The following is a 53570-nucleotide window of genomic DNA, read 5'->3' as shown; positions in this document are numbered from 1 at the left end:
CTGTCATTTCGATCCCCCCTGATGCCAGAGCGGGATCTGGCCTGTCTGCCATAAACGTCGGTGTGATTTGGTCGGGCTAGCAGGACTCGAACCTGCGACCTTCCGTCCCCCAGACGGACGCGCTACCAGGCTGCGCCATAGCCCGACGTTGGAGTGTTCATAACGGTTTTCCCGGCAGGGGCAAGAGGAAAACATTGCCTTTTTTCTATCCTGCCGCCCGTGTTTCCACCCGGTTCAACCATGCGCGCAAATCCTTTGCCAGGGGCGCGATACGGCTGAGCAGTTCATCGTCGAATTCAGACCGATTCCATGCCAGTGAAGCGATGCCTCCAACCAAAGGCGCAGCGTCCAGCTCGGCTGGTTCTTCGCTTTCCTCTGGTGCCTCAGCCACTTGCGGTGCGTCGAGGTCCATCGGGATTTGTTCGGTCTGCGGGGCAGGTTTGGCGGAAAAGGGAACAACGGTGCTGTCCGTTTCCTCGACCGCAGGCTCATCCAGAGACGGTGAGAGCGCGGCGACATGGGCAACGCCCTGTTCGCGCAAAATCCGCTGTACGCCCTTGATGGTGATCCCATCCTCGTGCAGCAGCTTTTTGATACCGCCCAGCAGACGCATATCATTAGGGCGGTAGTACCGGCGCCCTCCAGCCCGTTTCACGGGCTTGACCTGGGTAAACCGGCTTTCCCAAAAGCGCAGGACATGGGCCTGTACTCCGAGCCAATCCGCAACTTCACTTATGGTGCGAAAAGCGTCGGGAGATTTACTCATGTCCGCGAGGTCCTAGGATTACTTGCGATTCCCGGCGGCGACGCGATCCTTCATCAGGTGCGACGGACGGAAAGTCAGCACGCGGCGGGGTTGAATGGGAACCTCTTCGCCGGTTTTGGGGTTGCGACCGATACGAGCGGTTTTGTCCCGAACGCTGAACGTGCCGAATGAGGAAATCTTCACCTGCTCACCGCGCACCAGCGCGTCGGACATGTGGTTCAGAACGCTTTCCACCAGCTGCGCGCTTTCGTTGCGTGATAGGCCAACTTCACGAAAGACGGCTTCGCTGAGATCCATTCGGGTCAGTGTTTTGTCGCTCATACCTTTTCCCCTGTTGCTGTCAAAGCATAAGGCTGGGGCAAATTCACTGTCAATATCAATGAATTGCAGGTGGGGGTGTAAGCTGAATTGCGCCGGTTACCAGCGCAGAACAACCGCGCCCCAAGCCAGCCCGCCGCCGATGGCTTCGGTTACGATCAGATCGCCTTGCTTGATTTGCCCGCGCTGTTTGCCAACAGACAGGGCCAGAGGGATCGACGCGGCCGAGGTGTTGCCGTGATCCTGTACGGTGACCACGACATTCTCCATCGGCAGGCCCATCTTCTTGGCTGTGCCTTGAATGATGCGGATATTGGCCTGATGCGGCACGATCCAGTCCACGTCCGAGGCTGCCAGTCCGGCGCGATCCAGTGCTGTATTTGCGGTTTTAGCAAGTTTTTCAACGGCATGGCGGAAGACTTGATTGCCCTGCATGCGCAGGTAACCGGTGGATTGGGTGGACACGCCCCCATCCACGTACAGTAAATCCTGATACCGCCCGTCCGAGTTCAGGTCGGTTGCCAGAATGCCACGGTCGTCCGAGGTGCCGGCGCTGTCCTGTTCCTCAAGGATCAACGCACCCGCACCGTCGCCGAACAACACGCAGGTCGAGCGGTCAGTCCAGTCCATGATTCGGGAGAATGTCTCGGCCCCGATGACCAGAACGCGTTTGGCCTGACCAGAGAGGATCAGCGCGTTTGCATTGCTCAGCGCGAAAACGAATCCGGCGCAGACGGCCTGCACATCAAAGGCAAAGCCGCGCGTCATGCCAAGGCGGGCCTGAACCATCGTCGCTGCCGACGGAAAGGTCAGATCAGCGGTCGAGGTCGCAAGGACGATGGCGTCAATGTCGTCCGCCTCTAACCCCGCGTCTGCAAGGGCGGCTTTTGCGGCATTGGTCGCCAGATCCGAGGTGGTTTCGCCTTCGGCAGCAAAGTGGCGGCGTTCGATGCCCGACCGGGTTCGGATCCATTCATCCGTTGTATCCAAAGTCTGTTCAAACTCGGAATTCGGGACAACACGTTCGGGCAAATAATGTCCGACACCTACAACGACTGAACGGCCTGCCATGTTTGAGGTACTGCCTTTTTGTTATTTTTCCGCCTGCGGCGCGGCATGCGCGGCATCTTGTGCAAGCTGGGCCGTTGATGCAACCCGTGCTGCCAATTTTTCGGCAAAACCTGATTGGGCCAGCGTAAAGGCCAGCTTGACTGCGGCTGACACTCCGGTCGCGTCTGCGCCGCCGTGGGATTTCACCACAGTTCCGTTCAGCCCCAGGAAAACCCCGCCGTTCACGCGGCGCGGATCGATGCGCTTTTTCAGACGATTCAGCGACGTGATCGCCAGCACCGACGCAAGCCGCGAGAGGGGGGTGTATTTGAAGGCTTCGCGCAGAAGATCGCCGATCAGGCTGGCTGTGCCTTCGCCGGTCTTGATCGCGACATTGCCAGTAAACCCATCGGTCACAATGACATCTGCCTTGTCGCCGGGAATATCGCTGCCTTCGACAAAGCCCACGAAATCGAAATTCGCGGATTCGGCGAAGTCGGTGATCATGGCATGCGCTTCTTTCAGCTCTGCCCGACCTTTGTGTTCCTCGGTGCCGACATTCAGAAGCCCGATCCGAGGGCGCTGCAGCGCCATGCCGTTGCGCGCGTAAGAGGCGCCCATCAGCGCATATTGCAGCAGATCCTTGGCGTCGGCGCGCACATCGGCGCCGACATCCAGCATCACGTTGAACCCCTGAGGGTTGCGCGAGGGCCACAAAATCGCAATCGCCGGGCGGCTAACACCCGGCAGTTTGCGCAGACGCATCATCGACAGCGCCATCAGCGCGCCGGTGTTGCCACAGGATACCGCGCCATGGGCATCACCCTGACGTACGGCCTCAAGCGTTGACCACATCGAGGTCTGCTTGCCGTTGCGCACAACCTGGCTAGGCTTGTCCTCCATCGTGACGACGTCGGGACAATCACGAAAATCGACGCGCCCATCCAGGACGCGCCGTTTAGCTACGAGCTTGCGCAGCTTGTCTTCCGGACCGTGCAGCAGAAACCCGATATCGGGGTTCTTCTTCGCCGATTGCGCCAAACCTGCAACAACAGCTACGGGACCATCGTCCCCCCCCATAGCATCAACGGAAATGATGATCCGTCCGGCGTGCGTGGGTTGTTCCGTCATGCGAAGGCTTGCGCTCGATCAGGCTTAGGCTGCGTCTTCGTCCAGGTCGATTTCGTCGGCCTGAGCGACGACTTCACGGTCGTCATAGTGGCCGCAGGATGCGCAAACGTGGTGCGGGCGCTTCAGCTCGCCGCAGTTCGGGCATTCGTTCGGGTTTGCAGCAACCAGAGCGTCGTGTGCGCGGCGGTTGTTGCGACGCGACTTGGAAACTTTGTTCTGTTGGACGGCCATGGTCTCAACCTTTGTCTACTGAGGGTCAGCAGAATCGCCGCCGACCGGGTTTCATATTTCGTTTATCGTGGTTTGACGCGCGTTTAGGGTACATGCCCCACGTTGTCCAACCCTAAATCCGATGAGCGCGCGAAAATACTGCGATTCTCGACATGTTCAAGCGATTTTTCTGACCGCTTGCTATGACAGGAAATCTCTGCCCTGTCACTCGTCTTTTTTCAGCGCATCGCGCAAACCTGCCAGTCCGGCGAAGGGTTTGGCATCTTCGTCCGTCATCGCCTGTTTGCCCGGCTCTGTATAGTCGGCCTGCTCCAGTTCCGCACCCTCCTTGCGAGGATAGAGGGGGAGGGCCAGCGACACCGCCTCGATCATCACCTGGGCCGGGTCAATTTCGGCGCCCAGGGCCTCGGTTTCGTCACCTTCGGGGATTTCGAACTCTTCATCCTCGGGGTCTGCCCATTCGGCCAGAAAGGTACGAGTGACGGGGACGTCGATACGTGTGGTCACCGGTTCCAGTGTCACGACGCAGGGTTGTACGACTGTTGCGCCCAGTTTGGCAGTTAGGACCCAGTCCTTCTTTCCTTCGGCCTCAACTTGGCCGACAAAGCTGAGCTTGCGAAGGCCCAGCAGGTCAAGCTCGGCTTTGATGTCATCCAGTTCCGTCGCGTTTGGGCGCAATTCGAAGGATGTGGGCGTGTTTTGGGGCAGGTCGGCCACCCGCAGAGATGTCGTGTTGCTCATTCGTGACCCTTTCCTGTGTTGAACCGGGGCATCGGTTTCTGTAAGCGGATAGGGGCCGTTACGGATCAAGGCAAGAGGGTGTATATGGTGATGGGTGTAAACAAGGTGAAACGAGCAGCGAAATCGCTCGTCTTTATTGCCTGTCTGGCTGCGATTGCGGCCTGTACGCCAACCTTCAAGAATCACGGCTATATTCCGCCTGCCGAAGATCTGGCCGAGATCAAAGTGGGTGTCGATACCCGCGACACCGTGGCCGAAGCCATCGGCGCGCCCGGCATTTCCGGCGTTGTGCAAGATTCGGGCTATTACTACGTCGCCTCCCGCGTGCGCTTCTATGGCCCCAAACGGCCCGAGGTCGTCTCGCGCGAGTTGGTTGCCATCAGCTTTGACCAGCGCGGCGTCGTCCGCAATATCGAGAGGTTCGGTCTGGAGGACGGAGTCGTCGTGACCCTTGAACGGCGCGTGACCGAATCCAGTATCCAGAACAACGGCTTCCTGCGTCAGCTGCTTGGTAACATCGGCAACTTCAACCCAGCTAACATTCCGGGCGCCACCAACTAAGTCACAGGACTGTCGTGTCGTCTTCACAAGGCGGTCACATCTGCCGTGATAGCAGAGCCATAAGGTTGAAATCCGGTCGGCAAGGGCGGAGGATGCGGTCATGGCTGTTTTGTTGAGCAAAGGGCGCTTTCGGGCGCGTCTGGCGCAGAGTGACGAAGATCTGGCGGCGGCGCAGGCGCTCCGAACGCGGGCGTTTGGCACCGGCGCATTGGATGCTGACGCGTTCGATCCGGTTTGCGCCCATGTTCTGGTCGAAGACCTGCAGGACGAGGGCGCTCTGGTCTGTTGTTTCCGTATGCTGACCATTGATAGCGGGGCTGAGATCGGGCGCAGCTACTCGGCGCAGTTTTACGATCTATCCAGCCTCAAGGGGTTCTCGGGCCGTATGGTCGAGATGGGGCGGTTCTGTATCCACCCCGACTGGACAGACCCGGACATCCTACGTGTGGCGTGGGGTGCGATGACGGCCTATGTGGACCAGAACGGGATCGAGATGCTGTTTGGATGTTCCTCATTCGCAGGGACCGAGACGGCCGAGTATCTGGACGCGTTCGCGATGCTCAAACACCGTCATTTGGCCCCGAAACGCTGGCTGCCGCGGGTGAAAGCGCCGGATGTGTTTCGGTTTGCGTCCAAGCTGCGTCGCAGGCCGGACGTCAAGAAAGCGATGCTGCGAATGCCGCCATTGCTGCGCACCTATCTGATGATGGGCGGCTGGGTTAGCGATCATGCGGTGGTGGATCGGCATATGAACACGTTGCACGTTTTCACCGGGTTGGAGATTGGGGCGATTCCCCCGGCCCGCAAACGGTTGCTGCGGGCTGTCGCCGGGTAATTCCGGATTTTCGACGAGAAGAAGGTGTGGGCGTTGACGCGCCAGCCCTGCCGGTTTAGCTGGCGGGCATGGCGAGAATTCCTTTGTTGCAGATGTCCGGCATTTCCCTGACCTTCGGGGGTGATCCAGTGTTTTCCGGTTTGGATCTGGTGGTCCAGCCGGGTGATCGAGTAGCGCTTGTGGGGCGCAACGGCTCGGGTAAATCCACCTTGATGAAAGTGATGGCGGGGTTGGTTGAGGCCGATCAGGGCGAGATCGTTGTGCCGCCCGGAAAATCCGTTGGGTATATGGAGCAGGACCCGGGTATGGAGGGGTTCGCGACGCTGGGCGATTATGCCTCAAGCGGGTTGGAGCCGGGCGAGCTGTACAAGGTCGAACGCGCCGGTGAGGGCTTGAAATTCGACCCATCGCGCCCCGTTGAGACTGCCTCGGGCGGGGAAAGGCGGCGCGCGGCCTTGGCCAAACTGATGGCCGAAGCGCCGGATCTGATGCTGCTGGACGAGCCGACCAACCATCTGGATATTGAAGCCATCGCTTGGCTGGAGCGCGAATTGGGCGCTACTCGGGCCGCCTATGTGCTGATCTCGCACGACCGCGCGTTCCTGCGGGCGTTGACCCGCGCAACCCTGTGGATTGATCGCGGCATGGTGCGACGGCAGGAGCAGGGCTTCGAGGCATTCGAGACTTGGCGCGACAAGGTCTGGGAAGAGGAAGATCAGCAGCGTCACAAGCTGAACCGCCTGATCAAGTCCGAGGCGAAATGGGCGGTCGAAGGGATCAGCGCACGACGTAAGCGCAACCAAGGGCGGGTGCGCGCGTTGCAGATCCTGAGGGCCGAAAAAGCGGCGCAGATCAAACGTCAGGGCTCGGCGGCGATGTCGCTTGAGGCGGGGCCGAAATCCGGTCGCAAGGTGATCGAGGCCAAAGCTCTGTCGAAAGCCTATGGCGACAAGCAGATCGTGCGCGGCTTTCATCTGTTGGCGCAGCGCGGCGATCGGGTTGCCTTTGTTGGGCCGAACGGGGTGGGCAAAACCACTCTGTTGAAGATGCTGCTGGAGCAGGAAGCTCCGGATGAAGGCACCGTGACGCTGGGCACCAATCTGGAGATCGCGGTGTTTGACCAAACCCGCGCGCAGTTGGACCCTGAGATGAGCCTGTGGGACAGTCTGACCGGAGACCCCGAGATGCGGGTGTCGGGAAAGGCCGATCAGGTCATGGCTGGCGGGCAGCCCAAGCATGTTGTGGGTTACCTCAAAGAGTTTCTGTTCGATGAACGCCAGGCAAGAGCGGCTGTTAAGTCCCTGTCCGGTGGGGAAAAAGCGCGTTTGCTGCTAGCGAAGCTGATGGCGAAGCCGTCGAACCTGCTGGTGCTGGACGAACCGACCAACGATCTGGATGTGGAAACTCTGGACCTGCTGCAAGAGCTGTTGGACGACTATGACGGCACGGTTCTGCTGGTCAGCCACGACCGCGACTTTCTGGACCGTGTCGCCACCACAACCATCGCGATGGAGGGCAATGGCCGCGCGACCGTCTATGCGGGCGGGTGGTCGGACTACATCGCTCAGCGGGGTGATCTTGCCCCTAAGAAAGAAGAGAAAACAAAATCTTCCAAGCCAAAGGTGAAGCAAGAGGCCAAGCCGAAACTAGGCCTGTCCTTCTCGGAGAAGCACCGGCTGGAGAAGCTCCCGGCCGAGATTGCGCGGCTGGAGGCCGAGATTGCCAAGCTGGAAGAGCTGATGGCAGACCCCGACCTGTTCACGCGCGAGCCGGTCAAGTTCCAGAAAGCCACCGAGGCGCTGGTCGAACGGCAGGAGAAACTGTCGGTCGCTGAGGAAGAGTGGCTGATGCTGGAGGAAAAGGCCGAAGGCGGGTAGTAAAAGACCCGAAACTCGTTTCCTCAGAATTTCAAGGTCGTCTTATGCGCTTCCCCGGATTGGGCGTGCTGGGTTGCCAACGACCGTTCCATCGGGTGCGACAGATTTGGTCACGACACTGCCCGCGCCTACAATGGCCCGGTCGCCGATTGAGACACCAGGCAGGATTATAGCGCCGCCGCCAATCCAAACATTCTCTCCAATCGTGACCGGATGCGCGACTTCAAGACCGTCTGCGCGCAGGGCGGGGTCCTTGGCGTGTTCAGCGCAGTAGATCTGGACGCTAGGTCCGAGCATTGTGTCGCTGCCGATCCTGACAGGCGCGGTATCCAATACGGTACAGCCCGCATTAAAATAGACACGATCGCCCAGAGATAGGTTGAATCCATAGGCGCAATGAAACGGGGCTTCGATGAAGCACATATGCCCAGTTTCGGCGAAAAGCGCGTGCAGCTCGGGCGCGATGGGGCCGCGATCATCCGGTTGGCATGTGTTGTGGGCGTAAACGGCGCGACGGGCTGTCTGGCGCAAGTCTTCCAGTTCCGGATCGAGGCAGGTGTACCACGCACCCGCCGCCATTTTCTGCCGTTCGCTCATGTTCTTAGGGTTAGCGCATCCTTAGGGCGCCGTCGATGCGGATGACCTCTCCGTTCAGATAGCCCATCTCAACGATGAAACCGGCGAGGCGTCCGTATTCCTTTGGATCCCCCAAACGGGGCGGGTTCGGGACGTCGGCGGCTAATTGCGCCTGCACCTCTTCCGGCAGACCGGCCAGCATCGGCGTCATGAAAATACCGGGCGCGATGGTCATCACCCGGATACCGGTTGAGGCCAAATCGCGTGCCATAGGTAGGGTCATACCAACCACGCCGCCTTTTGAAGCCGCATACGCCGCTTGACCCTTTTGCCCGTCGAATGCCGCGATTGACGCGGTGTTGATGATAACACCACGGGCCCCGTCCGCGTCTGGCTCATTCAGGGCCATTTGGGCTGCGGCAAGACGGGCCACGTTAAAACTGCCCACCAGGTTGATGTCGATTGTGCGCTGGAAAGCGTCCAAAGGGTGCGGGCCGTCGCGCCCGACGGTTTTGATACCGTCCGCAATACCGGCGCAATTCACGGCAGCGGTGATCTTGCCCATTTTGTCCGAGGCCAGCTCGACCGCTGCTGCGACCGAGGCTTCTTGGGTTACGTCGGTCTCAGTGAAATGCCCTCCGATCTCGGCGGCGACCTTCGCGCCTCGCTCGGCATCGCGATCCAGCAGCGTGACCTGAGCGCCCTGCGCGGCAAAGTGCCGGGCGGTGGCTTCGCCCAAACCGGACGCGCCGCCGGTGATGATGGCTGCGGTGTCGGACAGGTTCATGATGGGCCTCCTCGCGGGTTAATGAACATACGTTCAATAAACAGTTTAGCCGCGTCCTGTCTATAGGTTTGGCTTTGGACCCCGCGTTTGGTTCTGAAGAATTCCTCAGAAACCCTTCAGATCGGCTTCACGGAAGATCGCCAATTCGTGAATGAACAACCTGACGCGGTCGGGTGTTTTTTCGTCAGGAGGTGCTGAAATGTTAAAGAGTACAAAGCAAAAACTTGGCGCGCTTGCGATTGCGCCGTTTGTCGGGGTGTTCATGGTCGGAAGCGCAGCAGCCGCGCCGGAAACTTGCAACTGGAAAACAGCGCGTGATCTCGCCAATGCCGGAGATTATGCGGGTTTGTGTGATTGCGTGCAGGTTACGCCGAGCTTTCTGGAGCGTCTGCAGAGGCGGGCCGATTTCGAAGCCACCCTCAGCGTTACAGGTGCGCAATGTCCGGGATTGGCCACGTTGCTGACCGATTTGCCCACGGCGAGTGTGCAGGCCACTTCGAACCAAGGCGAAGACAGGTCTTCCAACGGTCCGGGCAACATCGGCGGAGGCGGTCCGGCGGGTGATGGTGGCCCAGGCGGCAATGACGGCCCCGGTGATGGGGGCGATGGTCCGGGTAACGGTGGCGATGGCCCCGGCAACGGTGGCGGCGGTGACGGCCCCGGCAACGGTGGCAATGGCGGCAACAACGGCGGTCCCGGCAACGGTAATGGAAATGGTGGAAACCCCGGAAACGGTGGCGGCAACAACGGAGGTTCAGGGCCGGGCACCGGTAACGGTGGTGGTAATAATGGTCAGGGCGGCGGCTCCGGAAACGGCGGCGGCGGCAACGGAAATGGTGGAAACAGCGGAGGCGGCAAAGGCGGTGATGGAAAAGGCGGCGGTACAGGCGGCGACGGCAAAGGCGGCGGCAAGAACGGCGGAGGAAAGGGCAAGAAGTAGCCCATCGTGACGCAGCCCCTGAGCCTTTTGTAGGTCGCCACATCCGGCGACCTACACCAGCATATCAAACTCCGGATACAGCTAGCGCCATCTCGGTAATTTACAGCGCCAGCGGGTAGGTGACCGGTTTAGCGCCAGTCGCTTTAGGCATCTTCTTTGCTGCCGATGCCGGTAATTTCGACTTTGCGATCCGCTCGCTAGGTTTGCCGTCTTTGAAAAAGCTGTCTACCCGCCAGCTTGCTTTCAGGGTTCTCGGCAGCTTGCTCAACATGCGCGAGGTTTCCTTCGACGCACTGCTCCACCAGGGTTTCATGCCGCCGCTGCACTTCGCATGAAACCGGACGCGGACCCGATAGCCCGAGGCTTTCTCTTCTTTTCTGAAGTCCTGCAAGCTCTTGATCAGTTTGGATTCAAAGGCGCTGTAGTAGGTCGAATTTGAGCTGGCAGACATGGGCGTCAGATTGACATTGGTGCCGGGCCCGCCAAGTTTTTCGCTCAGGATGTGGCCTTTGATGTATGTCTGTGCCTGCAGTTCCGAGTAGTCGGACAGCATCTGAATTTCTGTCAGCGCCAGAAGCTCCAAAATCTTGTCGACCGAATTTGCCTTGGCAAGCTTTTGGAGCGTCGACTTACTGGACAGAGCCTTTTGCACCGCAGCCAGATCAATCAGGTCCTTTACATCCCAGCGCGAGTTGAACCGCTCGACAATCGCGCAATGGCCGGTAGCCGGAGAGCTTCCCTTTTGCTTCAAGCTGTCGGTTGTCAGGATGCAGGTGACTTCGTCTGCGCCGGTTGAGAATTTTTCGCCTTCAAATACAACGTCGGCGCGGCGGGAAGAAGTGAATTTGTTTGCAACTACCATGTTCAAATCATACTAAAACGCTTCAATAGTCAGCAGTTTAGCATAGATTTGGGCTTCAACGAAATAAGGCGCTACGGGCGCAGGTGTTTGCTCTCGAAAACGAGAAAGATCACCCCAGCTGAACCAGAGCGTGGCGTTTCTTGCCTGCGCTCAGTTTGATCGGAGAGGACAGTGCGCCTGCGTCAATCATCAGGCCTGCATCCGTCAGCGGCGCGTCGTCCAGCTTGGCTCCGTTTTCCGAGATCAGACGCTTGGCCTCTTTCCCGGACTTGGCCAGACCGGATTTCACGATCAACTGCACGATCGACATGCCATCGCCCAGCTCATCCGCGCTGAGCGTGAGGGTCGGAAGGTCTCCGCCAACTCCGCCTTTTTCGAACACCTCGCGCGCGGTGGCCTCGGCTGTGGCAGCGGCTTCGGCACCATGCAGAAGGGTCGTGACCTCATTGGCGAGGCGGATTTTGGCTTCGTTGATCTCGGACCCCTGCAACGCGCCCATGCGGTCGCACTCATCGACCGGAAGCTCGGTGAAAATCTTCAGGAAACGACCTACGTCAGCGTCGGTGGTGTTGCGCCAGAACTGCCAGAACTCATAAGGCGACAGCATATCGCCGTTCAGCCAGATCGCGCCGCCTTGCGATTTGCCCATCTTGCGGCCGTCGCTGGTGGTCAACAAAGGCGTCGTCAGGCCATAGATTTCCTGATCCAATACGCGGCGGGTCAGGTCGATACCGTTGACGATATTGCCCCACTGGTCCGACCCGCCCATTTGCAGAACGCAGCCATAGCGGCGGTTTAGCTCAAGGAAGTCATAGGCCTGCAGGATCATGTAGTTGAATTCCAGGAAGCTCAGCGATTGTTCGCGGTCCAGCCGGGATTTCACGGACTCAAAGGACAGCATTCGGTTGACCGAGAAATGCCGCCCGATATCGCGCAGGAAATCGAGGTAGTTCAGGCTGTCGAGCCATTCCGCATTGTTCAGCATCAACGCGCCGGTGTTGCTGTCGTCATAGGACAGGTACTTGGCGAAGACCTTCTGCATCCCGGCGATGTTGGCGTCGATCTGTTCGGGCCCCAGCAGGGGGCGCTCGTCCGAGCGGAACGAGGGGTCGCCTACCTTGGTGGTGCCGCCGCCCATCAGGGTAATCGGCTTGTGGCCGGTCTTTTGCAACCAACGCAACACCATGATGTTCATCAGGTGCCCCACATGCAATGACTGCGCAGTGGCGTCATAGCCGATATAAGCCGTCTGAACCCCGTCGATCAGCGCGTCGTCAAGGCCTTGATAATCGGTGCAGTCGGCGAGAAAGCCGCGCTCGATCATCGTGGCGATGAAATCCGATTTGGGGTGGTAGGTCATATCGTGCCCTCGGGGTTACTGTTGCGGGGCACTGTATAGGCGGCGGCGTGGGGAAGGGGAAGGTGCCTTTTGCGCTGAAAAACACCTAGGGTCAGCGTCGCATACATGGCGCGCGGGGCAGAATTCTTTGCAGCTTGGGCGCAAGGCGCTTGCCTTGTCTGCCATAGGCGGGGCAGGTTGGCGCCGTTGCACGCTCTGATTGTTCAGAAGGCAGGTGCAACGTCTGATACAGGCAGGAGGCAGCCGTGCGGCAGTCCAACAAAACAAACGGGCCGATCCGTGCGCTTGGGGCGATGTCCGGAACGTCAATGGATGGCGTGGATGCGGCTGTGGTCGAAACCGATGGTCATCGGATCTTCAGCTTTGGTGAAACCGGCTATCGCGCCTATTCCGAGGCTGAACGTGCAGTAATCCGGGCCGCTATGGGGCAATGGCAAGGCGCGGATGTGGAGGTCGCGGGCGAGTTGGTGACCGTGGCCCATGCCGAGGCCTTGTCGGAATTCGAAGCGGTGGATTTGATCGGCTTTCACGGCCAGACCCTTGCGCATGAGCCGCGTGGGCGGGGCACCTTGCAGGTGGGCGATGGCGTCGGGCTGGCGCAGGCGCTCGGTTTGCCGGTTGTCTGGGATTTCCGCAGTGATGATGTGGCTTTGGGGGGCGAGGGCGCGCCTCTGGCCCCGTTCTTTCATTTCGCCTGTGCCAAATGGATCGATGCGCAGGAGCCGCTGTGTTTCCTGAACCTCGGCGGTGTCGGCAACTTGACCTATGTAGACCCGTCCTTTGATGGCCCTGAGGCACCGGGGGCGTTGCTGGCTTTTGACACCGGCCCGGCAAATGCGCCTGTCGATGATCTGATGCAGGCCCGTCTGGGCCAGCCGATGGATCGCGACGGTGCAGTGGCCCGAGGCGGCACCGTGGAAACCGGTGCACTTGAGCTGTTTCTGGCCGAACCATTCTTTGCGCGCATGCCGCCCAAATCCCTGGATCGAAACGACTTTGCCGAGATGGTGCGTCTCGTGCAGGAGTTGAGCGATGCGGACGCGGTTGCGACCCTGACCGCGATGTGTGCGGCGGGTGTGGCGCAGGGGATGCAGCATTGCCCGAAACCACCCACGCGCGTGCTGGTGACCGGCGGTGGGCGGCATAACCCCGTTTTGATGGAGATGCTGCGCGTTTCGTTGGATTGCCCGGTTGAGCCGGTCGAGGTCGTGGGGCTGGACGGCGATATGCTGGAAGCTCAGGCCTTCGCCCATCTGGCGGTCCGCGTGGCGAGGGGTTTGCCGACCTCATGCCCTGGAACGACGGGGGTGCAGGCCCTGGTGGGCGGCGGCATTGTCAGCCGTGTCTCGGTGGATCAGGCCAGCTAAGCTGGAAACTCGGACCAAGTGGTTCAAAAGCGGGCATAAATATGCAACGCTTGTGTAAACTTGTTTCAACAAAGGTCTTGTTTCATGGCGACAAAAGCGGAACTGGAAGCCGAACTTGAGGCGCTGCGGGCTCGCAACGCGAAGTTGGAGGAGCGCGCGGAGGTGGGCGCCGAAGAAAAGGCCTCGACCAAGACCAGCGATGAGATTCGGCGATTGCTGAAAGAGCATGGCGTTGATCTATCCGGGGCCGAGGCCATGGGTGAGGAGGTCGTTGCCGAGTTTGGTCGATTGCAGAAGGATTATCCGATTACAGTTCTGCTGATTGCGTTCTCGCTTGGGTATGTGGTCGGTCGGGCCAGCAGATAGAGAGGGTTAGATGAGCAGACTTAGCAGAAATCTTGTAACGATCTATCGCACGGAGCGCCTGATCGCGCGTCGTCGTCTTGCGGTCATGCAGCAACAGACGATCCTGATGGTGCTGGCAGGTATCGCGGCACTGGCCGGTCTGGTTGCCCTGAATGTTGCCATCTTTTTTGCGTTGAACGCGTTGATGTCTTCCGCCGGTGCAGCAGCGGTGCTGGCGGCAGGGAACCTAGTTTTGGCGGCGCTGCTGGTTCTGTTTGCGCGGCGGACCAGTGTCGAGGATGAAATCGCCCCGGCGGTGGAAGTTCGCGATATGGCGATTGCAGACGTTGAAGACGAGATGGAAGAGATGGCCAGTGAAGCACGTGAGGTGGTTCAGGCGGTGAAGAACATTGGGGCAAACCCGTTGGGCTCTTTACCAGCGTTGCTGGTGCCTTTGTTGACTGCGCTTTTGAAGAACCGGGCCGAGAAATAGGTGGGTGCGGGGTTGGGGGCTCTGCCCCCGCCGCGCTTTGCGCGCCCCCCCCCCCGAGGTATTTTTGGCCAGATGAAGTTTGGATCCCTCGTGCTATCTGTTGCGAGGGATGTTGAAACCTGCGGCGGCGAGGTCGAAACCTTCGAATTCGAAACCGGGAGAGACGGTGCAGCTGACCAGAGTGTAGTCTCCGGTGGTTCGGGCGGCTTGCCAGTGGTTTGCGGGAACAATCAGTTGCGGCGCGCCTTTGGACAGGTCGGGGCTGAGAAGGTGGTCGGTGGCAGGGCCTTGGTCGGTTTCGCTGATCGACAAGATCAAAGGGGCGCCTGCGTGGTAGAGCCAGATCTCGGTGGCATCGACGCGGTGCCAGTGGCTGGATTCCTTGGCCTCTAGCAGGAAATAGATGCAAGTGCCCGTGGCACGGCCTTCGTTTTGCGCGCGCCATGTCTCGCGGTACCAGCCGCCTTCGGGGTGTTTTTGCAGGTTCAGGTGGTCGATGATCTCTTGCGCGGTCATGTTTGGCCCTTTGGGTTTGCGCGATTATGCATGGGTTCACACGATCCGCTATGGCAATCATCGCCTAAGGTCATATGTTTGCACCATGCCCCTTACGATCCCCTTTGATAACTCCTACGCCCGTTTGTCGGATGCCTTTTACACGCGGCAGTCTCCGGTCCCTGTGAAAGAGCCTCAGTTGATTGCGTTCAACGAGGGGCTAGCGCGGATTTTGCGCATCTCACCCGGAGATGTCACGGAGATGGCGCAGGCCTTTGCGGGGAATACATTGCCCGATGGGGCAGAGCCTTTGGCGCAGCTGTATTCTGGTCACCAGTTCGGGACTTATAATCCTCAGCTCGGGGATGGGCGTGCGGTTTTGCTGGGCGAGACTGTGGGCGAAGACGGGATACGCCGCGACATTCAGCTGAAGGGCTCCGGCCGGACACCTTATTCGCGGCAAGGTGATGGGCGGGCATGGCTGGGGCCGGTGTTACGGGAATATGTGGTTTCAGAAGCGATGCATGCGCTGGGCATTCCGACCACGCGCGCTCTGGCGGCTGTTGAAACCGGGGAAGCGGTCTACCGCGAAGGGCCGATGCCGGGGGCGGTTCTGACCCGTGTGGCGCAGAGCCATTTGCGCGTGGGCACATTTCAAGTCTTTGCCGGGCGACGGCAGGTCGAAAGTTTGAAACAACTGACCGACTATGCCATCCAGCGCCACTACCCCGAGGCTGAAGGGCCAATGGGTCTGTTGCGGGCCGTGCGTGATGCGCAGGCGAATCTGATCGCGGCGTGGATGAGCGTTGGGTTCATTCACGGGGTGATGAATACGGACAATTCCTCGATCGCGGGGGAGACCATCGACTATGGTCCTTGCGCCTTCATGGACAGCTACCATCCGAATACGGTCTACAGTTCGATCGACCGGATGGGGCGTTATGCCTATTCTAACCAGCCCGAAATCGCAGTGTGGAATCTGGCGCAACTGGCGACGGCCTTGATCCAGCAATACGATGATCCTCAGGACGGCGTCGAAGAAGCGACCGAGATCGTACACGCCATGCCCGATTTGTTGCAGCAGGAGTGGTTGAGCCGCTTCCGTGCCAAGCTGGGTTTAACGCGCGCAGAGGATGTGGATCTTGAGTTGATCACCGACCTGTTGAAGCGTATGGCGGAGGAGCATGCGGATTTCACCAACACGTTCCGGGCACTGGGCGGAGAGACCGCGCGGGATCAGTTCACGAACCCCGAGGCGTTTGATGGCTGGGCTGAGGGTTGGCAGGCCCGCAAGTCGCGCGAGTCGGATCCACAAGGGATTATGGCAGCGGCAAACCCGGCCTTCATCCCGCGCAACCACCGCGTTGAGCAGATGATCGAAGCTGCGGTGAAGGGGGACTATGCGCCGTTCCATCGATTGAACGATGTGTTGTCACGCCCCTTTGAGGATCAGCCCGAGGATGTCGATCTGACACGGCCCCCCAGTGCAAATGAGGTGGTTCACGTCACGTTCTGCGGAACCTGATTGCGTCCCAGCAGCTCAAATTGAAGGCAGGTTTCGGACATGTCGATGGGCAGAGTTGGAGAGATCAGGCCGCTATCGGCCAGCATGACCGATTCCCGTTTCAGTTGGATTTCGCGTCCGGATTCCGATTTCACGTAGGTCCCCGAGGTGCTGCGATCTGTCAGGATCAGCTTACCTGCTTTCATGGCAAGGACCGCATGAAGGCGCGAGATCCAGGGCTGCGGCAATACCACATCACAGTCAGGCGCACGGCCGATCTTGAACTCTCCATTGCCTAAACAACGCCAGACTCGGTCTTCATGGCGCAGGATCAGGGTCAGACCTTCGCGGGGCTGCCAGTTCTCCTCGGTGCGGCCAAAACTCTGTGGCAGGCGCGTCTGCGAGATAGAGTCGGATTCGGGGTGGATCAGGGAATAGGCCGTCTGAGGCTCGGTCAGCCCCTTCAGGCTGAGCTGGCCCAAGGGTGTCAGCGTGCGCCGAAGATCGGCAGGAAGCAAAACAGCGATCCCTTGGCTGAAACAGGCCTCACCCGGATTGGCTGCGGTCGCAAAGCGGGCTGTCACGTTGACGGCCTCGCCATAGATGCCGCGCTTGCCGATCACGATGGGGCCGCAATGCACGCCGACATGAACCGATAGCGGCGTATGTGTCGAAGGCTCAATCAGTTTCAGGGCTGCATTGTAGGCCGCGCTCGGGTTCTCGAAATAGCTGAGAACATCGTCGCCCTTTTGTCCGACCGGAATGCCGCCAAACTCTTGCAGGACCGAGCGCAGCCGATCGATCTCAAGTTGGATCAGGCGCTGGGCTTCGTCATCGCCCACCGCCTTGTAGAGCGGCGTACTGCCCACGATATCGGCAATGATCATCGTGGCGAATGTGGATTCAACGTCCAAGGGCGAGTTTCCTTTTTGCGGCAGTTTAACCCCGCTTGATTTCGTGTAAACTTATTTAATGTAATGCTCATAAACCTTTGAGGGAACGCGCTGAGAATTGCAACACCGCGCCCATTTCTAAGGTTCCAAATCGGTGCCGTTGACTCTGAAAAGCGATATGAAAATACCCTCGGTTCTGCGGCTTGCCAGCTACAATATTCAGAAATGTGTCGGCCTTGATCTTCGGCGTCAGCCACAGCGCATCCTTCAGGTTCTTGAGGGGATGCGCGCCGATATCGTTGTGTTGCAAGAAGCGGATAAACGGCTGCCGCCACGGCCTGCCGCGCTGCCTCAGTTCATGTTGGATGAGGCCGGATGGCAGATCGTCGAGCTCGGCGGGGCAGGCAGTTTGGGATGGCATGGAAATGCGGTGATCTGGCGGGGCGATGCGATCTCGGTCCGTCAGACCGGCCATCACGAATTGCCGGGGTTCGAGCCGCGGGGCGCGGTGCGGGTTGAGTTCGATACCCCCATTGGGCCGCTTCGGGTGATGGGCATGCATCTGGGGCTGCTGTCCGCTTCGCGTCGACGACAGATCACTCACATCCGTCAGTTCGGTGCGGATCTGGAGGATATGCCCACGGTCTGGGCCGGGGATTTCAACGAATGGTCGCGCTCACCTGTGCTGGACAACCTCGTGCCCGAGATGCGGTTTCTGCCTCCGCTTCCCAGCTTTCCCGCCGCCCAGCCTCTGGGCGCTTTGGATCGGATTGCCCTAGGGCAGGGTGTCGAGGTGCATGCGCATGGGGTGCATGAGGATCGCCCGGCCCATATCGCCTCGGACCATCTGCCGATCTGGGCCGATCTGCGCCTTGAAGGATGATCTGCGCGGGCATGTCGAATTCTTGTGGCGCGGCGCGTGCGGACATACTAAGACAGACACCCGAATAGTTTCTGAGGGGCATCATGCCGGATACGATCATTTCGCGTTGTGAGGCCAAAGGCCTTCGCATGACCGGCCAACGGCGCACCATTGCGCAGGTTCTCGAGGAGAGCGCGGACCACCCGGATGTCGAAGAACTCTATGCCCGTGCCTCGGCTTTGGATTCGGGTATCTCGATCGCAACGGTCTACCGCACGGTGAAACTGTTCGAAGAGGCCGGCATTCTGGAGCGTCTGGAATTCGGCGATGGCCGCGCCCGCTATGAAGATGCCGAGAGGGATCACCATGATCACCTGATCGACATGCAATCGGGGGAAGTGATCGAATTCGTCGACCCCGAGATCGAAGCCCTACAGGAAAAGATCGCGGAAAAACTGGGCTATCGCCTGAAGGGACACCGGCTGGAGCTGTATGGCGTTCCCATCAAGCCCGAGTGATCCATCACCAAACGCGATGGGTGGCAACAAGACAATTCATCGCTCGCGATGTGATAGGTCTTGATTTAACGCAATATATACGGTTTTGCTGAAGTGAGAAGGCGGCAATTGGTGCCGCCCGTTTCTTTACGGACAGACCCATGAACAACGTCAACGGCATTTTGCTGGTCATTGCGTCTATGGCGGCTTTCACGCTTGAGGATGTCTTCATCAAGCAGCTTACGTCATCAATAATGCCTGGCCAGATTCTGGTCATGCTGGGGCTGGTCTGTTCTGTCGTATTTCTGGTCATGGCCATCGCGACCCGAAAACGGATTTTTGTGCCCGAGGCGTGGCAGCTTTTGCCGATGATCCGCGCTATGTCCGAAGCCGTCGCTGCGGTGGCCTTTGTGACGGCGCTGGCCCGTGTGGACCTTTCGACCGTTGCGGCCGTGTTTCAGGCAATGCCTCTAGCGGTCACCATGGGGGCAGCCCTTTTTCTGGGTGAACAGGTCGGTTGGCGACGCTGGAGCGCGATTGGCATTGGCTTTATCGGCGTACTGATGATCATCCGACCCGGGCTTGAAGGGTTCCGCCCGGAATCCCTTTATGTCGTGGCTGCGGTCATCGGCGTGGCGGCGCGCGATCTGATAACACGGCGGTTGGACAGCAAGGTCTCTTCGGCGGTGGTGTCCTTGCAGGCCTATCTGGCCTTGGCCGTGGGCGGTGCAGCCTTGATGATCATGAGCGGCCATCCACTGGAAGCCATGCAAAGCGCTGAGGTCTGGCCTTTTGCCGGAGCGGCCTTTTTCGGTGTTCTGGGCTACTATGCGATCGTGATCGCGATGCGCGTCGGCGAAGCCTCAGCCGTTACGCCGTTTCGCTACACGCGGCTTCTGTTTTCGATCCTTGCGGGTGTCTTGGTCTTTGGCGAACGTCCGGACCTGATGACACTGGCGGGGGCGTCCCTGATCATCGGCTCGGGCCTGTATACCTTTCTACGCGAACGCAAATTGGCGCGAGCAATGGCCTTGGCCGCCGCGTAACCCTGTTGGCGCAAACATGACGCTGTTAGCCCTAAAGGGCCGGGAATATACGTGTTAGCGATAACGGAAATGGTTTACTTTTAGTTCCGTGCTGCTATGACGCGTGCAACGGAATGCAGCCACAGGGACCGCCCTCATGAGTACCATCATCGACATTCACGCACGCGAAATCCTGGACAGCCGGGGCAACCCGACGGTCGAGGTCGACGTGATTCTGGAAGACGGCACAATGGGCCGCGCGGCTGTGCCCTCGGGTGCCTCCACCGGCGCCTATGAGGCGGTTGAAAAACGCGACGGTGACAAGGCGCGTTACATGGGCAAAGGCGTGCTCGAGGCCGTTGCCGCCGTCAACGGTGAGATCGCCGAAGAGCTGGTAGGCTTTGACGCGACTGAACAGGTCGCCATAGACCAGGCTATGATCGAACTGGACGGCACCGAGAACAAGGGTCGTCTGGGCGCAAACGCCATTCTGGGTGTTTCGCTGGCGACGGCCAAGGCGGCGGCGGATTTCACCACGCAACCCTTGTATCGCTATGTCGGTGGTACCTCGGCCCGCGTCCTGCCGGTTCCGATGATGAACATCATCAATGGCGGCGAGCACGCCGACAACCCGATCGATATTCAGGAATTCATGATCATGCCGACCTCGGCCGCGAATATTCGCGAGGCGATCCGCATGGGCTCCGAGGTGTTCCACACGCTTAAGCGTGAGCTGTCGGCTGCCGGTCTGGCCACCGGAGTGGGCGACGAAGGCGGCTTTGCCCCCAACATCGCATCGACCCGTGAGGCATTGGATTTCATCCTGCAGGCGGTCGAAAAAGCGGGCTACAAGCCGGGCGAGGAAATTCACCTCGCCCTGGATTGCGCCGCGACCGAATACTTCAAGGACGGCAAATATGTGCTGGCGGGTGAGAATATCTCGCTGACCTCAGAGGAAAACGCCGAGTATCTGGCGACCCTGGTCAAAGACTATCCGATCATATCGATCGAAGACGGGATGTCCGAAGACGACTGGGATGGTTGGAAAGCTCTGACTGATGCCATCGGTGACAAGGTGCAACTGGTTGGCGACGACCTTTTCGTGACCAACCCGGAACGTCTGGCCGAAGGGATCGAGCGTGGCTGCGCCAACTCGATGTTGGTCAAGGTGAACCAAATCGGATCGCTGACCGAGACACTACGCGCCGTCGATATGGCCCACCGCGCGCGTTATACCAACGTGATGTCGCATCGCTCAGGCGAGACCGAGGACTCCACCATTGCCGATCTGGCCGTGGCGACCAATTGCGGTCAGATCAAGACCGGCTCGCTGGCGCGCTCGGACCGGTTGGCCAAGTATAACCAGCTGATCCGTATCGAAGAATCGCTGGGTGAAGTTGCGGAATATGCCGGAGCGTCGATCCTGAAACAGTGATCTGAAACCCGGTGCAGAACTCTGTTAGAGACCCTCTTTCCCCGGAAAGAGGGCCTTTTTGATAGCAAAAGGACGGCTGCGACTGTTAATTCCTCTGGCTAGGAGAATTCGCCTTATTTGCAGGCGTTTAGCGGGTTAACAGATGTTATGTGTGAACTTAATCACACAGCGCTCACGGTTTCGTGTTCTATACTGTCGCCATTACAGAAAGGAGCACACCATGACTGGTTCGAAATTCCTTCTCGTAGCGACAGTTCTCAGCACTGTATTTCTGGCGGCCTGTGCAGGGCCCGGGACCTATCCGATCACAGGGCAAAAGGTCTCCTCCGACGATCCGGTGCAGGAGATGTACTATAACCCGAGTGTGATTTTCCGGGGCGAGTCGCGCTAGAGCGCTTTGCTCATCAGCATGTAGCGCTCGCGTGGTTTGAAGCCGGTGCGCAGATATAGTTTCTGCGTCGCCTCGTGCGTGCGGTCGACTTCAAGGTGCAGGGCCGTCAGCCCGGCCTCGGCAAGCGCCTTGGGCAGTTCCAGCAGGACCTCGGTTGCGATACCTCGACCACGAACGGCGGGGCGGATGTAGATTTCGTCCACGAACCCATCCATGCCGCCGAATTCAACCGACCAGCCGAAGGTCAGGATGATATAGCCCAAAGGCGCGCGGCCCGGGCCAATCAGGTAGATGCAGCCATGAGGGATGCCCTCAAGCAGAGGCATCAGCGCCTCGCGCCGTTGGTCGGCGTCTTGCGCGATCCCCTGTTCGGCGTGGAACGCAGAGACAAGCCCCATCAGGCGGTCCAGATCTTCAGGTCGAGCCAGTCTTAAAGCGGCGGTCATAGGCGGGCCAGCCTTCCCGTGAGAAGGGTGAAGAAACCTTGGGCGTCCACGTCGCCCATGAACATAGCATTCGGTTTTCGGTCTGTTACACGCCACCAGTCAGCGACTGTCATGCCCAGCGTCAATTCTGACTTGGTTTCGATCTCAACATTAATGTGGCGACCCGAGAACAGTTCTGGCTGAATCAAATAGGCGGTAACGCAGGGATCGTGCAAAGGTGCGCCTTCTGAGCCGTACTTTTCCTTGTCAAAGCGCTCGAAAAAATCGGTCATTTCAGCAACTGCATGACCGACCTTACTATCCAGCGATCTGAATGCGTCATTGCGATGCGGTGTAACCAAAGCGTCATGGGTCACATCAAGAGGCATGACGACAATATGAGCTCCAGATTTAAACACGATATCAGCAGCTTCAGGGTCGACATAGATGTTGAACTCTGCGGCTGGCGTGATGTTCCCGACCTCGAAATAGGCACCGCCCATCAGCACGATTTCCTGCACCCGGTCGACGATATCCGGGGCCTTCTGGAAGGCGGTCGCGATGTTCGTCAGCGGCCCCAGCGGGCAGAGCGTGACTGTCCCGGGTTCCTGCGTGCGCAGGGTTTCGATGATGAAATCAACCGCGTGGCCCTCGGTCAAAGGCATCTGTGGATCCGGTAGAACGGGACCGTCCAGCCCGGTTTTGCCGTGCACATGTTCAGCCGTGATAAGAGGGCGTTTAAGCGGCCGGTCGCATCCGGCATAGACCGGCACCTCGGTATGGCCCGCCAACTCACAGACAATACGCGCGTTCTTGGCGGTCAGTTCAAGCGGCACATTCCCGGCGACGGCAGTAATGCCCAGCACCTCGATCTCTTCGGGGCTGGCGAGCGCTAAAAGAATGGCGACGGCGTCGTCCTGACCGGGGTCGGTGTCGATGATGATCTTGCGGGGCATTGGAGTCTCCGGGGGGCGTGAAGGTCGGACAGTCGCAAGTGTCACGCGACTTGTCCACCTGATTCAGGCTCCAACTGGCGGGAGTTTGCCATTGGCGCGGTGTTCCTCAGTCTTCACCTCATCCCATAGCGCATCCATCTCGGCCAGATCGCTTTGTGAAGGGGTCTTGCCGCGCGCGGCCAGACGAGCCTCGACCTGCTCAAATCGGCGGGTGAACTTGGCGTTGGTGCGGCGCAGGGCGGCCTCGGGTTCGATCCCCAGATGCCGCCCGAGATTGACCATCACGAACAGCAGATCGCCGAATTCATCTTCCAGCGCGTCGGCGTCCTTGGCGTTGCGCGCTTCCTCCAATTCGGCGGCTTCTTCGGTGATCTTGGCGAGGACATGGCTGGCATCAGGCCAGTCGAATCCCACCCGCGCGGCCCGTTTCTGCAGCTTGTGCGCGCGCAGCAGGGCGGGCAGGTTGGCGGCCACTCCGTGCAACGCGCCTTTTTGTTCCTTGCCCGCGCGTTCGGCAGCTTTGATGGTCTCCCAATCCTTGGTTTGCTGGTCGGCGGACTTTTCACGAGATTCGTCGCCGAACACATGCGGGTGCCGGCTGACCATCTTGTCCGACATGGTGCGGACCACGTCCTGAAAGGTGAAATGCCCCGCTTCCTCAGCCATTTGCGCGTGGAAGACGGATTGGAAGAGAAGGTCACCCAGCTCTCCCTTCAGTTCATCATAGGCCTGCCGTTCGATGGCGTCGGCGACCTCATAGGCTTCCTCGATCGTGTAGGGGGCGATGGTGGCGAAATCCTGTTCGATGTCCCACGGACAACCGCTTTGCGGGTCGCGCAAGCGGCGCATGATTTCCAGCAGGCGCTCGATACCCGCATCGCTGTCATGGATCAGAGGATTTTCAGCCATTGCGAACCCTTTCGTTCCGGTGTCAGATGCATCCATTCCGCAGTCCCGATCAGGAGTCCACCCCAGATGCCCGTCGTCAACCGAATTGCCGATTTTGCCGCCGATATGGCCAAGTGGCGCCAGCACTTGCACACGATCCCTGAACTGGAGTTCGAATGCTACGAGACAGCCGCTTTCGTGGCCGAGCGTCTGCGGGAGTTCGGCGTGGATGAGCTGCACGAAGGCATCGCCAAAACCGGGATGGTGGCGATCATCAACGGACAGGGTGAGGGCCCAACCATCGGGTTGCGGGCCGATATGGACGCATTGCCGATCCCCGAAGAGACGGGCGTTGAATACGCCTCGAAGAACCCCGGTAAAATGCATGCCTGCGGGCATGACGGGCATACCACGATGCTGTTGGGGGCTGCGCGCTATCTGGCCGAGACGCGGAATTTTGCGGGCCGTGTGGCGCTGATCTTTCAACCGGCCGAAGAAGAAGGTGGCGGCGCGGATGTGATGGTGCAGGAAGGCATCATGGACCGGTTCGACATCTCTCAGGTCTATGGCATTCACAATGATCCGGGAAACCCCGAGGGCGCCTTTTACACGACCGCCGGGCCTCTGATGGCTGCTGTGGATACGTTCGAGATTCACGTGCAGGGGCAGGGCGGTCACGGAGCTTTGCCACACCAGACCAAGGACCCGGTGATGGCGGCCTGCGGGATTGCACAGGCGATCCAGACGATTGTCAGCCGGAACCACTATGCGGTGCAGGATCTGGTGATCTCCGTCACGCAGATTCACGCCGGAACAGTGAACAATGTGATTCCGGACACAGCTTACCTGAACGGTACGGTTCGCACGTTTGACCCAACCGTTCAGAAGATGGTGATGGAACGGATGGAGCAGATCGTGGCAGGGCAGGCGGCCTCATACGGGGTTGAGGCGACGTTGGACTATCAGATCGGCTATCCGGCGACGATCAATGACACCGAGAAAACAGCCTTTGCCGCGGATGTGGCGCGCGAGGTCTCAGGCGAGGACCGCGTTGTCGACAATATGGGCCGCGACATGGGGGCCGAGGATTTCTCATACATGCTGCAGGCGCGTCCGGGGGCGTATCTGTTTCTGGGTCAGGGTGAGGGCGCCGGGCTGCACCACCCAAAATACAACTTCAACGATGATATCGCACCGGTCGGGGCCTCGTTCTTTGCCCGGATCGTGGAAAAGGCGCAGCCGCTGGGCTGAGGGGACAAGACATGGCACTGGAAGACGCAAAGCATCAGGTCGATGAGGCCTTTACCAACCCCGACCTCAAGGGTCTGTCCTATGAGAACACGTTCGGCGGCGCGACCTCGTTCCTACGGCGGCTTTACACTAAGGACCTGAAGGGCGTGGATATCGCCGTCACCGGCGTGCCTTTCGATCAGGCGGTGACGAACCGCCCCGGCACAAGGCTCGGCCCCCGTGCGATCCGCGAGGCGAGCGCCCTGCAATCCCCCGATGCACCCTATGGTTGGCCCTTTGACGCGCTGAGCGAGCTGGCGATCGTTGACTATGGCGATATGGCCTATGACTACGCCAATATCCCGGCCTTTCCGGATACGCTGACCGATCATATCCGCACGATTCTGGCGGCTGACGTGGCCTCGGTCACCTTAGGCGGCGATCACTATATCAGTTTTCCGATCCTGAAAGCCTATGCCGAGAAATTCGGGCCCATGTCGCTGCTGCAATTCGATGCGCATACGGACACCTGGGCCGATGATGATATGTCCCGCGTCGATCACGGGACCATGTTTTACAAGGCGGTGAAGTCGGGGATCGTGGACCCGAAACGCTCGGTTCAGGTTGGTATCCGCACCAGCAACGAGGATACGTTGGGCGTCAACATCATCGACGCGCGCGAGGTCTACGAAGCCGGCCCCGCTGCCGTGGCGCAGAAGATCAAATCCATACTCGGCGACCGCCCCGTCTATCTAAGCTTCGATATCGACGGCTTGGACCCAGCCTTTGCGCCGGGGACCGGGACGCCGGTTTGGGGCGGTTTGTCCTCGATTCAGGCGCAGATCATTCTGCGCGACATCGCCGGGATCAACATCAAGGGCGGAGATGTGGTCGAGGTTTCTCCGCCCTATGACACATCCGGGGCAACAGCCATCGCCGGGGCGCATGTGGCCACGCAGATCATCTGTCTGCTGGGTTGGAACCGGCTAATGGCCGAGAAAAAGTAAACGGGGATCGATGTGTGTTAACCAATGGTTAGCCAAGTTTCCGGTATGTGCTGAGAAACGTGATCTGATGGGATGGGAACCAACTGCACATGACTGAAAAAAATCAACCGATCAGTGGCAATGATCTGGCGCGGTTCTCCGGGCCGAACACGTTCATGCGGCTGCCGCAGGCGACCTCGCTGGCCGGGCTGGATGTGGCGTTGTTGGGGATACCGATGGATATCGGCACCTCGTGGCGGTCGGGCACACGGTTCGGCCCCAAGCAAATCCGCAGCGAAAGCGCGATGATCCGGCCCTACAATATGGCTACATCAGCAGCCCCGTTTGATACGTTGCAGATTGCGGATATCGGCGATCTGGCGATCAATACGTTCTCGCTGTCGGAAAGCCTCAAGATCATCAAAGACAGCTATGACGGTATCCTTGCGCAGAATGTGATCCCGGTGGCGATGGGCGGAGATCACTCCATCACCCTGCCGATCCTGCGCGCGATTGCCGCCAAACACGGGCCGGTCGCCCTTGTGCATGTGGATGCCCATGCAGATGTAAACGACGAGATGTTTGGCGAGCGTGAGACCCACGGCACCGTCTTCCGCCGCGCCCACGAGGAAAAGCTGATCGTCCCCGACAAGACCTTTCAGATCGGCATTCGCGGTTCGGGCTATGCCTCAACCGATTTTACCGAGGCGCAGGGCTGGGGCTTCCAGCAATTTCCCGCGTGGGAGTTGTGGCAGCAGAACCTCACGCAGATCGGCTCGCAAATCCGCAAGACGGTCGGCGATCACCCTGTCTATATCACCTATGACATCGACAGTCTGGACCCGGCCTACGCCCCCGGCACCGGCACGCCCGAGATCGGAGGGCTGACAACCCCGCAAGCCCTGCAGCTGATCCACGCGCTGCAAGGGGTGAACGTGGTGGGCTGCGATCTGGTGGAGGTGTCTCCGCCCTACGACCCGTCGGGGAACACGGCCCTTACGGCCGCCAATCTTCTGTTCGAGCTTCTTTGCATCCTGCCCGGTGTGACGTCACGGTAGTTGGCCGGGTTCGCCTTGAAACGGCATCTGTTCCGCATAGGGTTCAGGAAAAGGACAGGAACGGAATGAAACGCATGCTGATTTTGGGTGTTGTTGGTCTGGTGATTGCGCTGGGGGCCTATATCCGGCTTGCGCCCTCCGATCCGGCGGACTGGCACGTTGCCCCTCAGGCCGAGACCAACCAGGATCTGCAAGGTGGCGTACTACGCGTGGTCGAAACAGGGCCAGAGGGGTTGGCGAGGCTGGATGCCATTGCCCGCAACGCGCCCCGCACAACTGTTCTGGCCGGGTCGGTGGGTGAGGGGCGGATCACCTATATCACCCGCACCAAGATCATCGGCTTCCCTGACTACACCACAGCCCAGCAGGACGGAGACGTGTTGCGCATTCATGGCCGCTTGCGCTTTGGTCGCAAAGATTTCGGAGTGAACAAGGCCCGCGTTAATGGGTGGCTGGCGCAGATGTAGGCGTTTAGGACGCGGATGTCTTGAGGGTCTGATCCAGATCGGGCCAATCCAAATCCGAGGACAGGCATCCTTCCTGCACCTCGCGCCACATCGGCACATTCAACGACATCTGGCATTGCGCGGTGAAAATTCGGCCATCAACCTGCAGGCAGATCATTTGCCCCAACTCGATCCGCGAACCTGATTTGTCGGTGCAATAGCAATCGCGAACCTTGCCATCTGGCCCGACATAATCGGCCATGGCGGGTAGTGCGAGCAGCGAAAAAATGAAAACCAACCCCTTCATGATCGAAAGCTTAGCACAAGGCTGGCCCTTGACCAAAGCCCCAGATTGAGAGACACCCGCCGGATGATCCCCGAAGAACGCCTTGAGCAGATAACCCAGCGATTCCAATACCTCGAAGCCGCCATGGCCGATGGCGCCTCGGGTGGGGATATAGCGACCCTAGCCAAAGAGTATTCCGACCTCAAACCGGTGGTCGATCAAATCCTGTCCTGGCGTCAGCTGGTCTCGGATCTGGCCGAGGCCGAAGCGATGCTGGCCGACCCGGATATGAAAGAACTGGCCGAAGAGGAAATCCCCCAGCTTCAGTCCCGTATCCCCGAGGCCGAACATGCGCTGCAACTGGCGCTGCTGCCCAAGGACGCAGCAGATGCGCGACCGGCCATGCTGGAAATTCGTCCCGGCACCGGCGGGGATGAGGCGGCGTTGTTCGCCGGAGACCTGCTGCGCATGTACCAACGCTATGCCGAGGCGCGGGGATGGCGGTTCGAGATCATCGAAGAACAGGCCTCGGACCTTGGCGGCATCAAAGAGGTCGTTGCCCATATCAAAGGCGACAATGTCTTTGCGCGGATGAAATACGAATCCGGCGTGCATCGTGTGCAGCGCGTGCCCGAAACCGAAAGCGGCGGGCGAATTCACACCTCGGCTGCAACGGTCGCGGTTCTGCCCGAGGCCGAGGATGTAGACATCCAGATCGACGCCAATGACATTCGCATTGATACGATGCGGTCGTCCGGGGCCGGGGGGCAGCACGTGAACACCACCGACTCGGCCGTGCGGATTACCCACTTGCCGACCGGTCTTGTGGTGACCAGCTCTGAGAAATCGCAACACCGAAACCGCGAGATCGCGATGCAGGTGCTGAAAACACGTCTCTATGATCTGGAACGGCAGCGGATCGACAGCGAACGCTCGGCAGATCGGGCCAGTCAGGTGGGCTCGGGCGATCGCTCCGAGCGAATCCGGACCTATAACTTCCCACAAGGCCGGATGACGGATCACCGTATCAACCTGACGCTTTACAAGCTGGATCAGGTCATGCAGGGCGATCTGGATGAGGTGATCGATGCCCTGACTGCGGATGATCAGGCCCGGCTGTTAGCCGAGATGGCGCAATGATTGCGGCCCTGACCGCCGCCAAGGCGATGGCTGCCGCAACAGCCCGCCTGCGTGCTGCCGGTGTCAATGACCCGGCCCGCGACGCGCGGGTCCTGCTTGCCCATGCGGCCCGAATTGAGGCCAGCCGCGTCACTCTGATCGCGCCCGAGGAGCTGTCGCCCGACATCGCCGAACGTTATGAGCAATTGGTGTCGCTGCGCGCGATCCGGGTGCCTGTGTCGCATCTGCTAGGAGAACGCGAATTCTACGGTCGCAGTTTCCGCGTCAGCCGAGATGTGCTGGACCCGCGACCGGAGACCGAAACGCTGATCGAAGCCGCGTTGAGCGAGCCATTTGACCATGTTCTGGACCTCGGGGTCGGCTCGGGCTGCATCCTGGTGACGCTACTGGCCGAACGCGCCAGTGCCACGGGCCTGGGTGCAGATCTGAGCGAAGCGGCCTGTTTGCAGGCCAGCGCCAACGCGGTTCAGCATAACGTACAGGACCGGGCCGAGATTTTGCGCTCGGATTGGTTCGAGCGGATTGAAGGACAGTTCGACCTCATCGTCTCGAACCCGCCCTATATCGCGCTTTCCGAGATGCAGGACCTGTCGCCCGAAGTGCGCGAGCATGAACCGCGCATGGCTTTGACCGATGAAGGGGACGGTCTGGACGCCTATCGAACGATCGCGGCGGGTGCACCTGATTTCCTGATGGCGGGCGGGCGCTTGCTGGTTGAAATTGGGCCGACACAGGCCAAGGACGTGTCGGCCTTGTTCGACGCCGCTGGCTTGTCGGATATCCGAGTCATCCCTGATCTGGATGGGCGCGACCGTGTTGTTTTGGGCAGAATCCCGGGTTGAACGCAGCGTTAGAGGCCGAAAAGCGCCGCTCTTTGTAAAAAAGCTGCGAAATATCCCAGAAACCTCTTGTCTGAGGCGGCAGGACATGTTTACTCAGAACTGGTCGGAGAGGTTGACGCTGGTTCAGCGCACCCCTGACGCCAAGCCCAAAAAAGCCGATGACACGTTACGGGACAGGCCTCTGAGCAGCGTAAGGTACGGGTTGATCGGCAGCGAATTGATAAGGCTGACGTAAAGTAAGATGAGATCTTCCAAATCCCGCTCGCGGGCCAAAAATAACCGCAATCGTCCTTCTGGCGGCAACGTCGTCAACCGGGTGTTCGACAGCTCGGGCCCCGAGGGTAAGGTGCGTGGCACACCGCAGCAGATCATTGACAAATATAACCAGCTTGCGCGCGATGCACAGCTGTCCAATGACCGTGTCGCGGCTGAGAACTTTCAGCAACACGCCGAACACTATCTGCGGATGCTGAGCGAGGCACAGCGCGAGATTGAAGCGCGCCGCGAAGAGCAAGAGCGCCAGAACCGCGAACGTCAGGCCGAACGCGATCGTGAACGCGCCGAGCGTCAGGAGCGTGAAGCCGCCCGTCAGGCCGACCCGGCCGAGGCGCCGCAGCCTGATGTGATGGATTTCAGCGCGCCCGAGCCTGCGCCGGAAAGCGGGTTGGTCGAAACCCCTGAGAGCAAAGACAAAGGTACTCAGGCCCCTGAGAAGAAGGAAAAGCCCGCGCGCAAACCGCGTGCGCCGCGCAAGCCCAAAGCTGCACCTGCGGCTGAGGAGGCACCAAAAACCGATGGCGACGCGCCCGAAGCGGCCGAGTAAGCCCTGCACGGATACGAAGAAAGCCCCGGTTTTATCCGGGGCTTTTTTTGTTACGCCTATGTTTTTTTGACTTCGCGTGCGAGGGCGCAGAAAGCCTCAAGCGGGACCTGCTCGGCCCGATCGGTGGGCTTGATGCCGGCTGCGATCAGGCGATCTTCGATATCAGGCGCCACACCTTTCAATGAGGCACGCAGCATTTTGCGGCGTTGATTGAATGCCGCGGCCACGACGCGTGAAAGGGTGCTGGCATCGGCTGGATAACGCGGCTCGGGCAGGGCGGTCAAGTGAACCACCGCGCTGGAGACTTTCGGTGGTGGGGTGAACGCACCGGGAGGCAGGGACATGGCGATGCGCGCCTCGGCGCGCCATTGGGCCAGAATCGCAAGGCGACCATAGGCTTTGCTTCCGGGTTGGGCGACGATGCGTTCTGCCACTTCGCGCTGGAACATCAAGGTCAGGCTCTGCCAGAAGGGTGGCCATTCCGGCGGGGTCAGCCAGCGCACCAGCAGCTCGGTGCCGACGTTGTAGGGTAAGTTGGCCGCGACGCGGATGGGCGGGGTCAGGTGTTCCAGCGGATTGATTTCCAGCGCGTCGCCGTTGATCACCTCCAACTGGCCCGGATAGGCGGTGGCTATGTCATTTAGGGCAGCGATACAGCGGGTGTCTTTTTCCACCGCTACGACCTTGCGCGCGCCCTCAGAGAGCAGCCCACGGGTCAGCCCTCCGGGGCCGGGGCCGATTTCCAGAACGTCACAGGTGCTGAGGTCTCCGGCCTGGCGCGCGATCTTGGCGGTCAGGTTCAGGTCCAGCAGAAAGTTCTGGCCCAGCGATTTGCGGGCGGACAGCTGGTGGGTCGCGATGACCTCACGCAGGGGGGGGAGGGTGTCGATAGCGCTCATGATCCGGTTACCGTGACGCGTTTGGGGTGGTCAGCGCCAGAGATTTTTTGCCTCCGGCGGGGATATTTCCAGCCAGGTGAAGGATCAAGTGCTTTGTGCCATCTTCTGCGCGAGTTTCAGCGCTTCGATTAGGCTGGTTGGGTTGGCGACGCCTTGCCCTGCGATGTCCAGAGCAGTGCCGTGATCGGGCGAGGTGCGGATGAAAGGCAAGCCCAGGGTGACATTCACGCCCCGGTCGAAATCCAGCGTTTTGATCGGGATCAGGGCTTGATCGTGATACATCGCGATGGCCGCGTCATAGCGGCTGCGTGCGGCTGCGTGGAACATGGTGTCGGCGGGACGTGGGCCAGTGACGCTGTAGCCCTCGGGCTGCAGGTTCGCCAGCATCGGGGCGATCCAGTCCAGCTCCTCGGTTCCCATTTTGCCTCCTTCGCCCGCATGTGGGTTCAGACCGGCCACGGCGATGCGCGGGGCCTCAATACCGAATTGGGAGCGTAGGCCGGTGGCGGTGATCTCGATCGTGTCGTGCAGCAGGGCCGGGGTCAGTTCTTGCGGGACACGGGAGAGGGGGATGTGAATGGTCGCGGGTACGACGCGCAGTTGATCGCTGGCCAGCATCATAACCACCCGTTCACGGCCCGCTAGAGCCGCCAGAAATTCGGTGTGGCCGGGGTAAGAGAAACCCGCACCGTCGATGAGCGCCTTTTTATGGATCGGGGCCGTACACAGTGCAGAAGCCGCGCCGGATTGCACAAGGGAAACGCCCTGTTCGATGGCATCAATGACCGACGGTGCATTGGCTGGCGTGGGTTGGCCGGGCGTGTTGGGAGCTGGGAAGTTCAGTTGCAAAACCGGTAGCGCGGTTTGGGAAACCGAGATGGCCTCGGCCGGGTCGTTGATCAGCTGGGCCTGTGTGTCTGATGGCAGGTGCGCGACATCGCCGATGTAGAAAAAGGGACAGGCGTCGCGCAATTCCGCCCACGCTTTTGCGGCGATCTCGGGGCCTATGCCCGCCGGATCGCCGCAGCTGAGCGCGATGGGCGCGCTCATTGTTCGATTATGCTGGCGTCGGCGCGCAATTGTTCCAACAGGCTGTCAGCAAAGGCTTGCAGGCGCTGTTGCGTCAGCGCATTCGCAACATCCGCGCGCGAGGTATTTTCGCCGAGATTGCGGGTGCGGTTGCACAGCATCAGGAACATCAGTGTTTGGCCGTTGTTGCGTGTCAGCGTGGTCGAGACGTCGTTCGGGTCCAGCTTCGCCAGCTCGACCGCGATGTCGCGCGGGATCTCGGAAGGGGCAGCGTCGACACGCTCCAGCACCTCGGCCGGTTGCTCCTGCGCGATACCGTAAAGGTCATCACAGGTGTCGATCTCTTCGCGCAGTTTCGCGGCGGCGGCCAGTGTTTCGGCGCTACGGCCGCCGGCCATGTAGTAAATGGCGTAGTCGATCTTGGAATAAGAGGGCGTACCGGTTGAAACTTCACGCAGGCCGCGCATCTGGAACAGAGCGATGGCGTTGGGTAGGGCGATCGGGCTAGTGATCTCACCATTCTTCAAGCCCAGAACCACGGGCTGCAGTGCTGGGGGTAGGCCGGACAGGTTCAGCCAGTCGAGGCGGCCGCCATTGCTGCGGGTTTCTGCAGCCGAGTATTGCGCCGCCGCCGCCGAAAACGCGTCAAACCCTTCGAGATTGGCGATTTCTTCAGCGAGAAGCTCGGTCTGGGCGAGGGTCTGTTGGTTTACAGGAATGATGATTTCAGACAGCAGAACCTGAAGCCCACCACCGCCGCCCTGACCCAGAGCGCGGTTGATCTCTTCCTCGGAGGGGTTGGCCTGAGACAGAAAACGCGCGCTGATATAGTTGCGCCATGTTAGCTGATCGGCGACGAAGTCGCGGACCGTTTCGGGGTCTACGCCCTCATTGGCCAGCAATTGCAGGAACTGCTCGGTGCTGAGGCGCCCTCGGGCCGCGAATTCATCGACGCCGGCCTGAATCGCCTCAGGCGGGACCTCGATCCCGGCTTCTCGCACGGCTTGCTTGCGCAGACGGTCGTCGATCAGGGCCTGCCGGACCTCGGCCTCGGACCCGCCAGAGATACCGAGTGCGTTTATGAATTGCTGGCGCTGCTCCAACTCATACCAAGTTACCACGTCCTGATTGACCCGGATCGCTGGCGAAAACAGGCTTTGCGCAAACGTCTGGGGCGCGGTGAAACTCAGAATCGTAGCGGCCAGAGCCGGAAGCACCAGCCGGATCGAAGCGGAACGAAGAAACCGTGAGAAAGTTGATATCAACTGCATGTTCTCTTGTAAGTGTTACCAGCGCCTTCGAGGGCGTATCCTGTCAACGATACGGTAAAGCCGAATTCGGTCGAAGGCTCAATAGTTGATGTTGAAGTAAAGCGCCGCCTTACGGACATGTTAACCCGAACGCATTCGTTCTGGTAGGTCACGCCGAGGCCCAGGCGAATGGGTTCGGATTCGTTGAGATCATAGCGGGCCTCGGCCCGGGTCAGCCAGTTCTGGTCGACCTGATAGCGCCCGCGCAGCCAGATCTCAGAGACCTCCTCTTCGATGTTTTCAGCCGGGTCGGGTTCCAGCCAGATATAGCTGCCGGTGAAGGCTGAACCTTCTTGCGCCCATTCTCCACGCAGCTCGGCCTTGGCAAAGCTCAGGTCACCGTTGATAATTCCGCGACCTGCCAAAGACCAGCCATTGGCGGTTTTGAGCTGACCGGCCAGCAGGATATCGGACGATGTGCCCTGCAATCCCGAAGTCAGAGTGAAATCCGGATCGGCATCCGCACGAAAGACTTGGCCCACCGTGGCAAGCGCCTGCCAGCCTCCGCGACCATAGCGCGCCCAGTTGACGCCGACAGCGGCGGTTGCGCCGTCCTCGCGGCGATCCTCTGCCGGAAAGCGCGACAGAGACAGTAGGTTGCCCTCGTCGAATTCCTGAAACGTGCTTTCGTCGATCGGCACGTCATTGTCGGAAACATTGGTCCAGCCGAACTGAACGATGGGTTCCAGAAACTGCGTCGCCCCGGATTTTTCGCGGCGTGTCATCGGATAGCGCAAGGTCAGAGCGGCGCGAGGGGTTGTCCGGGTGGCTTGCGTGGGGAAATTGCTGTCGTGGCGGATGTTGAACGCATCAATCGAGGCGCCGAGCAACGCATCAGCCCGCAATCCGGTGGCAAAGGTCCAGCTGCGCAGCCATTCGGCGTCAAAGGTTGTGCGCGCCACGTCGCGTCCGACCACGTCTTCATCGCTGGTGCGCTCATGCGCGTGGGCGATGACGTTTACCCGAACCTCTCCACCGACGGAGGTTGGGAAATAGCGCTTTTGGAAGTTCAGATCGAAAATGCGTGAGGGGATCTCGTCCTGATCTTCGCTGTCACGCAGGGTCTTGTAGTGAATGAAGCTGGTCCGGAACGCCGTGTCGCGCTTGATCCGTTCCAGTGCAACTTCGCTGCGGAGGCGGTCGAAATCCGGCAGGCCGTAGTCAGCAAGATAGGAGTCGTCCGAAGTCGTGCGCAAATCGAAGGTAAAGCGATAGTCATTTTTCAGGTCGAACCAGCCTTCGGCGAACAGATAGCCGCGATCTTGATCCGGTTGTATGTCGTCTCGGGTCTGCGCGCCGTTGATCTCGATCCGACCGTTCACGAAAGCCTGTCGATAACGATAGCCAAGCGTTGTGGTTTTGGACGAAAGATAGGGCGTCAGGGTCAGGTCCTTGTGGTCGCCAATTTTGAAAAAATACGGCACCTGCACCCCGGTTCCAAGCTGCGAGGTGGTGCGAATGGACGGCACCAGAAAACCGGTCGCTCGCTCCAGCGTCGGGTCGGGCAGGCGCAGATAGGGGAAGTAGAAAACGGGAACGTCCAGCACCCGCAGCTGCGCCCCTTCAAAGTAAAGCTGCCGCTCTAACGAGTCGTGCGTGACCTTGCGCGCCCGGATCTGCCACAGAGGCGGACGGCCATCGGTGCAGACATGGCACGAGGTCGCGGCGATCTTGCTGAATTGCGTGTAGCGCCCTCCGGCGCGGCGGGCCTGAACGGATGCAATTTGTACCTGCTGCTCGAACACCATCCGCGCGCCCACCAGCAGGCCATTCTGAAACCCGTTGTCCAGCTGCGCCGACTCCGCCAGTACAGTCGTTTGCCCACCCTGATCAATGCGGACTGGGCCATCCAGCGTTAGCTCTCCGGTTTCACGATCATAGACGATGCGATTAGCGCTGAGTTTGACGTTGCCCTGAAACGCCTCGACATTGCCTTCAGCCACCAGCTTGCGTTCGGGCGTGATAAAGATCTTGTCGGCAACAAGCAGCGCCGGTTCTTCCTCTTGGGCCGGGCTTTGGGTGACGGTCGCATCGGACAGATTCTGCGCGGCTAGTCCAAGGGGCAGGGTCAGGGCCAGCAGGCTGGTCGCTGCAAACGGCAGAAAACGTTGCATCAGCCGTCCTCCGCGTGCAGCAACAGACCAAGCGAGAGCAGGATCGCTGCAAATGGCGGTGCCCATGCGGCGACATAGATGGGAAGCTGGCCGTTTTCGCCAAGAATCTGCGCGAAGTTGCGCACGAAATAGATCGCGAAGCCCAACAGAACAGCCGTCAACACCGCCACACCGGTTCCACCAAAGCGCACATGGCGCATGGTGAATGCGGCTCCGATCAGGACCATGGCGACGAGAAACAGCGGCCGGGCAAGTTGGACATGCAGCCAGACCTCATATTGCTTGGTCGAAAACCCGGCCTCACCCAGATCGCGGATTAGCTTGGGCAGATCATAGACCGAGACCGAGTCTTGTTTACCCAGCGTGTCCAGAATGCGTTCCCGCGTCAGTGTGGTCGGCAGTTCAAGACGTTCATGCGAAACCGCGTTTGTTTCGGGGTTGAGGTCGTCTCGCAGCGGCCAGAGTTTGGCGTTGGTCAAAACCCAGGTTCCGTTGGTTAGTTCGGCTCGTTCGGCCACGATCTGCTGGTTTGGCTTGCCGCCGCCTGAGAAGGTAATGATGGTCACATCATCGAGACCCAAAGTATCCCCGTTCGATGTACCCCTGGCGTGGATTACGGATTGGCCATTGTCCGAGCTTTGACGCAACCACAGCCCCTCCCGGCTGATCGACAGGGCAGAACTGCCATCGTCGCGATAGGCATCCGATAGACGCTCGAACTCTTCCGAGGTCGCGGCGGCGATCGGGTTCAGCAAAGCAACGGCCAGAATGCCGATCATCAGGGCCAAGGTCACAGGCGCAACCAGCGCCCGCAGGCCCGAACGTCCGGTGGCGCGGGTCACCACAAGTTCTGAAGTGCGCGCCAGCCCAACAAACAGCGCGATGGTGGACAGGATAATCAACAGGGGCAGCATCTCGCTGATCGCGGCAGGGGTGTTCAGCAGTGTCAGACCCAGCAGTTGGCCGACGGACAGGTCGTAGTCGTCAAAGCGGCGCAACTGTTCGATCAAGTCGATCAGAATCATCAGGGTCAGAAAGATGCCGCCGATGACCACAAAGCTTTGAAGAAAGCGGCGCGCGAAGTAGCGGTCGAGGATCACGGAAAGATCCTCTCAGGGCTTGAAACGCAGGGGTTCACGCCCGGATCGCCATTGCATGTCATCATGCGCGACAGCGAATGCCTGCCGTTTGGTGCCACTTAGATCTCCCCCGAGCCTGCCGTTTATTTTTGCAGGACCTTAATGCAAATGGCGGGCGGGGAAAACTGCTATCTGGTCAAGCCGCGCAGTGCGGGCTAGGTCTTGGGGAACAGATTTTGAGGAGTTTGCTATGAGCAGTCTGGTACCAATCCGTTTTGAGGCATTTGACGTGGATGCCATTGCGCAGGCGGAAGGGCGCGTGGCAATCATCATTCCCGCCGATGGCAAGATGAGCCCCGCCGTGCGGCGTGCCAACAAACTGACCCGTGGAGCGGTTGCTCGGTTGGTGGAAAGCGATCGGTTCGAAAAGGTGAAAACCGCGGATGTGATCTCTCTGGCGTGGCCGGTTGGTATGGCCGCGCAAGTGTTGGATATCGTGGTTCTGCCGCGCCGCCCTGAAGTGGATGAGGCGCGCAAAGCGGGTGCTGCATTGGCAAAACTGGCCGGCGGAAAAGACCTGTTGGTGATGGCGGGCAATCAGGTGCGCGTGGAAGATATGGCGATGGGCATCGCTCTGCGCAGCTACGATTTCGACGTCCACAAAACCAAGGATAGCGATGCGGCGGGCTCGGTCACGATCAGCCACAGCAAGCATGATGAGGCCGAGGCTGCCTTCGCCCCGATGTATGCGGTCGCCGACGGTGTGCGGATGACTCGCGACTTGACGAATGAGCCTGCAAACATCCTGACCACCACTGAATTCGCCGATCGTCTGGACGAGATGAAATCGCTCGGCCTCCAGGTCGAGGTGCTGGAGGAAGACAAGCTGGCCGAATTGGGCATGCGCACATTGTTGAGCGTGGGGCAGGGCTCAATCAGCCCGTCGAAAGTTGTGGTGATGCAGTGGAACGGGGGCGACAAGGATGATGCGCCGCTTGCTCTGGTCGGCAAGGGCGTTGTGTTCGACACCGGAGGGATCTCGCTGAAACCGGCGGGTGGCATGGAAGACATGACCATGGACATGGGCGGCGCAGGCGTTGTGGCCGGCACCATGCGCGCGCTGGCCAAGCGCAAGGCCAAGGCCAATGTGGTCGGTCTTGTGGGGTTGGTCGAGAACATGCCCTCGGGCAATGCAACCCGTCCGGGCGACGTGGTGAAATCAATGAAGGGCGACACGGTCGAGATCATCAACACAGACGCTGAGGGTCGTTTGGTCCTGTGCGACGTGATGTGGTACGCGCAGGAGAGGTTCAGCCCTGTGGGCATGATCGATTTGGCAACCCTGACCGGGGCGGTCATCATTGGACTTGGCCATGAGAATGCAGGAGTGTTTTCGAACAACGATACCTTCTGCGATGCCTTCCTGAAATCGGCCAAGGCTGAGGACGAAGGCGCATGGCGGCTGCCCTTGGGCGCGGCTTATGACAAGCAGCTGAAATCGCGAATCGCCGATATGAAAAACGTGGGCGGACGGCCTGCAGGCTCGATCACCGCGGCACAGTTCCTGCAACGCTTCGTCAAGGAAGAGACGCCTTGGATTCACCTCGATATCGCTGGTGTCGCCTCGGTCGCGGCTGAGACGTCTTATGCCCCCAAAGGCGCTACGGGCTGGGGCGTGCGCGCGCTGAGCCGCTTTGTGCAGGACAATTTCGAGTAAACCCATGGGGGCCGTCTATTTCTATCACCTGACCCGTCAGCCGCTGGAGCATACTTTGCCGGTCCTGCTGGATAAGGCGCGTCAGGCCGGATGGAAGATTGCCGTGCGGGGGACTGATCCTGCGCGGCTGGACTGGTTGGATGAAAAACTGTGGTTGGGACCCGAGGATGGGTTCCTGCCGCATGGACGGGCCGGTGGGCCGCATGATGCGATACAACCGATCCTGCTGACCTCGGACATGCAGGCCGCAAATGATGCCAGCTGCGTGATGGCGGTGGACGGGGCCGCGATTGACCCGGACGAGGTCGCCGCGCTGGACCGGGTTTGCATTCTGTTCGATGGCAATGACATGGAAGCCGTTCAACATGCGCGCGGCCAGTGGAAAGCACTGACCGGCGCGGGGTGTTCAGCGCAATATTGGTCCGAGGAATCGGGCCGTTGGGAAAAGAAAGCCGAAGCCTAGCGCGCGGCTGTTGCGGAAATCAGGAGAGCGACAAATGGAAATGAAGCCTTTGGGCCGCACCGGGATCATCGTGTCTGATCTGTGTCTTGGGACGATGACATTCGGATCGCAAACCTCAGAAGCGGACGCGCATACGCAGATGGACGTGGCGCTGGCAGCCGGGATCAATTTTGTCGATGCCGCCGAGATGTACCCGGTCAATCCGGTCGCCAAAGAGACGATTGGTCGGACTGAGGAAATCCTTGGCAACTGGAATGCGGTCAATGCTGCGCGCCGGGGGGACTATGTTATGGCCACCAAGCATTCCGGTGAGGGGCTTCGCTTTGTCCGCGATGGCGCGCCGATCACCGCTCAGACGATCCCCGAGGCCATCGAGGGCTCACTCAAGCGATTGAAGACCGACTATATCGACCTCTACCAGTTTCACTGGCCCAATCGCGGCAGCTATATGTTCCGGCAGAACTGGAAGTTCTCCCCAAAAGGGCATAACACCGATGAAGTGCTGGAGAATATGCAGGAGTGTCTGGAGGCGCTTCAGGTTCAGGTCGACAAGGGCAATATCCGGGCCTTTGGATTATCCAATGAAAGTGCCTGGGGGACAGCACAATGGCTGCGTTTGTCCGAGCAGATGGGTGCACCGAGGGTGGCGTCGGTTCAAAACGAATACTCGCTGCTGTGCCGGCTGTTTGATACGGACATGGCCGAGTTGAGCGTTCATGAAGATGTAGGCCTGATGGCGTTCTCGCCTTTGGGGACGGGTTTGCTGACCGGCAAATATCAGGGCGGCGCCATTCCCGAAGCCTCGCGCATGTCGCTGACGCCCGAGCTGGGGGGGCGCAAGTCCGAGCGGGTTTTTGATGCCGTTGACGTCTATTTGCAGATCGCTGCGCGGCATGGGCTGGACCCGACGCTCATGGCGCTGGCTTGGTGCCGGACCCGGCCGTTCATGATGTCAGCCATATTTGGCGCAACGACAGTGGCGCAGTTGGAGCATATCCTGTCTGGCGTTGATCTGCGCTTGTCGGATGAAGTTCTGTCCGAGATCGAGGCGGCGCACAAAGCGCATCCGATGCCGTATTAAGACGTTTCGGGTTTTTCCCGAAGCGATCTAGGGGGCTCTGCCCCCGCCCGCGCGTGCCGCGCGCCTCCCCGAGGTATTTTTGGCCAGATGGAGTGGATCCGGTCAGTGATGGGTGGGGTGCGCGCTGTCTTGTCTGAGGTCACGGGCTGATAACCCGTGGGCCGTGCGGAAGGCGCGGGCGAAGCTGGATTGCGAGGTGAACCCGGTGGCTTGGGCCACGTCCATCAGCGACATGTCGGTATCGGTCACCAGTCGGCGGGCCTCGGCCATGCGCAGCTGCAGGTAGTGGTCCTGCGGCGTGGTGTTCAGGCGCAGGCGGAACTGCTGCTGCAGGGTGCGGGGGCTGGTGCCTAGCCGGTCGGCGATATGGGCTAGTGGCAGCGGATCGTCTAGCGCGGCCTCCATCAGGCTGTTGGCTTTGGAGGTCAGCGCGGAGTGGTGGTTCGCCTTGGGCATGTCTGTTTTGGTCTGGGTTGGAGCGCCTTCGGAAAGGAACTGGTTTGAGACACGTGCGGCAAAGCTTGCGCCATGACGTGCGGCGATGATGTGCAACATCATATCGACCGCGGGGATCGCTCCACCCGAGGTCAGGCGGTTTTCCGAGATTGCGAAGCGGTCTGCCTGAACATCGACCTTTGGAAAACGGCTCGCGAAACTGTCAAGATCGTCCCAACGGGTGGTCGCGTTGTGACCATCGAGCAGGCCAGCCTCGGCCAGCAGCCAGGGCCCTCCGTCTATGCCGGCCATGGTGGCACCCGTGGCCGCGATGCGCCGCAATCCCGCGATCAGGCTGGGGGTTGCTTGGCGGGCCATTTGAAATCCGGCAACGACAATCATCAGGTCGCAGCTTTGCAGACGGGCCAGCGGTATGCCGGGAACGGTGAGCGCACTGGTCAGCATGACCGGCTCGTCCGTTGGGGTCACGTAGTCCCAATCAAAGGCCAGACGATCGGCCAGACGGTTGGCGGCGCGCATCGGATCCACAGCCGAGGCAAAGCTGAGCGTATTGCATTCATCCAGAACCAACAGCGCCGTTTTCAGGGCACGATGTTCCGGTTGCAGTATGTTTTTTGCGGATTTCATCAAGTTCGATTCGCATTCTGACAAGTGTTCCCACAAGGCTGCGCCAGAGGCGGCGGTTACGCAAATCGGATTCCGGGGAGAAGCCTGGGGAAAACTTTGGTCAAAACTGGGTATAACTCCGGGAAAACGTTTTTGCCGTTAAAACGACAGGTATTTCACTGTTCGGACCCCAACCGTCAGCCAGGGCCGGGGCACCGTTTTTCGAACGTCTGGCCAGCGAAATTGTCCCGCTGACCGGATGGGAGGAGCGAGTTGTTTTTGATGGCGCTTCAAGCGCATGGAGCTAGGGCGTCAGCCTTGATTCGGGCCCCGGATCTGGCGGATTGTGCGGCGGACGGCCTGCCAGTCTTTGGCCTCTTGCGTGTTTCCGGCGGCCTCACATTCGCGCATCTTCTGAGCGGCTTCCGCCTCGGCCCGGTCGCCGTGCGCGGAATAGAGGGCGCGTGCATATTGAGCGGTTTGTAGTGCGTCCATTCTGATCATCCTCCGTAGAGTGTCTGCGCGTTCGCGGTGTCACTATACTACAGGATCTGAAAAACCGCACGTTTGAGGCGTCAGCCCTTTGCAATCTCGGCCCGCAATCCGCTCAGGTATTCCGGGAATCGGCGGGCGGTCATCTCAGCCTCGCGGATCAGGGTATCGAAATGTCGGCTGAACACCTCGATCCGGTCGCGGTCGCGGAAGGCCATATAGTGGCTGCCCGCATAGAAGACGCAAAGAAGCGGGCCGAAGATCGTGACAGGTGCAGAATACAGTCGTTTGGCATCGAACAGATAGATGCGCAGGCGAGGATAGTGCTGCTCGCTGAGGTCCAAAAGGTGGTCGATCTGTTCCAGACGGACCGGTAAAGGCAGGCCTTCGTAGTAGCCGGTGCCGAGGGCGAAGCTACGGATTTCATACAAAGGCATGGCGATCTCATAGTCCGACTGGGCGCTGCGCATCCAGGACAGGCGATCCTCGGACGCGCCAATCGCTTGATCTGCTGTGCGGCCCAAATGCGGGGCGTATTCCCATTCGAGGATCGCCCGGGTCTTGAGCATATCGGGCAGGGTGGCGGGTACGTAGCGGATTTTGTAGCCCGCAGCCTCTTGATGCCATTGGAAAATACGCTCATCGACAAGGGCACGGGGGGCCTCGGTCATGGTCAGGGAACTGGCCAGTAGCTCGGCGGCGCTTTCGTGGCGATCCGACAGGCTTAGCAGCCAATCTGCTGAGACGCCCAGAGAAGAAGCGCAACTGCCGACCACATGGGCGTTGGGCAAGCGGGCGCCCTCATCGGTCAGTAGCTGTGATACGGTCGATCGGTCGACACCGATATGTCGGGCAAGGGCGCTTTGGCTGACACCGGTGTCCTCCATCGCGCGGGAAAGTCGCTGGCGAAACTGCACTGCGCGAACTCTTTTGTCGATTTTATCTATCATAAGTAGATAAATATCACCTTTGATGATTTTTGTTAATCATATTCAGAATTCCCAACACGCCGCCCGTTGAGTAACGCTTTTGTGATAACAACAAAAAACGGGGTCCGGAATGGAAACGCGACGAAGATCTGTCGTGAAAGCACTCATTTGGAATGTGATGGGGTTGGTGATGATGACTCTGGTGGGCCTGATCGCCACCGGGTCAGTTGCCGTGGGCGGCGTGGTGGCGCTGGTCAATACCGCCATCGGTCTGACGCTTTACATTGTCTATGAGCGGGTCTGGGCGGGAATCTCATGGGGGCGTCATGGGGAAAGCTGAAACGCCCGAATGGGGCACATTAGCCCTGATCGCCGCATGTTACACCGCCTGGTTGATTGCCACTTTCTACGTGGCAGGTTGGAGCCTGTGGCTCGCCATCCCGACGATGGGCGCGGTTGCCGCCCTTCACTCTTCACTGACGCATGAAGCCTTGCACGGGCATCCGTTTCGCACGAAATGGTTGAACGAGGCGTTGATGGCCCTGCCATTGACCCTGTTCATTCCTTTCAATCGGTTTCGCGACTTGCACCTTGCGCATCATCAGGATTCGAACCTGACGGACCCCTATGACGACCCCGAAAGCAACTACCATGACCCAAAGGTCTGGGCGCAGCTGTCTGGATGGCAAAAGAGGCTGCTTGCCGCCAACAACACCCTGCTCGGGCGCATGGTGTTGGGGCCTGCGATTGGGCAATTTATGTTTCTGCGGGACGAATGGAACAGCCTGATCCATGGAGACCGTTCGGTCGCGCTTGCATGGGCGCTGCATATCCCCGGAGTTGCAGTGGTTCTGTGGGTCGTCGCGCACTCCTCCATGCCGGTTTGGGCCTATGTCATGTCGGCCTATATCGGATTGGGTCTTGTTAAGATCCGCACCTTCCTTGAACACCGCGCGCACGAGAAATCGCGCGCCCGCACGGTGATCGTAGAAGATCGCGGTATTCTGGCTTTCCTGTTTCTGAACAACAACCTGCACGTGGTTCATCACATGAACCCCTCGGCCCCCTGGTACGAACTACCCGCGCTCTATCAATCGGGGAAAGAGCGGTATCAGGACTGTAACGAAGCCTATGTCTACGCGTCTTATGCCGAGATCTTCAGGGCGTATTTCTGGCGGGCGAAGGACCCGGTGCCGCATCCGCTCTGGCCAAAACCCTGATTTAAAGACAGAACGGAGTTCATGAGTTTATGGATTCCAATCACCATCGCCGCCGCCGGTTTTCAGACGGTCCGGTTCATGCTGCAAAAATCGCTGAGCAGCGTGAAACTGTCTGCGGCTGGGGCGACCTTTGCGCGCTTTGCCTATTCTTTGCCTCTGGCCTTGGTGGGGCTGGTCGTGGCCATTCAGGTCACCGGGTTGAGCCTGCCCGAGTTGTCGGCGCGGTTCTGGGTGTTTGCAGTGATTGGCGGCACATCGCAGATCCTTGCGACGATCTGTGTCGTCGCCCTGTTCAAGCAGCGCAATTTTGCCGTCGGTATCACGTTTAAGAAAACCGAAGTCATCCAAACCGCGATAGTTGGTTTTGTGGTGCTGGGCGATCAGGTCTCGACTGGGGCGTTGGGGGCGATTGTCGTGGGGCTGCTGGCGGTGCTGCTTTTGTCCAAAACCCCCGGAGGGGACGGGGCGTGGTGGCAGCATCTGACCAATCGCGCCTCGCGATTGGGGCTGGGCTCGGGGGTGTTATTCGCCTTCTCCTCGGTCAGCTATCGCGGTGCCTCGCTTGAGCTGGGCGATATCGACGCGTGGTTTCGCGCGTTGGTCACGCTGGCCGCAGTGGTCACGTTTCAATTCGTCAGCATGGGGATCTGGTTGTTGTGGCGCGACCGGGCCGAGTTGCGCGCGGTGTGGAACACGCGCCGAACCGGCGTGTTCGTTGGCCTGACCAGCCTGTGCGGATCGTTCTGCTGGTTCTTCGCCTTCACCTTGCAGAACGCGGCCTATGTCAAAGCACTGGGGCAGGTCGAGCTTTTGCTCAGCCTGCTTGCCTCGACCCTGTTTTTCCGTGAGATAATCACCCGGCGCGAGATCGCCGGGATGCTGTTGCTGGGTGCGTCGATACTGGCGCTGGTACTGTCAATCTAAGCGACAGGGATTAACCCGCGCGGCGTTCGTCAAAGCTGAGGGCGATAAAGCTGGGCAGGTGATCGCCCATGCCGACAACAGCCGGGCCATGATCGTCCTTGCGGCCACGACCCCGACCCTTGGGTTCGCGGGGCTCGCGCTCTTTCTTGCCTTCGCTGCGCTTGTCTTCCGCCGCTTTGGCGGGCTTCTCGGCTTTCGGCTTCTCGGGCTTTGGTTCTTCCTTGACCGGGTTGTCGAGGCGCGGAATTTCCTTCTGGATCAGCTTTTCAATCGCATCCAGAGCCTTTTCGTCACGACCCGAGCAGATCGTCACGGCCTTGCCTTCGCGTCCGGCACGGCCTGTACGGCCGATGCGGTGCACATAGTCCTCGGCATGGCCGGGCACGTCGAAGTTGAACACATGGCTAACCGACGGGATATCAAGACCGCGCGCCGCCACATCTGAGGCAACCAGCAGGCGCAGTGAGCCATCGCGGAACCCGTCCAGCGTTTTCATCCGCTGCGACTGGTCCAGATCGCCATGGATCGCGGCGGCGTTATAGCCGTATTTCTTCAGCGATTTCGCACAGATATCAACATCCGTCTTGCGGTTGCAGAAGATGATCGCGTTGGTGCATTTGTCACCTTCGGCGTCGATCAACGCGCGCAGAACCTTGCGTTTGCCGCTGGCTTCACGATCCCGGCGACCGCCTTTAAACATCACCACGCCTTGTTCAATCGTCTCGGACGCGGTGGCCTGACGGGCGACCTCAATCCGGGCGGGCGCGGACAAGAAGGTGTCGGTGATACGCTCAATCTCCGAGGCCATGGTGGCCGAGAAGAACAGCGTCTGACGCGTGAAGGGAGTTAGCGAGAAGATGCGTTCGATATCGGGGATGAAGCCCATATCCAGCATCCGGTCGGCCTCGTCCACGACCATGATCTGCACGCCGGTCAGCAGCAGCTTGCCGCGTTCGAAATGGTCCAGCAAACGGCCCGGAGTGGCGATCAGAACGTCTACGCCGCGGTCGATCAGGGCCTCTTGCTCTTTGAAGCTGACACCGCCGATCAGCAGCGCTTTGGTCAGTTTCAGGTGTTTGGAATAGGTGTCGAAATTCTCGGCGACCTGCGCGGCCAATTCCCGTGTCGGGCATAGCACCAGAGAACGCGGCATCCGCGCACGGGCGCGGCCACGGGCCAGCAGGGTGATCATCGGTAGCGTGAAGCTAGCGGTTTTCCCGGTGCCGGTCTGGGCGATGCCCAATACGTCTCGACCTTCCAGCGCGGGTGGAATCGCACCTTCTTGAATCGGAGTGGGGGTTTCGTATCCGGCTTCCTCAATGGCTTTGAGGACCTTCGGGTTCAGGTTCAGTTCGGTAAACTTTGTCATATATGTCCGATTGTTGCGGACACTTGACCTGGCCCGCGCGTCTGCGTCATGCCGGGTCAATCTGACCATGCGCACCATGCGCGTTTCGGCTTGAGGCGGGACATAACAAAAACGTGGGGCGGGGTCAAATGAACTGAAATCCCGACGGCGTCAACCGGCTAGAAATGGCATTTTTTGCAACAATTCAGCAGCTTCCGGGAAAGTGTTTCGCCACTTTTTCATCCAGATGCAACGGGCGGTGCCGGATCTGACCATGTGCCTCAAGCCGAGCACGGACGTCCGGGTCGGCGGCGCTGAGTTCATCGTAAAACGCGCGCAGCCCATCAAGACCACGGGCGGATTCGATCTGACTGAAAAGCTCGTTCTTGTTCACGCCGCCTTGGTCGTGGGGCAGGTTGGGGGACATGCCGGGTTTGTACGAGCCACGCTCCATCCGGAAACGGAAGTGCCTGAACCAATGCTCCCAACTCGGGGCGTGATGGTGGCACAGCTCCAGCCCTGGCAGCTCGAACTTGCAGGGCAGGAGGGCCTTGTCCTGAAACAGGTTGTGGATGCGAAAACTTAGCTTTTTCAGACCCGTGCGCACGATCAATTTGCCCTGCACATGGCTGAGGAACCCTCCAAGCACATGGGCGCCATAGGTGGGATAGAGCGCCTGCACCAAAGCCTCACGATCCGGGCTTTTGGGGATATGCGCTTTGTACAGGTCTTCGGCCCCGGCAATGGCCTCGATCGGGCGGACCCGAACGGCGGGGATATCTGCGGGCACGGTATCCAGCAACTCCGGGATGGGGGCGTCCGCCCACAGGAACTCATCCACATCAATATGGGCCAGCCAATCCAGATCGGTATTGCGATAGGTATAGCTGGCATGCGTGGATTGGCGCACCTGATGCTTGCCCGGGCGCGTCCTGTTGCGGCCACGCCAAAAAGCGTCATCGCACAGTGTCACCTGTACTTTCGGGTGCTGCTCCAACTGGTGCTTCGCCTCGGGGTTGGGCTCATCCAGATAGAGGTATAGCCGGTCGGCCCCCAGATCGAGGTGGTGGGCCGCGAACCGCAGGATATCCTGCGCGGGTCCTCGCACCATGGAGACAACACCCCATGTGGTCATTGGCGCTGCATCCGGGCGAGACGGCGTTCGCGCATCTTTTTCAGACGGCGAAAGACGGTTCCGGGGTCTTTGTTCAGCTCGGTCATCAGGTGATCCGCCAGCGGGGCGATGGTCGGATCAGTCAGCGCCTTGGTCCAGATCGGCGCGATTAGCGACACGGCCAGCCCACCGCGCTCCAGTGAGAAAGACTGCATCTGCAACGGCAGCGGGGCGGTGCTTTTGCCGCGAAACCAATGGGTTTCCTCGGGTCCGCGTTTGGAGAACAACCGCTCGAACTCATAGAGCTTCATCAGCCCAAACAGCATCCGCAGTGCCTGACCAACTTCGCGCTGGGTCGGCGTGTCGCCGTGATCGGCAAAGGTCTGCACCGACGAGACGAGCCAGCGCAGATCAAGCGCTTCGAGGAGATGCGGGGATTGTTCGGCCCAGAGCCGCCGGAACAAAGCGGGCGCGTGACGCGGGTAGGAGCGTTTGCGCAGATTGGCGATCAACTGGGCGTTCAGAAAGGCCAGTTCCGAATTGCCCACGAACTCGGTGGCGATCTTGGCGCGCTTCTGGTCCCACGCGGTGGCATCGTCAGTTTCAGGGGCGAGGGTCGCGCGTTCGGGCACGATCTGCTGCGCCATTGCGTCCAGATCAACGTCGAGATCGGGCAGGGGGCGGGGGCCGAACACAAAAGGCGCGCGCCTGTTTTCCAGGATCTCCAGCATGTCGGGCAGGCCGCCGGGAAAGGTCAGGTCGTCATCGCTCATGCGGGCAGAATTGCACAGCCGGGATTGGCTGCGCAATCAGGCAGTTGGATCACACCATCATCTCTTTGGTGGCCGTCAGGTTCAGTGCCGGATAGTCACGTACGACCCGGTCGATATCCCATTGCAGGCGGGTCAGATAGACAATGTCGCCGTCGTGGTCATGAGCGATATGCTGTTTGTTGGCATTGACGAATTTCTCGACCTCAGCCTTCTCACCGCTGACCCAACGGGCCGAGGTGAACTGAGACGCCTCAAACCGCACCGGCAAGCCGTATTCCATTTCGATCCGGCTGGCGAGCACTTCAAACTGCAGCGCACCAACAACTCCCACGACAAAGCCCGAGCCGATCGAAGGCTTGAACACCTTGGCCGCGCCTTCTTCGGCAAACTGCATGAGCGCCTTTTCCAGATGCTTGGCCTTCATCGGATCGCCCGGACGGACGGTCTGCAGCAGTTCCGGCGCGAAGGACGGGATGCCGGTCACGCGGATCGCTTCGCCTTCGGTCAGTGTGTCGCCGATACGCAGCTGGCCGTGGTTCGGAATGCCGATGATATCGCCGGCCCATGCCTCTTCAGCCAGTTCCCGGTCCGAGGCTAGAAACAGCACGGGGTTCGAGATCGCCATAGGCTTTTTCGACCGCACATGGGTCAGCTTCATGCCGCGTTTAAAATGCCCCGAGGCCATACGCACAAAGGCCACCCGGTCACGGTGCTTCGGGTCCATATTGGCCTGCACCTTGAAGACAAACCCGGCGACCTTCTTTTCATCCGGGGAGATCTGGCGTGGCTCAGCCGATTGGATCTGCGGCTGCGGGCCATAGGCGCCGATGCCCTCCATCAGTTCCTTCACGCCGAACGAGTTGATCGCTGAGCCAAACCAGATCGGGGTCATGTGCCCTTCCAGAACCGCTTGCGGATCGAGGGCAGGCAGCAATTCGCGCGCCATCTCGACCTCTTCCAGCAGCTTCTCCAGCAGATGTTCGGGCACGTGTTCGGCTAGTTTGGGATCATCCAACCCGTCGATCTGGATGCTCTCGGCCACTTTGTTGCGGTCGGCGCGGTCCATCAGCTCCAGCCGGTCGCGCAGCATATCGTAGCAGCCGATAAAATCGCGACCTACTCCGATAGGCCACGCGGCAGGCGTGACGTCAATGGCCAGCATTTCCTGAATTTCGTCGATGATCTCGAACGTATCGCGGCTTTCGCGGTCCATCTTGTTACAGAAGGTCAGGATCGGCAGGTCGCGTAGGCGGCAGACCTCGAACAGTTTCTGCGTCTGGCTTTCGACACCTTTCGCACCGTCGATCACCATCACGGCGGCATCCACCGCAGTCAGCGTGCGATAGGTATCTTCCGAGAAATCGCTGTGGCCAGGGGTGTCGACAAGGTTGAACCGGAAATCGCCATAGTCGAACGACATCGCCGAGGCGGATACCGAGATACCCCGATCCTTCTCCATCTGCATGAAGTCCGACCGCGTACGCCGTGCCTCACCCTTGGCGCGCACTTGGCCGGCCATTTGGATCGCGCCCCCGTAAAGAAGGAACTTCTCGGTCAGCGTCGTTTTACCCGCATCCGGGTGCGAGATGATGGCGAATGTCCGACGACGAGCGATCTCGGGCGGCAATACGGGTTGGTTCGAGGCGGTATCAAGCATGAGCGCGCGTATAGGCGGGGAAACCCGCCGAAGCAAGACAAACGGACTGGTTCGAATCGGCAAGCTGTGGCAAAGAGAACATATAGTGAACAAATTATGGGAGTGAACCAATGGAATTGAAAGAGATTGCGAACGAGCTTGTAGCCGGTTGCCGCGAAAACCGGACCGCTGAAAATTTGGGTAAACTCTATGCCGCGGATGCTGTCTCGGCCGAGGCGGTGGATGACGTTGGCATGGGGCGTGAGGTTCAGGGTCTGGATGCCATTCGCGGCAAACATGAGTGGTGGGACAGCGCGACAGAGGTCAGCCATGTCTCGGTCAGTGATCCGATGCTACATGGCGACGACCGCTTTGCCGTGATTTTCGAGATCAAGGGCAAGTTCATAGAAAGCGGCGAGAATTTCGATATGAGCGAAGTGGGTGTCTACCACGTGGCCGATGGTAAAATCGTGAGGGAAGAGTTCTTCTACTAGGGCCTGTTGAATTCTGGTCTTCTCTGTCTGGCTGGTGCTAGACATGCGGGCAACAACAGACAGAGGGGATCAGAATGGATCTGGGAATTCGCGGCAAGCGTGCGTTGGTTTGTGCCAGCAGCAAAGGGCTTGGACTGGGTTGTGCCGAAGCTTTGGCAGAAGCAGGCGTTGATCTGGTGATGAATGCGCGCGGTGCTGAGGCACTTGAAGCTGAAGCGGCGCGGTTGCGTGCGGACCATGGCGTCGCGGTTGAGACGGTGGCCTGTGATGTGACCTCAGCCGAAGGTCAGGCACAGGTAATTGAGGCCGCGCAAAGTGTTGATATTCTAGTCACAAATGCGGGTGGGCCGCCTCCGGGTTTGTGGTCGGACTGGGATCGTGAAGATTTCATCAAGGCACTGGATTCCAACATGCTGACGCCGATCGCTTTCATGAAAGCGCTGCTGCCAGGGATGATGGACAAAGGTTGGGGGCGGGTGGTGAATATCACCTCGCAATCCGTGCGTGCGCCGATCCCGGTTCTGGGTCTTTCGAATGCTGCGCGCACCGGGCTGACCGGCTATGTGGCCGGAACGGCGCGTCAAGTCGCCCCGCAAGGTGTGACGATCAACAACCTGCTTCCGGGAATTCATGACACCGACCGCGCCTTGTCGCTGGATACCGGTGTGTCCAATCAACAGGGCATTTCGCTGGATGAGGCCCGCGCGGCCCGGTCCGCCACGATCCCGGCGCGTCGCTACGGCACGCGTCAAGAGTTCGGCGCGGCCTGCGCTTTCCTGTGTTCTCAACATGCGGGCTTTATCGTTGGGCAGAACATCCTGCTGGACGGTGGCGCAACCAATTTGACGATGTAGGAATGGCACAGAATTTTTCTCTGAAGGATCAATTGTTCAACGTGGAAAAAACCCGCTATCTGGCGGGTTTGTTCCAGTCGGCGGACCCGGAATTCGACGCTGAGGCGTTCGAAGCGCAGGTCATGTCGCGCCTGTTGGATCTGGAACTGAAAGAGAGAATGGCCTGGATCGCCGATTGCCTGCAGCAGTCCTTTCCGGGCAATTTGCCAGCGGTCGCGCCGTTGATCCTGCGCGCCTTGCCGCCTCCACTAGACCCCGGCAAAACGGATGATGATTTCGGCGATTTCATCTTTGCGCCACTTGGGGATTGGGTTGTCGCAGTTGGGGCTGAGTATCCAGAACTGGCCTTGGACGTACTGGAGGAACTCACACAGCGCTTTTCGATGGAATGGGCGATCCGTCCGTTCCTGAACAGCCATCCCGATCTGGTCTTGGCGCGAATGCAACTTTGGAGCAAGCACGACAGCTATCATGTGCGCCGTCTGGTCAGCGAGGGCACACGGCCCCGTTTGCCATGGGGGCAGGCGGTGGGTCTTGCGCTGACAGACTCCTTGCCGTTGTTGGATGATCTGCATCGGGACAAAACACGTTATGTGACGCGCTCGGTTGCGAACCATCTGAACGATATTACCAAAAAGAACCCGGATCTGGTTTTGGAATGCCTGCAGCGCTGGCGCGAGGCGGGTGAGCAAGAAGAGATAGAGCTTGAGTGGATGATCTCTCACACCCTGCGTGGGCTTGTTAAGGCGGGGCATCCGGGGGCGATGAAGATGCTGGGCTATGACCCGGATGCGGATGTCACTGCAATCATTTCTGTTGAGGGCGAGGCCCGGATCAATAGCGCTTTGGCGTTTTCAATCGATTTGAAAGGGTCTGCTGATCAACCAGTTTTGGTGGATTATATCATTCACTTTCAACACCCTAACGGAAAGACCTCAGCCAAGGTTCACAAGCTGAAACAGGCCGCGCTGAAGAACGGCGCATTGCGTCTGCACAAACGCCACAAGCTCAAAGGCAATGCGACCACGTTCAAACTGGTGCCCGGCGCGCACCGGCTTGAGGTTCAGGTGAATGGAAAAATCCGCGCCGGTGTCGATTTCGAGCTGCTTGCGGAATAGCTGATCCCTTGCGCCGGACGGGCGGGGTTGCTATCCCCGCTCAAGCCCGATGGAATTGATCGGGAAAGGCAACAGGACCCATCTGTGACAGGCAACACACCTCCTCCTCGTTTGGAAATTCGCAATATGATCCGCCGGTTCGAAGGCCGGGTTGTGGTGGATGACGTCTCGCTAACGGTCGAGGCGGGGCGAGTGACCTGCCTGCTTGGGCCGTCCGGCTGCGGCAAATCCACGACCTTGCGGATGATCGCGGGGGTCGAGATGCAGGACTCAGGTGAGATCTATGTCGACGGCAAACTGATCTGTGACACGGTGTTCCGTGTCCCACCAGAACGCCGCGAGATTGGCTTGATGTTTCAGGACTTTGCCCTGTTCCCGCATCTCAGCGTGGCCGACAACGTGAGTTTCGGCCTGAAAGGCAGTAAGGATCAGAAACGCGTGCGGGTCGAGGAACTGCTAACCAAAGTCGATCTTATGCGGTTCATCGACGGGTTCCCGCATCAACTGTCCGGTGGAGAACAGCAGAGGGTGGCTTTGGCGCGCGCTCTGGCACCGCGCCCCCGGATCATGTTGATGGACGAGCCGTTCTCGGGCCTCGACAACCGTTTGCGCGACGGTATCCGGGACGAAACGCTGGCTATCTTGAAAGAGGAAGACGCCGCCGTTCTGCTGGTCACCCATGAGCCGGAAGAGGCCATGCGCATGGCTGATGAGATCGCCTTGATGCGGGGCGGCAAGATCGTGCAGCAAGGTGCGCCCTACAACGTCTACACGCGACCAGCGGACAAAGCAGCCGTCGCATTCTTCAGTGATGTCAACGTGTTGCAGGCGCAAGTGAATGGTGCCTTGGCCGAGACCCCGTTCGGACAATTCCTGGCGCCGGGCTTTCCGGACGGTACCGATGTCGAGATCGTTTTCCGCCCCCAACACCTCCGGCTGGATTTCGACCGAAACGGCAAAGGGCCTTTGCCCACGGCCACAGACGGCGTCGCCGCGCGCGGAGTGGTTGAGCGGGCCCGGTTCCTGGGCAATGAAAGCCTGGTCGAGTTTCGGATGGACTACGACGTTTCGATCCTGAAAGCGACGGTTCCGAACGTGTTTGTCCCTGCACCCGGGCGGGCGATGTGGCTGACCATCCGACGCGACCGCTGTTTCGTTTTCCCTAGGTAGAGCGCAATTTCCCCGCAAGTGGTGCGCGAAAGCCGCAGATTGCAGGCCTGCATTGCTTGCCGCAACGCGGGGTCGGGTCTATCAAGGGCGAAACGCGGGGGTGGGACGGTCATGCGTATTCTGATTACCAATGATGACGGCATCAATGCGCCGGGGCTGATCACGCTTCAGGCGATTGCAAAGGATCTGTCCGGACCTGACGGTGAGGTCTGGGTCGTGGCCCCAGCATTCGAGCAATCCGGTGTCGGCCACTGCATAAGCTACACCCATCCCATGATGGTCGCCAAACTGGATGAGCGGCGATTTGCGGCCGAGGGCTCTC

General features: G+C 59.6%; 60 protein-coding genes and 1 tRNA gene (2 of these 61 only partly in view). 31 read left to right on the top strand and 30 right to left on the bottom strand.

Translation table 11 applies throughout. From position 1 onward, the window contains the following. The 8 genes from ACR0JF_RS02265 to ACR0JF_RS02230 all read right to left on the bottom strand — a co-directional run. Window positions 1-7, bottom strand: the 5' end (the start) of a protein-coding gene (locus tag ACR0JF_RS02265; RefSeq protein ID WP_170659755.1) for a 2'-deoxycytidine 5'-triphosphate deaminase. Its footprint begins 1073 nt before the window's first position; 7 of the gene's 1080 nt are visible here — the first part of the coding sequence; the start codon lies at window positions 5-7; its stop codon lies beyond the left edge, outside the window. A 61-nt stretch (window positions 8-68) separates the two neighbouring features. Next, window positions 69-145, bottom strand: a tRNA-Pro gene (locus ACR0JF_RS02260). 60 nt (window positions 146-205) lie between these two features. Next, window positions 206-766, bottom strand: coding sequence for a MerR family transcriptional regulator (locus ACR0JF_RS02255; RefSeq protein ID WP_170659754.1), 561 nt, complete (start codon window positions 764-766; stop codon window positions 206-208). An 18-nt stretch (window positions 767-784) separates the two neighbouring features. Continuing rightward, window positions 785-1087, bottom strand: a complete 303-nt coding sequence (gene ihfA / locus ACR0JF_RS02250; protein ID WP_037316145.1) for an integration host factor subunit alpha — start codon at window positions 1085-1087, stop codon at window positions 785-787. A 96-nt stretch (window positions 1088-1183) separates the two neighbouring features. Continuing rightward, window positions 1184-2155, bottom strand: coding sequence for a beta-ketoacyl-ACP synthase III (locus tag ACR0JF_RS02245; RefSeq protein WP_170659753.1), 972 nt, complete (start codon window positions 2153-2155; stop codon window positions 1184-1186). 21 nt (window positions 2156-2176) lie between these two features. Further along, complete coding sequence (gene plsX / locus ACR0JF_RS02240) at window positions 2177-3265, bottom strand: phosphate acyltransferase PlsX (RefSeq protein ID WP_170548168.1); 1089 nt, start codon at window positions 3263-3265, stop codon at window positions 2177-2179. Window positions 3266-3289: 24 nt separating this feature from the next. Then, entirely contained in the window at window positions 3290-3496 is a 207-nt protein-coding gene (gene rpmF, locus ACR0JF_RS02235) for a 50S ribosomal protein L32 (RefSeq protein WP_008756996.1), read from the bottom strand. A 204-nt stretch (window positions 3497-3700) separates the two neighbouring features. After that, on the bottom strand, window positions 3701-4237 hold the full coding sequence (locus ACR0JF_RS02230) for a DUF177 domain-containing protein (RefSeq protein ID WP_170659752.1): 537 nt from the start codon (window positions 4235-4237) through the stop codon (window positions 3701-3703). 84 nt (window positions 4238-4321) lie between these two features. On the opposite strand from ACR0JF_RS02230, the gene ACR0JF_RS02225 reads away from it, so the two are divergent. The 3 genes from ACR0JF_RS02225 (at window position 4322) to ACR0JF_RS02215 (ending at window position 7510) form a co-directional block, all read left to right on the top strand. Next, window positions 4322-4798 carry an outer membrane protein assembly factor BamE domain-containing protein gene (locus ACR0JF_RS02225; protein WP_170641953.1) on the top strand — a complete coding sequence of 159 codons (477 nt, stop codon included), beginning with the start codon at window positions 4322-4324 and terminating at the stop codon, window positions 4796-4798. Window positions 4799-4898: 100 nt separating this feature from the next. Continuing rightward, on the top strand, window positions 4899-5633 hold the full coding sequence (locus ACR0JF_RS02220; protein ID WP_170659751.1) for a GNAT family N-acyltransferase: 735 nt from the start codon (window positions 4899-4901) through the stop codon (window positions 5631-5633). 68 nt (window positions 5634-5701) lie between these two features. Beyond that, window positions 5702-7510, top strand: coding sequence for an ABC-F family ATP-binding cassette domain-containing protein (locus ACR0JF_RS02215; protein WP_480668868.1), 1809 nt, complete (start codon window positions 5702-5704; stop codon window positions 7508-7510). A gap of 42 nt (window positions 7511-7552) precedes the next feature. On the opposite strand, the gene ACR0JF_RS02210 is transcribed toward ACR0JF_RS02215, so the two are convergent. Continuing rightward, a complete protein-coding gene (locus ACR0JF_RS02210) occupies window positions 7553-8107 on the bottom strand; it encodes a sugar O-acetyltransferase (RefSeq protein ID WP_170659750.1) in 555 nt (184 codons plus the stop codon). Between the two features lie 10 nt (window positions 8108-8117). Then, a complete protein-coding gene (locus ACR0JF_RS02205; RefSeq protein ID WP_170659749.1) occupies window positions 8118-8873 on the bottom strand; it encodes a 3-hydroxyacyl-CoA dehydrogenase in 756 nt (251 codons plus the stop codon). Between the two features lie 199 nt (window positions 8874-9072). On the opposite strand from ACR0JF_RS02205, the gene ACR0JF_RS02200 reads away from it, so the two are divergent. Further along, window positions 9073-9813, top strand: a complete 741-nt coding sequence (locus ACR0JF_RS02200; RefSeq protein WP_170659748.1) for a hypothetical protein — start codon at window positions 9073-9075, stop codon at window positions 9811-9813. A gap of 100 nt (window positions 9814-9913) precedes the next feature. Here ACR0JF_RS02200 and ACR0JF_RS02195 read toward each other — a convergent pair whose 3' ends face one another. Together ACR0JF_RS02195 and tyrS are read right to left on the bottom strand one after the other, a co-directional pair. Beyond that, complete coding sequence (locus ACR0JF_RS02195) at window positions 9914-10675, bottom strand: DNA/RNA non-specific endonuclease (protein WP_170659747.1); 762 nt, start codon at window positions 10673-10675, stop codon at window positions 9914-9916. A 109-nt stretch (window positions 10676-10784) separates the two neighbouring features. Beyond that, window positions 10785-12035, bottom strand: coding sequence for a tyrosine--tRNA ligase (gene tyrS / locus ACR0JF_RS02190; protein WP_170659746.1), 1251 nt, complete (start codon window positions 12033-12035; stop codon window positions 10785-10787). A 245-nt stretch (window positions 12036-12280) separates the two neighbouring features. Here tyrS and ACR0JF_RS02185 point away from each other — a divergent pair, with 245 nt between their 5' ends. The 3 genes from ACR0JF_RS02185 (at window position 12281) to ACR0JF_RS02175 (ending at window position 14240) form a co-directional block, all read left to right on the top strand. Then, window positions 12281-13402 (top strand): anhydro-N-acetylmuramic acid kinase, encoded by a 1122-nt coding sequence (locus tag ACR0JF_RS02185; protein WP_480668867.1) that lies wholly within the window; start codon window positions 12281-12283, stop codon window positions 13400-13402. Between the two features lie 84 nt (window positions 13403-13486). Continuing rightward, window positions 13487-13768: a hypothetical protein gene (locus ACR0JF_RS02180; RefSeq protein WP_170659745.1), complete on the top strand. Its 282-nt coding sequence runs from the start codon at window positions 13487-13489 to the stop codon at window positions 13766-13768. Between the two features lie 10 nt (window positions 13769-13778). After that, a complete protein-coding gene (locus ACR0JF_RS02175; protein WP_170659744.1) occupies window positions 13779-14240 on the top strand; it encodes a hypothetical protein in 462 nt (153 codons plus the stop codon). Between the two features lie 93 nt (window positions 14241-14333). On the opposite strand, the gene ACR0JF_RS02170 is transcribed toward ACR0JF_RS02175, so the two are convergent. Continuing rightward, window positions 14334-14756, bottom strand: a complete 423-nt coding sequence (locus ACR0JF_RS02170) for a cupin domain-containing protein (protein WP_170659743.1) — start codon at window positions 14754-14756, stop codon at window positions 14334-14336. An 85-nt stretch (window positions 14757-14841) separates the two neighbouring features. On the opposite strand from ACR0JF_RS02170, the gene ACR0JF_RS02165 reads away from it, so the two are divergent. Beyond that, complete coding sequence (locus ACR0JF_RS02165; RefSeq protein WP_170659742.1) at window positions 14842-16260, top strand: protein adenylyltransferase SelO; 1419 nt, start codon at window positions 14842-14844, stop codon at window positions 16258-16260. Here the strand turns inward: ACR0JF_RS02165 and ACR0JF_RS02160 are convergent. After that, window positions 16236-17153, bottom strand: coding sequence for an adenylate/guanylate cyclase domain-containing protein (locus tag ACR0JF_RS02160; protein ID WP_170659741.1), 918 nt, complete (start codon window positions 17151-17153; stop codon window positions 16236-16238). The two genes, ACR0JF_RS02165 and ACR0JF_RS02160, sit on opposite strands and share 25 nt — an antisense overlap. Window positions 17154-17310: 157 nt before the next feature. Between ACR0JF_RS02160 and ACR0JF_RS02155 the strand changes: the two genes are divergently transcribed. From ACR0JF_RS02155 to ACR0JF_RS02135, 5 genes are all read left to right on the top strand, one after another. Then, window positions 17311-18015: an endonuclease/exonuclease/phosphatase family protein gene (locus tag ACR0JF_RS02155; protein ID WP_170659740.1), complete on the top strand. Its 705-nt coding sequence runs from the start codon at window positions 17311-17313 to the stop codon at window positions 18013-18015. A gap of 83 nt (window positions 18016-18098) precedes the next feature. After that, window positions 18099-18512, top strand: a complete 414-nt coding sequence (locus ACR0JF_RS02150; RefSeq protein ID WP_170373928.1) for a Fur family transcriptional regulator — start codon at window positions 18099-18101, stop codon at window positions 18510-18512. A 140-nt stretch (window positions 18513-18652) separates the two neighbouring features. Then, complete coding sequence (locus tag ACR0JF_RS02145; RefSeq protein WP_170747588.1) at window positions 18653-19537, top strand: DMT family transporter; 885 nt, start codon at window positions 18653-18655, stop codon at window positions 19535-19537. A 136-nt stretch (window positions 19538-19673) separates the two neighbouring features. Next, complete coding sequence (eno, locus tag ACR0JF_RS02140; RefSeq protein ID WP_170659737.1) at window positions 19674-20951, top strand: phosphopyruvate hydratase; 1278 nt, start codon at window positions 19674-19676, stop codon at window positions 20949-20951. A gap of 220 nt (window positions 20952-21171) precedes the next feature. Continuing rightward, entirely contained in the window at window positions 21172-21342 is a 171-nt protein-coding gene (locus ACR0JF_RS02135) for a hypothetical protein (protein WP_170638520.1), read from the top strand. Here ACR0JF_RS02135 and ACR0JF_RS02130 read toward each other — a convergent pair. From ACR0JF_RS02130 to mazG, 3 genes are all read right to left on the bottom strand, one after another. After that, entirely contained in the window at window positions 21339-21788 is a 450-nt protein-coding gene (locus ACR0JF_RS02130; protein WP_170659736.1) for a GNAT family N-acetyltransferase, read from the bottom strand. The genes ACR0JF_RS02135 and ACR0JF_RS02130 overlap by 4 nt on opposite strands. After that, window positions 21785-22723, bottom strand: coding sequence for a nucleoside hydrolase (locus ACR0JF_RS02125; RefSeq protein WP_170659735.1), 939 nt, complete (start codon window positions 22721-22723; stop codon window positions 21785-21787). Before ACR0JF_RS02125 ends, ACR0JF_RS02130 begins: the two co-directional genes overlap by 4 nt. Window positions 22724-22786: 63 nt before the next feature. Beyond that, window positions 22787-23632, bottom strand: a complete 846-nt coding sequence (gene mazG / locus ACR0JF_RS02120; protein ID WP_170659734.1) for a nucleoside triphosphate pyrophosphohydrolase — start codon at window positions 23630-23632, stop codon at window positions 22787-22789. Window positions 23633-23698: 66 nt separating this feature from the next. Between mazG and ACR0JF_RS02115 the strand changes: the two genes are divergently transcribed. The 4 genes from ACR0JF_RS02115 to ACR0JF_RS02100 all read left to right on the top strand — a co-directional run bounded on the left by ACR0JF_RS02115 (window position 23699) and on the right by ACR0JF_RS02100 (window position 27352). Continuing rightward, window positions 23699-24862, top strand: a complete 1164-nt coding sequence (locus ACR0JF_RS02115; RefSeq protein WP_170659733.1) for a M20 aminoacylase family protein — start codon at window positions 23699-23701, stop codon at window positions 24860-24862. An 11-nt stretch (window positions 24863-24873) separates the two neighbouring features. Then, a complete protein-coding gene (speB, locus tag ACR0JF_RS02110; protein ID WP_170659732.1) occupies window positions 24874-25848 on the top strand; it encodes an agmatinase in 975 nt (324 codons plus the stop codon). 89 nt (window positions 25849-25937) lie between these two features. Next, window positions 25938-26885: an agmatinase gene (gene speB / locus ACR0JF_RS02105; protein WP_170659731.1), complete on the top strand. Its 948-nt coding sequence runs from the start codon at window positions 25938-25940 to the stop codon at window positions 26883-26885. Window positions 26886-26950: 65 nt separating this feature from the next. Beyond that, entirely contained in the window at window positions 26951-27352 is a 402-nt protein-coding gene (locus ACR0JF_RS02100; protein WP_170659730.1) for a DUF1499 domain-containing protein, read from the top strand. Window positions 27353-27356: 4 nt separating this feature from the next. Here the strand turns inward: ACR0JF_RS02100 and ACR0JF_RS02095 are convergent, their stop codons facing one another. Further along, window positions 27357-27638 carry a hypothetical protein gene (locus ACR0JF_RS02095; protein ID WP_170458634.1) on the bottom strand — a complete coding sequence of 94 codons (282 nt, stop codon included), beginning with the start codon at window positions 27636-27638 and terminating at the stop codon, window positions 27357-27359. 63 nt (window positions 27639-27701) lie between these two features. Between ACR0JF_RS02095 and prfA the strand changes: the two genes are divergently transcribed. The 3 genes from prfA (at window position 27702) to ACR0JF_RS02080 (ending at window position 30422) form a co-directional block, all read left to right on the top strand. After that, window positions 27702-28757 carry a peptide chain release factor 1 gene (gene prfA / locus ACR0JF_RS02090; RefSeq protein WP_170373916.1) on the top strand — a complete coding sequence of 352 codons (1056 nt, stop codon included), beginning with the start codon at window positions 27702-27704 and terminating at the stop codon, window positions 28755-28757. After that, a complete protein-coding gene (prmC, locus tag ACR0JF_RS02085) occupies window positions 28754-29599 on the top strand; it encodes a peptide chain release factor N(5)-glutamine methyltransferase (RefSeq protein WP_170659729.1) in 846 nt (281 codons plus the stop codon). The genes prfA and prmC overlap by 4 nt, the downstream gene beginning before the upstream one ends. Before the next feature lie 241 nt (window positions 29600-29840). Then, window positions 29841-30422, top strand: coding sequence for a DUF4167 domain-containing protein (locus ACR0JF_RS02080; RefSeq protein WP_170659728.1), 582 nt, complete (start codon window positions 29841-29843; stop codon window positions 30420-30422). 56 nt (window positions 30423-30478) lie between these two features. On the opposite strand, the gene rsmA is transcribed toward ACR0JF_RS02080, so the two are convergent. The 5 genes from rsmA to lptG form a co-directional block, all read right to left on the bottom strand. Next, a complete protein-coding gene (gene rsmA / locus ACR0JF_RS02075) occupies window positions 30479-31321 on the bottom strand; it encodes a 16S rRNA (adenine(1518)-N(6)/adenine(1519)-N(6))-dimethyltransferase RsmA (protein WP_170659727.1) in 843 nt (280 codons plus the stop codon). Between the two features lie 84 nt (window positions 31322-31405). Beyond that, complete coding sequence (gene pdxA / locus ACR0JF_RS02070) at window positions 31406-32371, bottom strand: 4-hydroxythreonine-4-phosphate dehydrogenase PdxA (RefSeq protein ID WP_170659726.1); 966 nt, start codon at window positions 32369-32371, stop codon at window positions 31406-31408. Then, window positions 32368-33621, bottom strand: a complete 1254-nt coding sequence (locus tag ACR0JF_RS02065) for a peptidylprolyl isomerase (RefSeq protein WP_170659725.1) — start codon at window positions 33619-33621, stop codon at window positions 32368-32370. Before ACR0JF_RS02065 ends, pdxA begins: the two co-directional genes overlap by 4 nt. Beyond that, window positions 33612-35774 carry an LPS assembly protein LptD gene (locus tag ACR0JF_RS02060; RefSeq protein WP_170659724.1) on the bottom strand — a complete coding sequence of 721 codons (2163 nt, stop codon included), beginning with the start codon at window positions 35772-35774 and terminating at the stop codon, window positions 33612-33614. The genes ACR0JF_RS02065 and ACR0JF_RS02060 overlap by 10 nt, the downstream gene beginning before the upstream one ends. Beyond that, window positions 35774-36874, bottom strand: coding sequence for an LPS export ABC transporter permease LptG (lptG, locus tag ACR0JF_RS02055; RefSeq protein WP_170659723.1), 1101 nt, complete (start codon window positions 36872-36874; stop codon window positions 35774-35776). The genes ACR0JF_RS02060 and lptG overlap by 1 nt, the downstream gene beginning before the upstream one ends. Window positions 36875-37103: 229 nt before the next feature. On the opposite strand from lptG, the gene ACR0JF_RS02050 reads away from it, so the two are divergent. From ACR0JF_RS02050 to ACR0JF_RS02040, 3 genes are read left to right on the top strand one after another with little or no spacing between them, the layout of a single operon-like run. Next, window positions 37104-38570 (top strand): leucyl aminopeptidase, encoded by a 1467-nt coding sequence (locus ACR0JF_RS02050; protein ID WP_170659722.1) that lies wholly within the window; start codon window positions 37104-37106, stop codon window positions 38568-38570. A gap of 4 nt (window positions 38571-38574) precedes the next feature. Further along, on the top strand, window positions 38575-39033 hold the full coding sequence (locus ACR0JF_RS02045; protein WP_170659721.1) for a DNA polymerase III subunit chi: 459 nt from the start codon (window positions 38575-38577) through the stop codon (window positions 39031-39033). Between the two features lie 34 nt (window positions 39034-39067). Next, window positions 39068-40114 carry an aldo/keto reductase gene (locus tag ACR0JF_RS02040; RefSeq protein ID WP_170659720.1) on the top strand — a complete coding sequence of 349 codons (1047 nt, stop codon included), beginning with the start codon at window positions 39068-39070 and terminating at the stop codon, window positions 40112-40114. Window positions 40115-40216: 102 nt separating this feature from the next. Here the strand turns inward: ACR0JF_RS02040 and ACR0JF_RS02035 are convergent, their stop codons facing one another. The 3 genes from ACR0JF_RS02035 to ACR0JF_RS02025 form a co-directional block, all read right to left on the bottom strand. Further along, complete coding sequence (locus ACR0JF_RS02035; RefSeq protein ID WP_170659719.1) at window positions 40217-41197, bottom strand: GlxA family transcriptional regulator; 981 nt, start codon at window positions 41195-41197, stop codon at window positions 40217-40219. Window positions 41198-41488: 291 nt separating this feature from the next. Then, window positions 41489-41671: a hypothetical protein gene (locus ACR0JF_RS02030; protein ID WP_170373905.1), complete on the bottom strand. Its 183-nt coding sequence runs from the start codon at window positions 41669-41671 to the stop codon at window positions 41489-41491. 80 nt (window positions 41672-41751) lie between these two features. After that, window positions 41752-42618, bottom strand: coding sequence for a helix-turn-helix domain-containing protein (locus ACR0JF_RS02025; protein WP_170659718.1), 867 nt, complete (start codon window positions 42616-42618; stop codon window positions 41752-41754). Window positions 42619-42727: 109 nt separating this feature from the next. Between ACR0JF_RS02025 and ACR0JF_RS02020 the strand changes: the two genes are divergently transcribed. Genes ACR0JF_RS02020 through ACR0JF_RS02010 form a run of 3 tightly spaced genes read left to right on the top strand, consistent with a single transcriptional unit; the run spans window position 42728 to window position 44741 of the window. Continuing rightward, on the top strand, window positions 42728-42937 hold the full coding sequence (locus tag ACR0JF_RS02020) for a DUF2061 domain-containing protein (RefSeq protein ID WP_170486822.1): 210 nt from the start codon (window positions 42728-42730) through the stop codon (window positions 42935-42937). Continuing rightward, window positions 42924-43817, top strand: a complete 894-nt coding sequence (locus ACR0JF_RS02015) for a fatty acid desaturase (RefSeq protein WP_170659716.1) — start codon at window positions 42924-42926, stop codon at window positions 43815-43817. The genes ACR0JF_RS02020 and ACR0JF_RS02015 overlap by 14 nt, the downstream gene beginning before the upstream one ends. A 21-nt stretch (window positions 43818-43838) precedes the next feature. Next, window positions 43839-44741, top strand: a complete 903-nt coding sequence (locus ACR0JF_RS02010; RefSeq protein WP_170659715.1) for an EamA family transporter — start codon at window positions 43839-43841, stop codon at window positions 44739-44741. A gap of 10 nt (window positions 44742-44751) precedes the next feature. Here the strand turns inward: ACR0JF_RS02010 and ACR0JF_RS02005 are convergent, their stop codons facing one another. From ACR0JF_RS02005 to ACR0JF_RS01990, 4 genes are all read right to left on the bottom strand, one after another. Then, window positions 44752-46110 carry a DEAD/DEAH box helicase gene (locus ACR0JF_RS02005; protein WP_170659714.1) on the bottom strand — a complete coding sequence of 453 codons (1359 nt, stop codon included), beginning with the start codon at window positions 46108-46110 and terminating at the stop codon, window positions 44752-44754. 184 nt (window positions 46111-46294) lie between these two features. Continuing rightward, window positions 46295-47224 carry a glycosyltransferase family 2 protein gene (locus ACR0JF_RS02000; protein WP_480668866.1) on the bottom strand — a complete coding sequence of 310 codons (930 nt, stop codon included), beginning with the start codon at window positions 47222-47224 and terminating at the stop codon, window positions 46295-46297. Then, window positions 47221-47976 (bottom strand): hypothetical protein, encoded by a 756-nt coding sequence (locus ACR0JF_RS01995; RefSeq protein ID WP_170659713.1) that lies wholly within the window; start codon window positions 47974-47976, stop codon window positions 47221-47223. The genes ACR0JF_RS02000 and ACR0JF_RS01995 overlap by 4 nt, the downstream gene beginning before the upstream one ends. 49 nt (window positions 47977-48025) lie before the next feature. Beyond that, window positions 48026-49633 carry a peptide chain release factor 3 gene (locus ACR0JF_RS01990; protein WP_170659712.1) on the bottom strand — a complete coding sequence of 536 codons (1608 nt, stop codon included), beginning with the start codon at window positions 49631-49633 and terminating at the stop codon, window positions 48026-48028. A 110-nt stretch (window positions 49634-49743) separates the two neighbouring features. On the opposite strand from ACR0JF_RS01990, the gene ACR0JF_RS01985 reads away from it, so the two are divergent. From ACR0JF_RS01985 to surE, 5 genes are all read left to right on the top strand, one after another. Beyond that, window positions 49744-50106 (top strand): SnoaL-like domain-containing protein, encoded by a 363-nt coding sequence (locus tag ACR0JF_RS01985; protein WP_170373896.1) that lies wholly within the window; start codon window positions 49744-49746, stop codon window positions 50104-50106. Window positions 50107-50180: 74 nt separating this feature from the next. Continuing rightward, window positions 50181-50960, top strand: coding sequence for an SDR family oxidoreductase (locus ACR0JF_RS01980; protein ID WP_170659711.1), 780 nt, complete (start codon window positions 50181-50183; stop codon window positions 50958-50960). A gap of 2 nt (window positions 50961-50962) precedes the next feature. Next, complete coding sequence (locus ACR0JF_RS01975; protein WP_170659710.1) at window positions 50963-52078, top strand: hypothetical protein; 1116 nt, start codon at window positions 50963-50965, stop codon at window positions 52076-52078. Window positions 52079-52204: 126 nt separating this feature from the next. Continuing rightward, window positions 52205-53248: an ABC transporter ATP-binding protein gene (locus ACR0JF_RS01970; RefSeq protein ID WP_480668899.1), complete on the top strand. Its 1044-nt coding sequence runs from the start codon at window positions 52205-52207 to the stop codon at window positions 53246-53248. Window positions 53249-53359: 111 nt separating this feature from the next. Then, window positions 53360-53570: the beginning of a 5'/3'-nucleotidase SurE gene (surE, locus tag ACR0JF_RS01965; RefSeq protein ID WP_170659709.1), read on the top strand. 572 nt of this gene lie beyond the right edge of the window; only the first 211 of its 783 coding nucleotides appear in the window; it begins with the start codon at window positions 53360-53362; its stop codon lies off the right edge, out of view.

It is taken from the genome of Ruegeria sp. BG11, from assembly GCF_056538565.1.
Note: the sequence above shows the minus strand (reverse complement) of the source record. Positions and strands in the feature narration are given on the sequence as shown.

What these genes read in the sequence shown, in the direction of transcription:
- ihfA (WP_037316145.1), bottom strand. Translation starts at nt 1,087, where the DNA reads ATGAGCGACAAAACACTGACCCGAATGGATCTCAGCGAAGCCGTCTTT.
- ACR0JF_RS02245 (WP_170659753.1), bottom strand. Translation starts at nt 2,155, where the DNA reads ATGGCAGGCCGTTCAGTCGTTGTAGGTGTCGGACATTATTTGCCCGAA.
- ACR0JF_RS02050 (WP_170659722.1), top strand. Translation starts at nt 37,104, where the DNA reads ATGAGCAGTCTGGTACCAATCCGTTTTGAGGCATTTGACGTGGATGCC.
- ACR0JF_RS01975 (WP_170659710.1), top strand. Translation starts at nt 50,963, where the DNA reads ATGGCACAGAATTTTTCTCTGAAGGATCAATTGTTCAACGTGGAAAAA.
- ACR0JF_RS01985 (WP_170373896.1), top strand. Translation starts at nt 49,744, where the DNA reads ATGGAATTGAAAGAGATTGCGAACGAGCTTGTAGCCGGTTGCCGCGAA.
- prfA (WP_170373916.1), top strand. Translation starts at nt 27,702, where the DNA reads ATGATCCCCGAAGAACGCCTTGAGCAGATAACCCAGCGATTCCAATAC.
- pdxA (WP_170659726.1), bottom strand. Translation starts at nt 32,371, where the DNA reads ATGAGCGCGCCCATCGCGCTCAGCTGCGGCGATCCGGCGGGCATAGGC.
- ACR0JF_RS02095 (WP_170458634.1), bottom strand. Translation starts at nt 27,638, where the DNA reads ATGAAGGGGTTGGTTTTCATTTTTTCGCTGCTCGCACTACCCGCCATG.
- ACR0JF_RS02255 (WP_170659754.1), bottom strand. Translation starts at nt 766, where the DNA reads ATGAGTAAATCTCCCGACGCTTTTCGCACCATAAGTGAAGTTGCGGAT.
- ACR0JF_RS02025 (WP_170659718.1), bottom strand. Translation starts at nt 42,618, where the DNA reads ATGATAGATAAAATCGACAAAAGAGTTCGCGCAGTGCAGTTTCGCCAG.
- ACR0JF_RS02225 (WP_170641953.1), top strand. Translation starts at nt 4,322, where the DNA reads ATGGTGATGGGTGTAAACAAGGTGAAACGAGCAGCGAAATCGCTCGTC.
- ACR0JF_RS02195 (WP_170659747.1), bottom strand. Translation starts at nt 10,675, where the DNA reads ATGGTAGTTGCAAACAAATTCACTTCTTCCCGCCGCGCCGACGTTGTA.
- ACR0JF_RS02015 (WP_170659716.1), top strand. Translation starts at nt 42,924, where the DNA reads ATGGGGAAAGCTGAAACGCCCGAATGGGGCACATTAGCCCTGATCGCC.
- ACR0JF_RS02000 (WP_480668866.1), bottom strand. Translation starts at nt 47,224, where the DNA reads ATGACCACATGGGGTGTTGTCTCCATGGTGCGAGGACCCGCGCAGGAT.
- ACR0JF_RS02230 (WP_170659752.1), bottom strand. Translation starts at nt 4,237, where the DNA reads ATGAGCAACACGACATCTCTGCGGGTGGCCGACCTGCCCCAAAACACG.
- eno (WP_170659737.1), top strand. Translation starts at nt 19,674, where the DNA reads ATGAGTACCATCATCGACATTCACGCACGCGAAATCCTGGACAGCCGG.
- speB (WP_170659731.1), top strand. Translation starts at nt 25,938, where the DNA reads ATGACTGAAAAAAATCAACCGATCAGTGGCAATGATCTGGCGCGGTTC.
- ACR0JF_RS02220 (WP_170659751.1), top strand. Translation starts at nt 4,899, where the DNA reads ATGGCTGTTTTGTTGAGCAAAGGGCGCTTTCGGGCGCGTCTGGCGCAG.
- ACR0JF_RS02010 (WP_170659715.1), top strand. Translation starts at nt 43,839, where the DNA reads ATGAGTTTATGGATTCCAATCACCATCGCCGCCGCCGGTTTTCAGACG.
- ACR0JF_RS02145 (WP_170747588.1), top strand. Translation starts at nt 18,653, where the DNA reads ATGAACAACGTCAACGGCATTTTGCTGGTCATTGCGTCTATGGCGGCT.
- ACR0JF_RS02005 (WP_170659714.1), bottom strand. Translation starts at nt 46,110, where the DNA reads ATGACAAAGTTTACCGAACTGAACCTGAACCCGAAGGTCCTCAAAGCC.
- ACR0JF_RS01980 (WP_170659711.1), top strand. Translation starts at nt 50,181, where the DNA reads ATGGATCTGGGAATTCGCGGCAAGCGTGCGTTGGTTTGTGCCAGCAGC.
- ACR0JF_RS02170 (WP_170659743.1), bottom strand. Translation starts at nt 14,756, where the DNA reads ATGACCGCGCAAGAGATCATCGACCACCTGAACCTGCAAAAACACCCC.
- ACR0JF_RS02115 (WP_170659733.1), top strand. Translation starts at nt 23,699, where the DNA reads ATGCCCGTCGTCAACCGAATTGCCGATTTTGCCGCCGATATGGCCAAG.
- mazG (WP_170659734.1), bottom strand. Translation starts at nt 23,632, where the DNA reads ATGGCTGAAAATCCTCTGATCCATGACAGCGATGCGGGTATCGAGCGC.
- ACR0JF_RS02210 (WP_170659750.1), bottom strand. Translation starts at nt 8,107, where the DNA reads ATGAGCGAACGGCAGAAAATGGCGGCGGGTGCGTGGTACACCTGCCTC.
- ACR0JF_RS01995 (WP_170659713.1), bottom strand. Translation starts at nt 47,976, where the DNA reads ATGAGCGATGACGACCTGACCTTTCCCGGCGGCCTGCCCGACATGCTG.
- ACR0JF_RS01990 (WP_170659712.1), bottom strand. Translation starts at nt 49,633, where the DNA reads ATGCTTGATACCGCCTCGAACCAACCCGTATTGCCGCCCGAGATCGCT.
- ACR0JF_RS02155 (WP_170659740.1), top strand. Translation starts at nt 17,311, where the DNA reads ATGAAAATACCCTCGGTTCTGCGGCTTGCCAGCTACAATATTCAGAAA.
- rpmF (WP_008756996.1), bottom strand. Translation starts at nt 3,496, where the DNA reads ATGGCCGTCCAACAGAACAAAGTTTCCAAGTCGCGTCGCAACAACCGC.
- ACR0JF_RS02030 (WP_170373905.1), bottom strand. Translation starts at nt 41,671, where the DNA reads ATGGACGCACTACAAACCGCTCAATATGCACGCGCCCTCTATTCCGCG.
- ACR0JF_RS02130 (WP_170659736.1), bottom strand. Translation starts at nt 21,788, where the DNA reads ATGACCGCCGCTTTAAGACTGGCTCGACCTGAAGATCTGGACCGCCTG.
- ACR0JF_RS02175 (WP_170659744.1), top strand. Translation starts at nt 13,779, where the DNA reads ATGAGCAGACTTAGCAGAAATCTTGTAACGATCTATCGCACGGAGCGC.
- ACR0JF_RS02135 (WP_170638520.1), top strand. Translation starts at nt 21,172, where the DNA reads ATGACTGGTTCGAAATTCCTTCTCGTAGCGACAGTTCTCAGCACTGTA.
- prmC (WP_170659729.1), top strand. Translation starts at nt 28,754, where the DNA reads ATGATTGCGGCCCTGACCGCCGCCAAGGCGATGGCTGCCGCAACAGCC.
- ACR0JF_RS02125 (WP_170659735.1), bottom strand. Translation starts at nt 22,723, where the DNA reads ATGCCCCGCAAGATCATCATCGACACCGACCCCGGTCAGGACGACGCC.
- speB (WP_170659732.1), top strand. Translation starts at nt 24,874, where the DNA reads ATGGCACTGGAAGACGCAAAGCATCAGGTCGATGAGGCCTTTACCAAC.
- ACR0JF_RS01970 (WP_480668899.1), top strand. Translation starts at nt 52,205, where the DNA reads ATGATCCGCCGGTTCGAAGGCCGGGTTGTGGTGGATGACGTCTCGCTA.
- ACR0JF_RS02045 (WP_170659721.1), top strand. Translation starts at nt 38,575, where the DNA reads ATGGGGGCCGTCTATTTCTATCACCTGACCCGTCAGCCGCTGGAGCAT.
- ACR0JF_RS02040 (WP_170659720.1), top strand. Translation starts at nt 39,068, where the DNA reads ATGGAAATGAAGCCTTTGGGCCGCACCGGGATCATCGTGTCTGATCTG.
- ACR0JF_RS02215 (WP_480668868.1), top strand. Translation starts at nt 5,702, where the DNA reads ATGGCGAGAATTCCTTTGTTGCAGATGTCCGGCATTTCCCTGACCTTC.
- rsmA (WP_170659727.1), bottom strand. Translation starts at nt 31,321, where the DNA reads ATGAGCGCTATCGACACCCTCCCCCCCCTGCGTGAGGTCATCGCGACC.
- ACR0JF_RS02065 (WP_170659725.1), bottom strand. Translation starts at nt 33,621, where the DNA reads ATGCAGTTGATATCAACTTTCTCACGGTTTCTTCGTTCCGCTTCGATC.
- tyrS (WP_170659746.1), bottom strand. Translation starts at nt 12,035, where the DNA reads ATGACCTACCACCCCAAATCGGATTTCATCGCCACGATGATCGAGCGC.
- plsX (WP_170548168.1), bottom strand. Translation starts at nt 3,265, where the DNA reads ATGACGGAACAACCCACGCACGCCGGACGGATCATCATTTCCGTTGAT.
- ACR0JF_RS02205 (WP_170659749.1), bottom strand. Translation starts at nt 8,873, where the DNA reads ATGAACCTGTCCGACACCGCAGCCATCATCACCGGCGGCGCGTCCGGT.
- ACR0JF_RS02035 (WP_170659719.1), bottom strand. Translation starts at nt 41,197, where the DNA reads ATGAAATCCGCAAAAAACATACTGCAACCGGAACATCGTGCCCTGAAA.
- ACR0JF_RS02020 (WP_170486822.1), top strand. Translation starts at nt 42,728, where the DNA reads ATGGAAACGCGACGAAGATCTGTCGTGAAAGCACTCATTTGGAATGTG.
- ACR0JF_RS02165 (WP_170659742.1), top strand. Translation starts at nt 14,842, where the DNA reads ATGCCCCTTACGATCCCCTTTGATAACTCCTACGCCCGTTTGTCGGAT.
- ACR0JF_RS02080 (WP_170659728.1), top strand. Translation starts at nt 29,841, where the DNA reads ATGAGATCTTCCAAATCCCGCTCGCGGGCCAAAAATAACCGCAATCGT.
- ACR0JF_RS02060 (WP_170659724.1), bottom strand. Translation starts at nt 35,774, where the DNA reads ATGCAACGTTTTCTGCCGTTTGCAGCGACCAGCCTGCTGGCCCTGACC.
- ACR0JF_RS02100 (WP_170659730.1), top strand. Translation starts at nt 26,951, where the DNA reads ATGAAACGCATGCTGATTTTGGGTGTTGTTGGTCTGGTGATTGCGCTG.
- ACR0JF_RS02150 (WP_170373928.1), top strand. Translation starts at nt 18,099, where the DNA reads ATGCCGGATACGATCATTTCGCGTTGTGAGGCCAAAGGCCTTCGCATG.
- ACR0JF_RS02200 (WP_170659748.1), top strand. Translation starts at nt 9,073, where the DNA reads ATGTTAAAGAGTACAAAGCAAAAACTTGGCGCGCTTGCGATTGCGCCG.
- ACR0JF_RS02180 (WP_170659745.1), top strand. Translation starts at nt 13,487, where the DNA reads ATGGCGACAAAAGCGGAACTGGAAGCCGAACTTGAGGCGCTGCGGGCT.